Origin of the sequence: Marinomonas lutimaris (assembly GCF_019426345.1) — a bacterium.
In the GTDB taxonomy this organism is placed as follows: Bacteria; Pseudomonadota; Gammaproteobacteria; order Pseudomonadales; family Marinomonadaceae; genus Marinomonas; species Marinomonas lutimaris.
Genome location: NZ_JAHLLW010000013.1, coordinates 1 through 57,671, shown reverse-complemented (window position 1 = coordinate 57,671; position 57,671 = coordinate 1). Strand labels below are relative to the sequence as shown.

Below are 57,671 nucleotides of genomic sequence, written 5' to 3'. Positions count from 1 at the left end.
TTAAGTGTGTGTTTTTGAGCGTCGGAAAGAGGCGTTGCTTGTCCTGATTGGATCAGACGATTCCATTGTTTCCAAGATTTAATGGCTTCTCCGACATGGTCTCGAGCTAGATATTGCTGAATCTCTATACGGAAAGAGTTAGAGACCGCTGCAGGGTTGGCTTTTCCAAAGGTTCGTAGGCGGATAAGCGTGCGCTTAAATTTATCAGCCAGCTTTGAATTATCTGAGTTGTTTGTCATCATGTTGGTTAGGCATTTTAAATACTCATAGTAGTATTCGACTTTTTCATGACTTGTTTCACGAGTCAGTCGAATGACTTTTGAGTAAGCCTGTTCGGCCGTTGGCCAATCATTTAATTGCATACTGATTTGAGCAAGTCGAAGAGCGCGTTCTGTAGAGCGTGGAGAGACTTCTAAAACACTACTCATGATTGCTTGAGCATCTTCTAGATTGCCTAAATCTTCGTGTGCGTCGGCAAGTAAATCATATGCTGATAAAAAATGACGACTTAAGCCAATAGTATGCTCTAGTTTTTTTATGGCGGCAGCGACTGTGCCGAGTTTGAGTTCACATAATGCAATGCCGTAATGTGCCCAAGCTAGGTTTTTGCTTTTTTGAATGATAAGCATGTAGTGGCTTTTGGCGTCTTTGTATCGACCTCTAGCATAGAGTGATTCGCCAATGATTTTTAAACATTGACTAGCAAAATGAGGATATTGCACCATGACTGCTTTAGCTTGCGCTTCCATTTTTTCAAAATCATTTTCTTTTCTAGCCGTGTTAATCCCTTCAAAGGTTTTCTTTTGTTTTTGGACTCGCTCAAAGCGCCGGAAAAAAGCAGCGGGCGGAAAGGGTTTAACAAGATAGCTATCTGGTTGATATTCCAGCACGCTGACAACACTTTCATATGCTGTGTCGGCAGTAATCATGATAAAAATAGTGGAATGGTCTTGAGAGTAGTTCTTGCGGGACGTTTCTAAAATTTGCTGGCCGTCTATGCTGCCTCCAAGGTTATAATCGGATAGTACAACATCATAAGGCCTTTCTAGAATTCGCTTGATAGCAGATTGTCCAGAGGGTTCTACATCTATATTGGAATACCCCATCGACGTCATTAAAGATTTCAGCATCAGTCGCATTTCACCGATATCTTCGATGATCAAAACACGCTTTTTTGATATGTCGACAAGTTCTTGATGGATATCGTTTGTGTTTTCAACGCCAAGGGCGATTACATCTGTCAAAGGTACTACCTGACTTTAATAAGCTTGCGAAAAATCTAGTGTTTTATTTATATCATTTGAAAAATTAAAAAACTTATAGTAATCGTTATTAATAGTTAAGATCTGTAATATGATGATTTTTTCTATTAATTATCAATAAGATATGAGGAATTTAAATTTGTTACAGAATGTAAGTGTGTCTATTTCTTGATGATGAAATACACATCTTTAATGAGAATGATTGTATTTTTAATAGGGTGTAGTGATTGATTGTGTTTTGTGCCGAATAGATTGAGTGTAAAAAAACTCAAACATTTTTTTACACTCATTGGCTATTAAGATAAGCCTAATCGTTTTTTTAAGGTGAGTTCTTGTTCTCGTGATATAGATGATGCTTTTCCTGCTAGTATTAATTGCTTCCACTGTTTCCAAGATTTAATCGCGTCATCCCGACGTTCTCTATGAAGGTGTTGCTGAACCTCTACACGAAAGGAGTTTGACACAACGATAGGATCGTCTTTTCCTAACATGCGTAATCTTGTTAAAGAGCGTCTAAGTTTTTCTGCTGTTTGTGGTGGGTGATCTTCACCTTCTTGTATCGCAATCAGACATTTAAGATGATCATAATAGTGTTCTATTTTTTCGTGTTGGGTATCTTTGGTTAAACGAATGACCCGTGAATAAGCTTGCTCTGCTATTTTCCAATCTTTTAGTCTAACGCTTATTTTTCCAAGTCTTTTTGTTCTTGCTAGAGATCTAGGCGTGATTTCTAAGCTGGCTATCATCGTTTTTTGAGCCGCTTTGTGGTCGCCTAATTTTTCATATGCACTAGCAAGGTCATCATAAGCCGGTAGAAAGTGACGACTAATGCTGATGGCTTTTTCTAAGCTAGCCACAGCAGATAGAGGTTGTTTCAAGCTTAAGTCACATTGCGCTACGCCGAAGTGGGCCCAAGAAAGCTCCTTATTGTGTTTGATCACTCTCATATAATGAATTTTAGCTGTTTTATACTCTTGCCTTGATAGCAGTGACTCTCCAATAACCTTTAGGCATAAACTGCTGTATTGGGGATGTTTGGCCATGATAGCTTTGGCTTTGCTTTCCATCATCGCAAAATCCATTTTTTCTCGGTATTCATCAACTTCTGAAAAGATACTTTTTTGCAGTTTAATACGGCGTAAACGGCGGTGTAATGTCGAAGGAGTAAAGGGTTTTACCATATAGCTATCAGGTCGGTGCTCTATTGCACTGACGACGCTGTCATAACCTGTATCTGCGGTAATCATGATGAAAATAGTAGAGGGTGCGAGAATGTTGTTTTTTCGCGCGGTTTCTAGAACCTGTTGGCCGTTAATACGACCACCAAGGTTGTAATCGGAAAGAATAAGATCAAAACGTTTCGCCGCTATACGTTTGAGGGCACTTTGACCTGAGGCTTCAACTTCTATGTTTGTATAGCCTAATGAGAGCATCATAGATCTTAGCATTAGGCGCATTTCATTCATGTCTTCAATGATCAATACGGACTTTTTACTTATATCCTCTGCGACTGTTTCGTTATTTGCATTCGTCGTAAATGTGTCTGTCACTGGTTAGCTTTCCTCGGCATGAGTTCTTACAAAAGAACCCATAAAATTACAAATTGTTACATTCGCGTTTTATACCATGCCTAGTAAAGCTGCCCTAGTGTTTTCAGATTGATTTAACAATAAAAAGTTGTAATCAATAAGGAAGTTAAATTCTAGATTAGTGACTAATCTAATGCATCAAGTTCGCCGTCAGGACAAAAATGTCCATATGACCTTGATCACCATCAATCGGCTTAATTGGCTGAGCGCTGTGGAAAAACTTACGGTCGTTTAAGACGACGAATTCCCCTTTATCAAAATCGTGGCTGATGAGGGCAGGGCTGTTATTATCTAGATGAATATTGATATTGCCGCCTTCTATGTTATGGCGCTGCATGACATAAATTCCGATACGATCAAAGCCGTCCTGATGAATGCCTTCTGGCGCCACTTCAGCACTTTTATGGTCCGCAAAAATACGTAACTGATGCACTTCGATTGGTGTGCCATCTACCACACTGGCCATTTTCTGAAAGTGTTCAAATAATTCTACGAAGGCAGGATCTATGACTATGTTGTTATCAATTTCTTCATAGCTACGTACCACATTCCCTTGGAAGTGGTTGATGCTTTCATCTTGAACAAACGCTTGTGAAGGTAAACGCTTTAGCTGTCCTTGCTCGAGAGTAAAGCGGGAATAGCGGCGCAAACGGAATTCGCCATCTGCATAGGGATTTGCTGGTAAATGATCAAAAGAAGGTGCGAGGTGATTAACACTATCTGGTGTTAGTTGTCCTAACTCAAGATAGAAAGAGTCTGTTTTAAGTTTATTGGTGATCATGGTGATTATCCTCAATATGAGCATTGGCAGATTGTGCGCAACGCTTGTTTTATTTTTATTTTTATTTTGCTTTGTGAGCTTGTTTTCTAGTGTAGTAGGATTGTTGGAGATTTTTTCTGCTTTTTATGTGCAAAAAAATGATTTTTGGAGATATCTAATCTTACATTGTCATTTTTTGTGCATTGATAATCCAATTTTTAGGGGAGCCAAATGCATACCTAGAAATGAATACTTTTTTATATCAAGAATAATGTCTAAACAAAAAGTGTTGTTTTTTGCGGTATCGTTTTGCCAATAGCAACTATTGATGGATTTATCAGTGCGACTTTAGTCTTATGCGCTTCGTTTTGTGTTGACCTTCGGCTTACATAACTTAACACTGGAAAAAAATAATAATTAAAAGGAAGGAAAAGGCGATGGTGTATTTCCAGCTATTTGGTGTGTTTGGGCTTCTCGTACTTTTTATCGTTGGCTATGTGCAGGGCTCAGTTCCTGTGTCTTATGTTGGCGTTGGTATTTTGTTATGTGCTTTTTTGCTTGTTCCAAAACTGATTCGCAAAGCACCCTCTAATACTTCTCAAAACTCTGATACTAAAGATAATCAAACCTATTCTGAAGTGAGTAAAACCGTGACTCGTGCCACATCAAAGATGGCAATAGGGGCGGCAGAAGTGTCTCATTTTGTTGATACGCTAAGTAAAGACATACATCTTACCCGTGATGACAGTGAGCAAATTTCCCAAGCGGTAGAAACATTGTCAGGTACTGGATTGATGTTGTCGACTAATTTAGGTCAGCTAGCACGGACCATGAGTGATACGGCAGAATCGAGTCGTACCGCTCAAGTCGCCTTGTCACAAAGTGCCGATCAGATCCATGAATTAACGGGAAAGGTACAAACCGCCAGTGAGCAATTAGCCTTATTAACCAAAAGTGCCGATGATATTGATAGCATTACAGCGGTTATTAAAGGTGTTTCTGAACAAACTAATCTATTGGCACTCAATGCGGCCATTGAGGCAGCTCGCGCTGGTGAACAAGGTCGAGGCTTTGCGGTGGTTGCGGATGAAGTGCGTGCGCTGGCTGCTAAAAGCGCCGATGCCTCAGAACAAATTTCTAGCCTTTTAGCTGATGTTCGTCGTAATAGTGAACTAACCAACAATGAAATGTCATCGTTGAAAAGTCTCACTGAGTCTCTTTCGAGTACCTTATTGGGAGAAACGCAACGTTTTATTTCTTTAACGCAAGAGGTTCAAAATGCCTCTGCTGTTTTGTCTGAAGTCGAAAGTGCGGGAGAAGAGTTGGGCGCAGCCAGTACCCAGATTAATGGTTCTGTTTCGCGTATTAGTAGTTCATTACAAGATATTTCCCAGCGTAGCGATAAACTGTCAAAAGAGGCATCAGGTTTAAGTAATGGCGCTGAAATCGTTTTTAGGGAGCTGGATAAGGTTGATCGGTCATTGTTTTTTTCTGAATTACTTATGGTGGCGAAAAATTCTGCACAAGCCATTGGGCATCTATTTGAAGAAGCAATTGAAAAGGGCAATTTGACGCAGCAAGCCGTTTTCTCTAGAGACTATCAGCCTATCAATAACACCAATCCACAGAAATACAGTACTTCCTACGATGCTTTTACTGATCGTACTTTTCCGGCCATTCAAGAAGCGGTTCTAGAAAAATATGAGCAAGTGATGTTTGCTGGAGCGGTCGATGTAAATGGCTATTTTCCAACTCATAATAAGAAATTCAGTCAGCCGTTAAGTGGCGATTATGAAAAAGACTTGGTGAATAATCGCAGCAAACGCATTTTTAACGATGCAACGGGCAGTCGATGTGGCGCCCATACCGACAGCTTTTTACTGCAAACCTACAAGCGGGATACGGGTGAGATTCTCCATGATCTTTCCGTGCCTATTTTTGTCAATGGTAAGCATTGGGGCGGTTTTCGTATGGGGTTCAAATCGGGCGCCTGATTCAGAAGTGTTTAGCAATGAGTCATCTCTACTCGATATTTACCCAGTTGCGATAACTCAGATACGCTATAGTGACGGCCATTATTACTTTGTGGTGGTTTTGACAGATGAGCAAGTCGGAAAAAGTTGATAGCGGAATAAAAACACTCCTGCCTTTTTTGCGTCCATATCGACGCCAGATGGTGTTGGCATTGATCGCCTTAGTGGTCACTGCTGGCACCATGTTGAGCTTAGGTAAGGGCGTACAATTTCTTATTGATCAAGGCTTGGCTTCTGGATCGGAAGCTGGCTTGACTCATGCCTTGATGATTTTCATTGCTTTGGTATTTTTATTAGGTATTGGTAGTTTTTGTCGCTTTTACTTGGTGTCATGGATAGGTGAGCGAGTAGTGGCGGATATTCGTCAAGCGGTGTTCGCGCATTTATTAACCTTGTCGCCTTCCTTCTTTGAAGATAACTCTCCAAGTGAAATTCAATCCCGTATTACCTCTGATACCACGCTTTTACAAAGCGTGATTGGCTCTTCTTTGTCGATTGCCTTACGCAGTAGTTTGATGTTGATTGGTGGGATTTTATTCTTGCTGGTGATGCATTTTAAATTAACGCTTATTTTGCTGACCTGCGTACCTTTTGTGATTGTTCCGGTAGTGTATTTTGGCCGACGAGTGAGACGTTTATCCCGTGATAGCCAAGATGAAGTGGCTAATGTCGGGCGCTATTTATCACAAGCATTGCGTCACATAAAAGTGGTACAAGCTTTCACTCATGAAAAACATGATGCTCAGCGTTTTTCAGCCACGGTTGATCGAGCCTTCAATGTGAGTGTAAAGCGTATTCAACAACGCTCTTGGCTCACTCTGATGGTCATTTTGTTATCGATGAGTGGCATTGGGGTGATGTTGTGGTTTGGTGGTAAAGACGTCATCTCTGGAGCGATCAGTGCTGGTGATCTCGCAAGCTTCTTGTTTTATTCCATTATTATCGCTGGCGCGGTTGGTGCCATTTCCGAGGTCATGGGCGAGCTGCAACGGGCTGCGGGTGCAGCTGAGCGCATTATGGAATTGCTCAGTGCAAAAAGCGAGGTGGTAAGTGGCTCTTCCGAATTTCCTTTTCAGCGTATGGCTGACATTCGCCAGGGTGAAGAAGTCATTAAGTTTGATAATGTTGAGTTCCGTTATCTCACAAGACCAGATTATGCCGCGTTGAAGAATCTTTCTTTTTCTATCAAGCAGGGTGAAATGCTGGCTTTAGTTGGACCATCAGGCGCGGGTAAGTCGACCTTATTTGAATTGCTTCTGCGCTTCTATGATCCTCAGCAAGGCAGTATTTACTTGGCAGGCGAGAACATTAAAGCCTATTCCTTAGACGATTTACGTCAGCGATTCGCTTTGGTGCCCCAAGAGACGGTTCTTTTTGACCAAACCGTTTACGATAACCTAGGGTACGCCAATCGCAATGCCAGCCACGAGTCTATCCAATATTCGGCAAAGCAAGCCAATGCTCATGAATTTATCACTCGTTTAGACAAAGGTTATGAGACTCGCTTAGGCGAAGATGGTGTGCGTTTGTCTGGTGGTCAAAGGCAGCGAGTGGCGATTGCTCGGGCGATATTAAAAGATGCACCGATTTTGTTGCTAGATGAAGCAACCAGCGCCTTAGATGCAGAAAGCGAAAACAAAGTCCAAGCCGCGCTTGAACCTTTGATGAAAGGCAGAACCACTTTAGTGATTGCCCATCGCTTGGCAACTGTATTGAATGCAGACCGAATTATTGTGATGGATCAAGGGGAAATTATCGCTCAAGGCTCGCATAGCGAACTACTTGAAACCTGTACCTTGTATAAACGATTATCCGACTTACAGTTTAATCAACATTATGACGTTTAATCTGATTAAAATTTACCAACAAATACACCACGATAAGCGCAATGGAGTGTGCTGTCTTCTGTAATGGATAATCCAGGCGTTTGGTAAAGCGTTTCTATCTTGTCGTTTTCTGTAGGTAACGGAATACTAAGAGGCACATCGTCACTATAGAATACTATCCAAAAACTGCTAGAAAGATCGGCTGGCGTTAGCGTTAACGCAATGAAATGTCGACTGTCATCGGCCCAGTTTTCTATCGTCATTGCTTCACTTTGTTCGTTGAGCCAATGGATTTTATCCGACGACGTATGTTGATAAAGCGGATCATCTTCTAGGCGAATCTCTGCCAAAATAGGATAGGTTTTTCGTAACGCCATGAGTGTTGCTATGGTGTCTTGAATTGCTTTTCTCGCATGGCTTGTTTCAGTGTCTATGTCTTGCCAAGTTTGCCACGTAATGTCGTTATCTTGGCAATAGGCGTTGTTGTTACCTTGCTGGCTATGAGACAGTTCGTCACCACCTAAAATGTGTGGCGTGCCCTGGCTTAATAGCAGCGTAGCCATAAAACAAAGCTGCTGATTTAAGCGCTTTGCTTGAATATCTTTGTCGTCTGTTTCACCTTCTGCGCCAAAGTTTTGACTAATATTTTCACCATGGCCGTCACGGTTTTCTTCCATGTTGGCGAGGTTATGGCGTTGGTGATATGACACCAAATCCTTCATGGTATAGCCATCGTGGTAGGTGATGTAATTCACTGAGTTTAAGGCGCTTTTTTGGCCTTTATGAAAGTAGTCTCTTGATCCCATAAGACGTGTCGCAAACTCTGGCACTAAGCCATCATCACCACGCCAGAAACGACGAACCGTGTCTCGGTATTGGTCGTTACATTCCAGAAAGCCTCTGGGAAATTGTCCGACTTGATAACCGTTTGGACCAATGTCCCAAGGTTCCATTACAAGGCACGTTTCGCTTAAAACAGGATCTTGAAGAATGGCCTGTAACAAGGGGGCTTTTGCTACGAAGTTATGATCGGTGCGACCAAGATCCACACCTAAGTCAAAACGGAAACCATCGACCCCCATGACTTCTACCCAATAACGCATACTGTCACAGATAAGGCGAATGCTGGTGGGGCTATAGGTATCGATACAGTTACCACACCCCGTGTAATTCAAATACTGCCCATCTTGGTGGCGATAGTAGCGCGCATTGTCTAAGCCGCGATAACACACGCTGGATTGATCTAATTCACTTTCAGCTGTGTGGTTATACACCACGTCTAAAATCACCTCAAAACCTGCTTGGCGCAATCCATCTATCATTTGTTGAAACTCAACGATGGCGTCTTTTATGGCATATGAAGGTTCGACGGCAAAAAAGCTAATGGGGTTGTAGCCCCAATAATTATTGAGTTCTAATTGCTGTAAATGACGCTCTGTCATAAAGCTAAAGCAAGGCATTAACTGAATCGTAGTGATATTAAGGCTTTTTAAATGTTCGATGCCAGCGGACGAAATGACACCAAGATAAGTGCCTTGAAGCTCGCTTTCAATCGATAGGTTTTTGCTAAAGCCTTTAACATGCAGCTCGTATAAAGCACGACTTGACGGTGTGATTTTCGTTCTTGCAGGGCGATCTGATTTTACCTTAATGGTACGTACAATAGATTTAGGGACGCAATAGGCAGAATCGGTTGGGTGCGCTTTACCTTCTTTTGTTATTGCTGCTTGATCTTCGTGCCAAACCAGTTTAGCGCTTAACTCTTTCGCATAAGGGTCAATAAGCAGTTTTCGCTCATTGTAGACGAGCTGAAGTTCTGGTTTGAATTCGCCTTTGGCTCGCAGTCCATAATGCTGACCTTCTTTTAAACCAAGTACTTCCATGTACCAAATGCCCTTTGTTTTATTAATAAAGGGCAGCGGTTCTTGTTCATTGCCTTCGTCATCAAATAAACACAAATACAGCTGAGTCGCGTTTTCAGCAACCACTGCGAAATTGACACCATTTTCGGTCACTGTAGCACCTAGAGGAAAAAGAGAGCCATTGGAAATCTGGTGTGCTTGGTTCATTAATACCTCTAGATGCTGTTTATGTTGCTGTCGTTATTGCAAAATGTTGTTAGTGCTAGCGATTAAGACTCGCCTAACCATTTTAATAAAATGCCAGCCAGTGGTGGTACTTGCAGTTCAATACTTTGGTCACGGCCATGACTGACAATCGTCTGTGTATCGTATTGTTTGCTTTTGACGAAGCCACTGCCAGTGTAGCTTGCCTCATCCGTATCCATGATGACTTGATAACGACCTGATTTAGGCACGCCAATACGATAGTTGCCATGTGGTGTCGGCGTAAAGTTAATCACCGCGACCGCATGTTCATCGCTGTCTTTGGCTTTACGGGCAAAGGCCAAAATACTGTTGGCGCTGTCGTCGTAGCTGATCCATTCAAAGCCTAGATAAGAATGGTCAAACTGCAAACTCGCTTCGTTTTGATAAAGATGATTTAGGTCTTTTGATAGCGTTTGCTGAGCTTTATGGAAACCGGTGTTTAACAAATGCCAATCCAAAGAGCGCTCATGACTCCATTCTTGGCCTTGCGCAAACTCGTTACCCATGAAGTTGAGCTTCTTGCCAGGATGGAAATACATGTAAGCCGAAAAAGCGCGTAAATTAGCAAACTTCTGCCAAGCATCTCCGGGCATTTTAGTGATCATCGAGCCTTTGCCATGTACTACTTCATCGTGAGAAATCGGCAGAACAAATTGCTCGTCAAAGGCGTAAACCATACTAAAGCTAAGTTCGCCTTGATGGTGCTGGCGATAAATTGGGTCTTTTTTAATGTAAGCCAGTGAGTCATTCATCCAGCCCATATTCCATTTGAAGCCAAAGCCCAAACCATTCATATAAGTTGGCTTAGACACACCAGGAAAGGCGGTAGATTCTTCGGCTACGGTAAAACAGCGAGGATGATTCAAGTACACGGTTTCGTTTAAGCGACGTAAAAAATCTATGGCTTCGTAGTTATGATTGCCGCCGTCCTTGTTGGGAATCCATTCGCCGTCTTCGCGGGAGTAATCCAAATACAACATAGAGGCCACGGCATCAACGCGTAAACCATCAATGTGGAATTCTTCTAACCAATAAACCGCGTTACTGATTAGGTAATTCACCACATGTTCTTTGCCAAAATCGTAGATCAACGAATTCCACTCTGGATGCCAGCCTTTTTTAGGGTCTGGATATTCGTATTGTTTGGAACCATCGAAGTTCGCTAAACCATGGCTGTCGGCTGGGAAATGCGCTGGAACCCAATCCATAATTACGCCGATATTGGCTTGATGAAGTGCATCAACAAGGGCTTTGAAGTCTTCTGGTGTACCAAATCGAGATGTTACAGCATACAAGCCGACAGGCTGGTAGCCCCAAGATCCATCGAATGGGTATTCAGTAATCGGCAATAATTCGACGTGTGTGTAGCCCATTTCTTGAATATAAGGAACCAGCTGGTCTTTGATCTCAAGATACGTCAGCGGTTGATTGTCATCCTTACGACGCCATGAACCAATGTGTAATTCATAAATGCTCATGGGTTTTTCGTAGATATCTTCGATAGGGCGTTTAACCCAAGCGTCGTCCTGCCAAGCGTGCTTATTATCAAAGCAGGTTACGCTGGCAAAAGACGGGTATTGCTCAATACGCTGTGCATATGGGTCGCTGCGATGAGGAAGGATTTCACCTGATTTTGCGCGAATCTCGAACTTATAACGGGCACCGTGATTAACGTCTGGAATAAACAATCGCCAAATGCCATCGCCATTGCTCGACATTGGGTGAATGCGGCCATCCCAAGCATTAAAGTCGCCAACCACAGACACAGATCGCGCTGCTGGCGCATACACAGCAAAGCGTGTGCCTTGAATGGTCAGTTTATCGTTTACCTTGGCTCCAGCACGAATCGCCCCTTGGCTTTTGTATTGATTCGCTTGATGATGCTCTGGATCGACAAAGGTCGTATTAGGAAATTGATATGGGTCGACTAGGGTATAAGTGCTTTTGTCTTTATAAGTGATTTCAAGGCGATAATGAAAGCGCGTAGTTTCTTTTGGCCATTTTGCGTAAAACAAACCTTTGTCATCAGTCTCGCTCATTTTGGCGAGCTCTTTGTCTGAATCTATGGCTAATACACGAATAGATATCGCTTCAGGTTGCCAAACCAGTAACGACAAACCTTTTTTAGAAGGGGATGCTTGTAGTCCTAAACAGCCAAAAGGGTCTGAGCAACGTGCTTGTAGCACATCGTCAATTAGGGCGTTTTTTATTAAATCCATTCACTTCTCCAGCAAGAGTGAGCGTGTTAACTCGATGAGTGTTGGTGCTGATGACTGTGAAGTTTGCTCACTGCCCAACGCAAATATTGGTTTACTTTATTAGGTGTTATTTGTGCAAATTCATCCAATGCAGCTTCTGCCCAGCTGTCTTCTGGGTGTTCTGCTTGATGTTGCTTGGCGTGATCCAAAGCCGCTTGGGAAACTAACACCGGCAAGTTGATTTCTTGTTCAAACTTGCAGTTTTTATGTTGTTGGCAAAACTGTATGAAGGCATACAAGCCTTCGAAAATAAGACTCTTATACCAGCTAGGATGAATGTCTGATGTTAAGGTTTCAATCAGTAGTGCAAAGGTGTCTTCACCCGGTGTCATTGAGCTGAGCGCACGTTTGCAATCCAACGCAGTATTACTTTGTAAATCACCAAATACAATGGTGTTGGCATGACTTAAACTTCCCCAGAGCTGCAGCAACATAGATTCTGGTAGCTTAGTGATCATACCCTGCTCAGAACGCCAGTCAAACCAGTCGACATCTTTCATCTTACTTTGCGCATCACTACTATTGTGGTAGCGCATGTTATTGGCCACATGAGCAAATTCATCGTGCTTCTGTTGTAATGCTTGCGTGAGGGCTTCGTAAAGCTCACTTGGTGAGACCTTAGACAATGTGTCGAAAACAGGCGCATCATCTTCTGGGTCAAATTGTCGAGCACAAAGCATGGCTAAGTTATGAATACGAATAGTACGCACCCCAGAGAAAAACTCTGGATGGACTTTAATTAGCGTACCTGCAATGGCAATTAATTCATGACAAATGACCAAACCAATTGGTGATGAAGAAACACTGCGCAGCATGTCCAAAATAGCATCTTGGTGCAATGGCGAACTGATATCGACTTCTGTTTCTGGTGTTTCACCAATCACTAATAAACGCTGGCGAACGGTAATGTCGGCAATGTAGGTTGCTAAATCCGTCGAAGGTTTCAGAATCAGAGAATACAGCTGCCGAGCAGGGCGCCAGTTTTCCGCTAATAACGCCTGAAGATAAACGCTATTCAATACTTTATACGCGGTAATGGCAGGTGTTGAATTTGGTATGGTGCTCATCAGTGCTCGTCGACCACCGAGCTCCATTAAGCAATCGACTGCTTCGTCTAAACTCGGCTTATCGACTAAGCGAGCAAGCAGAGTATCGGTTTCAGCTGTTTTAATGCTAGCAGCATCATAGGATTTTGGTTTGTCTGCTAAAGGCCAAGGCGTATCATGAAGCGGCAGCTTGGTTTCTAACTGCTTATGATCAAGAGAGCTAATTATAATGGCGCGACGATTTCCTGATTTAAAGGCATTCTTAGCTGATTGAGGAATTACACGGAATTCTTCGTGCTCACGTTTTTGCAGTAAGCGAATAAATTCAAATAATTCGTCACTGCCTTTCATTTCACTCATTGCTTCATCGATGAGAATGCTGAAAACCGCATTAGCTTGATAATACCAATGTTCAGCAATGGTTTTCAGTTCGTTACGTATATGAGCTTGGAACAGGGAGGGGTCAATCTTACGGTAGTCTTTGTCTTCGTTTTGAATCCAAGACAAGCATAAGTAGCTTTCTTCATTGATGCTAAATGCCTGAGAGGTTGCCAAGCTGTTCAATGCACGATTAGGGCGACCTGTCAGCCCTAATGTCTCGGAAGCACCAAGATGACGGTAGGTTTCAACTAGCTGATCGGCACTGATGGCTTTAAGTGGCGCAATGTCTTCTAGGGTTTGGCAAAGACAACCAGCATTCAATAATTTTTGTTTAACCTTGTCATTTTGCGCCAAGATAACCATAGACGTGGTGACTTTGTTTGGCCTGTGCTGAACACGATGTAAACCAAGTGGATCGAGATCATCTGTGGTGATTAGCTCTTCATCGAGCATTTTACCGACCAGGAACAAACTTTGTGCCCAAACCAAAGGGAGGTTGTCATTGGGAACACGTTTTTGAGATCCTGGTTTTTCTTTCTCCGCTAGGATGTTTTCTTGCGGCACATAATAAAGTTCTGGCAGTAGCATTTGACCATCTTTTTCAACCATAAGTGACTCTAGTTTATGGCGATAAAAGTTAGCACTTTCCCAATCTCGGGCAAACAAGCGGTCAATATAAAGATAAGTAAAAAATAGCGGCCATTCGGATTCAATGTGCTCGAAATTAATTAACTCATCGTACTCGTAATAGATTCGGCTTTGGTCTTCAAGCTCGGATTGGTGACCGTCTAATAAAAAGCGTTTACAGCCGTATTCGCCGCCCAACTTGCTAATGATTTCTTTGCGTGTGCGGCGAGTTAGTTTTTCATCGTTTACCGCAAAGGCTGGGAAGCCAATGATACTAAGAATAGCGCTGTCGACTTCTTTTGAGCGAGACTCTTTCGGTAACAAGGATTGCAATACAGAACCTGCGCGAGCAACGGCGTCTGCAAAGGAATGGACTACCGCCCATTCCGGACCTTCTTCACCAAATAAATTTAGTCCATCCATGGCTTCCATAGCGGCTTTCGCCATGCCAACGGAACTGGCGTTTATTTCGGCTTTGCCATTATTTACCTTATTGCCTCGCTCCCAAATGCCATAATCGGGCGTGCGATAAGTACGAGAAATATAATAAATAAGGTTTTGGATAAAGTTGAATTCGTCACGAGAAAAGATCAGCTTGCTGCCAGCTTTGGTCATTTGTGCCAACATCAATAAATAAAAGCTGGTGGCATCAATTTGCAAATGTCCCCAAGCATCATCGGCAACCGCTTCTAAACCGGTTTTCGTATCGTATTTGGCGTGTAGTGCGTCTTTTGGGTCTAGGCTATGCTTGAAGGATTCTACTTTATGGGATTGACGCATCATGGCGAATAATAAGCCACGCATCATTTTTATACAGGCGAACTCGAGTTCATTAGCGCGCTTTTGCGGATTAGAAGCACGCTTATAGGCTAGATGTAAGGCCCATACGGCTTGGATACTATAAACATTATCTCGCACCCAAGCATCTGTGTAGTTACCGTGATTATTAATACTGGTGCTAGCAGGGAAAAGCCCTGTTACGGGATGCTGGCGGGATAAGATAACCGCTTGGATATGTTGATAAAGAGAATCTAGCTTATCTTGCGTATCAGACGCCATATTCGATCCTTTATAAAACGCTGCTGTTAAGATCAGTTACTTAGTTCAAACTATACAAACTATAGTGCGAATTAAGTTTAAAACCACTATACCCAAACATAATGTGACTCACCAAGCAGTTAAAGGCTTCTTTTTCACTTAATTTTTGAAAATGTCGTGTTTTACATAAAATCATACAGTTATGCACAAAATGAGAGCGTGAAGTATCGCTTGGGCTCCATATAAATTAGCCCCTATTTAAGATGGATGTTAATAGAGGGATGTGAATTTTTATAGATAAAAAATGCATCAGGATAATTCAAAAAGGGCAGCTCAAAAAGGGTAGTACTTGCGTACAACTACTACCATTTTGTCTTTAGGTACTGAACTGATGGACTAGTTGACGCAATTGGCTAGCGCACTCTTGTAAATTGTTAACTGATGTTTGGATGTCGGTGGAGTTGTGTTTGGTTTCTTCACAAACATTTGCGATGCTCTCTAACGTTTGGTGAACGGTCTGAGACGATTCGTGTTGGCGATCTGCTGCCTGGCTAATACTGCTATTTAATTTGGAAATGGACAGAACGCCATTGGCTATTTGAGTAAATGCCTGACCTGCTTGGGAGGTCTGCTCTGCGCCTTGATTGGCTGTGTTACGAGCCGATTCCATTACTTCAACTGTTGTAAGTGTTTGCTGGGTTAATTGATCGATCAAACCACCAATCTCCGTTGCGGCGAGTTGAGAGCGCTGTGCAAGTTGGCGAACTTCGTCTGCAACAACAGCAAAGCCTCGACCTTGTTCACCAGCACGAGCGGCTTCGATTGCGGCGTTAAGCGCAAGTAGGTTAGTTTGATCTGCGACTTCTGCAATGATGCCTAGTCGATCATTAATATGACTAACGTCTTCGCGTAATTGTTGAATCTGTTTGGCGGCATCGCCCACTTCAACGGATAGTTGCTGGATATCTTGATTGGCTTTACTCATGACTCCAAGGCCTTGTTTGGAATGCTGGCCAAGTTCTTGTGTTTTGTTATTGGCTTGCTCAGCAATGGCAAGCGTGTCTTCAACTGAGTTCATGACATCTTGCATGAGCTCTGTCGCTTTGCTTGTGTTAGATAGTTGTCTGGCGACGCCTTGTGCTGTTTTAGTCGTCGAATTATTCGTTTGGCTAACTATGCTATCTAAAGTCTCACTTGAGTGACTGACATTTCGCACGATGGACTGAAAGTCATTCATCATGCTATTGAAAGCACGAGCCATTTCGCCCATTTCGTCCTGTCCTGAAAACTCAACCCGTTGCGTAAGATCACCAGAGTGCTGAACTGATGTCATTGTTTTACAGAGTGAAGTCACACGGCTAGTAACCAAGTGAATAATATACAAAGCCGTACCACCAACTAATACCGTAAGTAGGCCCACAACGATGGCGTAATCTATCAAAGCTCTTAAGAAGAAGTTAATCACCTCATCCATAGATGCTGTGGCAATAATAGTTATGTTCCAAGGTGTAAATGTAGACGCACTGGCGATCATTTTGTGAGCGGTACCGTCGTTTCCTTGATATTCAAATACGATGGTTTGATAATTCTTCTTTGATGTCTCTTGTTTCGTTTTGTTTAGTTCATCGGTTAGAGATGGCGGTAGAGTGCTGCTTTTGTAGTTTGCTGGGGCATTGAGCAGGGTTCGGCTATTTTTATTTACTATCCATAAGCTTTGTTGGTCTCCGTAACTGAACTCAGATAGAAGCGTGATAGCTTCTTGTTTTGCTTTATCTGCGCTAAGTTCGCCAGATGTTTGTTTTTTGTAGATAGGTGACAGCGTGGTGTTTACGATATCTAAAATATCTTGAGTTCGATCTTTTCGTGCATCCACATGACTATTAAATAAAGACGTAAGAGAAACGAGAATAAGCGCTGTGGTCCCCATGGACATGAGTCCGATAATAGCCCATAGCTTGTAGCGAATTTTTATATCATTGATGCGATCCAGCATGTCGCCTCCATTAGGTTAGTTTTACGTTTTAGTCTCTAGTGAAGGTGCTCAATACACTATTAAGATGTCTGCTTTATATAAAAAAATAGCCATAATTTCTAGGGTAATTGTTTTTCTATATATTGCCTAGTGAGTAAAATTGAGCTGGATCATTGTTTTTGCATTTAGGTATTTAATTACCTGCTAAAAATAGGTATAGAGAAATAGTGTTGGATTATTTATTTGTTTTTTTAGTGTCTTTTTTGTCTGCCACTATCTTGCCTTTAGGGTCGGAAGGCTTGCTGCTCTACTATGCCAATGATGGGGCGTCGTCGGTGTTTTTATTATGGCTTTGGGCTAGTTTGGGTAATACATTAGGTGGGTTGACGAATTGGTTACTTGGACTGTATTTGGTACAGTTCGAACACAAAAAGTGGTTTCCAGTAAAAGCCGAAGTACGGGAGAAAGCCGAGCGTTTTTTTAATAAATATGGTGTTTGGAGTTTATTATTTACCTGGCTGCCTGTTGTTGGCGACGGGATTGCTTTAATATCGGGTGTGTTGCGTACACCTATTTGGTATTTTTTACCTTTGGTTTTGATTGGCAAAGCGGCTCGTTATGCCTTAATTTTGTGGGGACAGCACTTACTATTGAGTCTATAAGAGACTGTGATAATAAAGTTCAGATAGTAAGCGTTTGGTTCTAATGATGTACACGGAGAATAGAATAATGGAAATGTCCAAAAAACTGATTGTAGTGATGGCAGGATTATCATTAGGTGCTTGCTCATCTCTGGACGATAAAAACACTTTTATGACCTATGGCGATTTGCAGGATAAAGTTCGCAATCATGATGAACAATGGCAAACGGTACAGGCAAAATTAGATAGAATTGACGAATTAGAAGCTGAAGTTGCTGCCTTAAAGCAAGGTAAAGCTATGCCGGCGAAACCTGCTGCTATGTCAAATAACATGGCGGGTAATAATATGTCGTCTAGTGAAACCATGGCTGCCGTTAATGTTGCGCCAGCTGTGATGCAGGCACCTATGGATAGTCAAGGTAATGCTGATCCAATGACAATTGATCCAGAAGAAAACTTTGAAATGGATCAAGCGGCTCCTCCTGTTGTCGTAGCGCCAGTGATGGCAGCAAAACAAAGGACAGTGACTGGAGATGAGTATGGTGTGCAAGTAGCATCTTATGGCAATCGTGATGAGGCGGTTCGCGGATGGAAAGTATTGCAAAAATCCAACCCAACTGTGTTTGATGGTTTAGAACCGCTAGTGAATCAAAAACAAGTCAATGGTCGTACCATGTACCAGCTTAAAGTAGGACCATTTGTTAACAAAACCTTTAGCTCTGATTTTTGTAAGATGTTGAAGACAAAAGGTACCGACTGTTTATTGACTCAATATAACGGTGAGACATTTACTAGTTACTAAGCTTTTTTAGTTATTGTATTCCGTTAACACAAAAAAGGCGCATCTTGTTTCTGTAACCCAGAACATAAGATGCGCCTTTTTAGTTGGTAGCTTTGATGTTTTTAAATTTTCATTACATCAAAGGAAATGCCGAATCGTAAATCTTGCCTTGACCATCTTCAATTGTAATTTCGCTCTTATATTTGTCATCTTCTAATTTAATCAAACCTTGTTGAACAAAACTGTCGATGATCATTAGTGCTTGTTGTTTTACTTCAGGGGCATTCAATGGTGCACGCATTTTACTAGCAATGAATCGCTCTGTTAAATGTCTAACCAGAGGCTCATCGGCTTCAATATTGGCGGCTACGATAGCGTTGTATAACCAGAACTCGGGCTGAGAAAGTTCATCAATGGTTGGCGAACTAATGTCAGCCAGTTTGCTCGTTAGAGTCGCATTGAAGCTGCCTTCAGGGAAGGTGCCGCTAAAATCAGTGATATTGAATTCAGGTTTCGCTACGAGTAACTCATCGATATTGTCCTGCATGAAAGTAAATAGTACATCATAGACGGCCTCGGACGAGTTGGTTTCTGCTAATAGTTTGTCAGAGAAATTTTTGTAATCAATAAAGAACTTATTGCTCAGATTTGCTAGCTCAGTAACTAAAGAAAGGTCACTCGCTTTGAACTCTCCAGACATGACATCTTTAATAAGGTAGCCAACTTCAATGCTACCTAACTGTGTTTCTTTATCTAAACTAGAGCCCATTTCAATATTTAGGCCGGATAGTTCTGTATCAGCACCGACATTAAGCTTTTCAAGAGTTAAGTCCGTTGTGCTGTCATAAAAACCACCTTGCATGATAGTTTCTAGGTCTGCATTCAATTCAATAGATAGCGTAAACCCTTCCGCTTTAACTGGAGTGAAGCCATCCACTACATCCATTTGATCTAAGCTACCTTGATAGATAAATCCTTGATCTGTCATTTCACCTTGGCCTTTATAGCCACTAAATTGAAATGTGTTAGCTGGGTTACTAAAAGCTGGAATGTTATCGGCTATTTTGAAGTTACCTGTAAAACCACCCAGAACAGAAAGCTCATATAAAGGCTGGTCTTCATCCCAGTTTATAAAATTACGTTGTTGGTCGCCGGCAAAACGAATTTCAGTATTGTATAGGCCAAATAAACCTTGGCTTGAAAGCAGCAGAGGGCCGTAGTGGGTGTCAATAATAAGCTCGGCTTCAAGACTTCCACCTTGAATTATTGGATCGATTTGAGTGGTATCAAAAGTAACGAGTACTTTATTTTCAGAACCGAACCAAGCGGAATTAGTAGACACAATCTTCGCTGTATAGCCCGGCGCGTTATTGATATTTGAGACGAGTTCCGCGACTTTCTCTTGATGCTTAGGAGCAATAAATTTAGGGGCAACTAAGCAAACAGCAACAAGCGTGAAAACGAGCACGGCAAGTATTTTTTTCACTGGAAATTCCTTTTCATAGGATGGTTAAGGTGCGTGTATGATACAGATTAATTGAACTTAAACAAAACGAAGACGGATATTTGTGAAGTTATTAAATAAAGCTAGAAAGGTTAGAAAGATTGTTTCGCATGAAGGGGGAGTCGTTATGAAATATTACGTTTTCTATAGAAAACACTATCCAGCGGTACTGTGAAAGCTGGATAGTGATTTGAGTTAACTTATAACTGAAAGGGAATATAAAGAGCGATAGCAGGGAAAAAGTATACAGCTAGCAAACAGCCAAGCATTATGAGTATAAAAGGCCAAACACCTTGAATGACTTCCGCGGATTTCCCTCCAGACACCGATTGAATGACGAAGAGGTTAAGTCCAACGGGCGGTGTAATCAATGCGCACTCAATCATGATCACAAAAATGATAGCGAACCAAATTGGGTCGATACCTAGCATGCCAAGCGATGGATAAAGCACTGGCATCATGATCAATAGCATAGATACAGACTCAAGAAAGAAGCCCATAATTAGCAAGACAAAACACACTGCAGCAATAAACAAACCTACTTCAGATATGTTTTCACTGACTAACATCGAAATATCTTGAGGAATTTGATACAGAGTAATAGCCTTACCAAAGACTTTAGCGCCAGCAATGATAAGAAAAATCGTTACCGTATTTTTCATTGTACTCATAGCTGCAGCTTTGAATTTTTCAAGGCTAAAGGTTCCCATCATGATGACAATAATCAAAGAAACCGCAACTCCGATACCAGCAGATTCAGTCGGCGTAAATACGCCAGTATAAATACCGCCAATGATGATGCTAGCTAATAACAGCGTTGGTATTGCTCGTAAACTGGCACTTTTGCGTTCAGCGCTAGTCGCCTTTTCACTTGGCGTGTAATCTTTACTGAAACGTGCGTAAAAAAAGCAGTAAACAATGAAACTACCTGCCATTAATAAACCAGGCACGATACCTGCTAAAAACAAATCGACAATGGATTCTTCGGTAATAACGCCATATACGATCATTGGAATAGAAGGCGGAATCAGGATACCTAAGGTACCGCCCGCAGCGATCAAACCGTATACGAATGGTTTGTTATAGCCTCGGTCAGTCATTTCTTTGATAGCTACGTTTCCTATGGTTGCCGCTGTAGCGACAGATGATCCAGAAATAGCCGAAAAGATAGTACAAGAAGCGATTGTGGCAATGCCAAGACCGCCAGGCCAATGGCCGACCCAAGATTGTACGGCTCTAAATAAGTCTTTGCCTATGCCGCCTTGCAGCAAAATATTAGACATCAATAAAAACAGTGGAACAGATAATAAAATAAAGCTGTCGAAAGAAGAGTACAGCGCTAGCGGTGCCATCATTGGAGAGAAGCCAGCTAATAACAGCATCCCTAAACCTAACCCACCTAAGGCAAAAGCAACAGGCACGCCGATTAGCAGCGCTAAGACCATGATAACCAGTAACAAGATAATCGTCATTATAGTGAAACCTCTTCGTGTTCTTGATAATCACCCGCGAACATCAAAAGTATTTCCATGACGGCTTGTAATGTTAGTAACCCAAATCCAATAGGGATGGCTGATTTTGTTGTCCAAAGTGGTAGCCCCAGCATACTTGCTGATGCAGAGCCCATTTCAATGGATTCTTTTAATAATTGATAACCATAAAAGGTAATAAATCCCGCGAAGAAGATGATCGATAATAGTGCGACGAAGTCAGACAGTTTTTTTGCTTTTTCGCCCAGCATATTGGTTAGAAAATCGATGCGAATCAGTGCTTTGTTTTGCAATACCCAACTGGCGCCTAAACAGGTTGCCCAAATCTGACAAAGTAGTGATATGTCTTCTGACCATATAGTAGGTGCAGTAAATATATAACGGGCAACGACTTCATAAGTGATAATTGCAGCGATGAAAACAAACAGTGCTGCAGATAGCTGGCCGCATAATCGAATGACTCGGTAGTTTATACGAACCCAAAGAGCGGGGTGTTCTGCTCGCCAAGCTGACAAGTCCTGCTTTTTTTCTTCATGGTTGGACATAAGCCAATACTCCAAAAAACAACGAAATATCGCGGATGAAGGGCTCATCCGCGATATATTTTTATAAGCTTAAAGGTTTTCGGCAGCCTGAATGACTTTAAAACCGAGTGGACCTGAATTATCTAAGAAAGATTCTTTAACAGAGCTGGTTGCTTTACGCCAAGCGATGATGTCGTCATCAGTAAGATGAATCACCTTCATGTGTTTTTCAGCATCTACGATAGCATCGCTCTCGATTTTTTTGATTTTATCTCTTAGCTCTACTTCAACTTTACGAGCTGCATCAGACAGAATTTTTTGATTATCAGCAGATAAAGATTCCCATACTTTTTCATTAATAACAGTTAAGAACTCAATGTCAGCATGATTTGTTAGGGTAAGGTAATCCATTACTTGGTACAGCTTCCGTGGGCCAACTGCGGATACGCCTGTCATGCCAGCATCTACTGTGCCACGTTGGTAGGCTAGGAATTGTTCAGAGCCAGATAGCGATGTTGGTGCGCCGCCTACTGCCTTAACAAATTCACCTAATGTTTTACCAAAAACACGAACCTTCATGCCTTTCATGTCTTCTGGCTGTTCAATTGGTTTTTTCTTAGAAAGCAACGCTACGCCACCATAAGCTTGCCACCATAATGCACGCGTACCGGTTTTTAGAATGGCGTCATCGAGTAATTTACGAACTGGGCTGTCAGGACGCGTCGCCGCTTCTACCTTGTCTTGAGAAGGAAACATGAAAGGTACATAAAAAACGTCTACGGCAGGGATTGTGCCAGCAAGTTGAGAAAGGCTCATTACACCCATTTCAATAGCACCAGAGCTAACTGCTTGATGTACTTCGCTGTCTTTAAAAAGCTGAGCAGAAGGGTAGATTTTTATCTTTATATCACCATGGCTTTTTTCTTCTACTTCTTTTTTGAAATCTAGAAGGTTTTGTCCAAGGTGATGTTTAAGAGGTAATTGCAGAGAAATCCCTAATGTGGTTTCTGCCAAGGTTGGCAAAGAAGCCAGTAAGGTCGAGGCCAATAAACCTGTTTTTAGAAGAGCTTTATAATTCATGATAATGTCCTATTTTTATTATTAATCGTTATTTTTATACTGCTAGCTTGTGATTTTAGTGCTTTTAATACGAGCTTTAAGGTCAATAACACTTTGTGATAACGGCCTTGTTTCAGTTCGTAAGCCTGCCTTGGCAATTTGTCCTGATATATCGTGTTCTAGTAATTCTGGTAGTTCGCGTGCTATTTCTAATAAATTAGTAAGATGTACGCCTGTGTCTAAACCGCTCGATTCCAGCATGTGCACAAGATCTTCTGTACAAATGTTGCCTGTTGCTCCTGGTGCGTAAGGGCAACCGCCAATTCCACCCAATGACGCATCTAGTTGAGTGATGCCCGCAGATAAACCAGCAAGTGCGTTCGCTAATCCCATACCGCGCGTGTTGTGTAAATGCAACGTGACATCGAGTGCTGGAAAAATATCGCGAACTTGCGAACATAGCTCATAGACTTGTCTTGGTGATGCCATACCTGTTGTGTCAGCAATCGAAATACTCTGAATGCCAGTATCAATATATTGATGAATGACTTTGATTACACGCTCAGGAGAGATAATGCCTTCAAAAGGGCAGCCAAAAGAAGTAGCTAATGAAGCATTAATTCGAGTGTTACTACCTTTCATTAACTCGCAAATACGTTTGAACTGCGCCAATGACTGCTCGCATGACATGCGCATGTTCGAAAGGTTATGCGATTCACTCACCGACATAACCAGGTTGACTTCATCCGCCTTGGTCGCCAGTGCGCGCTCTGCACCTTTTTCATTGGGGACAAGGGTTACATAAGTGACCTTGGGATTACGCGTAATGCTATTCATGACTTCTTCAGCATCACGCAGATTAGGAATTGCCTTTGGTGATACAAAAGAGGTGACTTCGATTTTATTTAAACCAAGTAAAGATAAGCGATCTATGATTTCGATTTTCTTATTTGTTGGAATAAAAAGTGCTTCGCTTTGAAAACCATCGCGAGTCGCCACTTCGTTAATTCGTACCTTGGTCGGTAGATTCTGCATGAACATAATAGGCTCCTAAATCACACCCTTGGCACGTAGCGTGGCAAGCTTGTCTTCATCGATTCCAACTGAGCCCAAAATTTCGTCAGTGTGCTCGCCCAGTTTTGGCCCTAGCCACTGAGTTTTGCCAGGTGTTAGGCTTAATTTTGGTACTATGCCAGGAAGTGATATTTTATCGTCACCAGAAAGTGGGTGTTCAACAATCATTTCTCGAGCATGAAAGTGTGGGTCGTTAAAAATATCTTCCGCATTATTAATACCACTAGACGGCACAGCGGCTTCTTCCAAAATGGCGAGTGCATCTTTAAGAGAGTGCTGAGATGTCCAAGCTTGAATTGCTTCATCTAGTTCGTCGGAGCGTTTAGCTCGACCGTCATTTTGCGCTAACTCTGGATCGTTTGCTAAATCTGGTCGTTCCATTGCATTCATTAAACGCTTGAAAATACTGTCGCTGTTAGCGGCAATAACAATGTAGCGTTCGTCTTTGCTCATATAAGAACCAGATGGTGCAATGCCCGGCATACTAGCGCCAGTACGTTCTCGTATAAAACCGAACATACCGTATTCAGGGATCAAGCTTTCCATCACACCGAATACAGATTCGTATAAGGCTACATCGATAAACTGCCCAGTGCCTTTATTTACTTTTAAGTGATGCATCGCCATCATGGCACCGATTACGCCGTAAAGTGATGCAAGTGTGTCGCCAATGCTGACACCCACTCGAACTGGAGGTCTATCGGGATAACCAACAAGGTGACGTAAGCCACCAATGGATTCTGCAATCGCAGCAAACCCAGGACGCGAAGAATAAGGTCCATCCTGACCATAACCCGAAACACGTAACATGATGAGTTCTGGTTTGACAGCAGATAATTGCTCCCATCCCAGATTCCATTTTTCTAAGGTGCCAGGACGGAAGTTTTCGATGACTATGTCGACGTCTTTAACTAAGTCGTGGATGATGGCTTGTGCATCCGCTGATTTAAGATCTAGCGTAATAGACTTTTTATTGCGGCTTTGTGAGTACCACCAAAGAGAGGTGTCTTTGTACATTTTGCGCCATTTGCGCAATGGATCACCGCTTCCGGGAGGTTCAACCTTAATTACTTCTGCGCCGAATTGAGCAAAAATGCTGCCAGCATAGGGGCCGGCGATGAGAGATCCTAGTTCTAAAACACGTACGCCCTTTAAAGGTAATTCGGTTTCATTGTTAGAATTTGTGTTAGATGACGAGTCGCGTTGGCTCATTCTCGTTTCCCTTAATTATTTTTTGTAATTGTTGTAATTATCATCTTTTAAACTAGAACAAGAGAAAAGCGCCTAAATGTTAGGCTGCCATCTCTTTAGGATATGGCAAGATTGATAGACATTAAGTTGTACGTAAATGGGTTAATAAATGGTGAGCAGCGTCGAGTAGTTGATCCGAACTGCGAACACAGATCTTAAGCTCTCGGTGTGCCCAGCCGTCTAATAATGGCAAAGCCTCTATTCGTGAAGCTTTTATATAGGGGCGAGCAATGTCGATAGGCATAAGTCCTATACCAAGTCCTGATTCCACCATGCTGCAAAGTGCTTCATAGCTGGTGACTTGAATACGCATATTTAGTGGTAAATTGGCATTGGTAGAGGCATTAATCATTTGGTTGTTGATGGCACTTCCTGTATGTAAACCGACATAGTCATGCCCTAAAGTGTCTACAAACTTGACCTCTTTGTATTGTCCAAGGGGGTGCCCAACCGGAGTGATGACCACAAGACGGTCTGTTTTATAAGGATAGATGGAAAGGTCTGGGTATTCTCTTGAAGCGATGGTGACAATACCAATGTCTGCAGCATTTTCAGCAACAGCACGAATGATTTCACTACTGATTTTCTCTTCTAAATGAATTTGCACCAAAGGGTTTTGGTTCAAAAAAGAGCGCAGTTGTTTAGGGAGAAATTGACTGATAGCAGAAATATTGGCCACCATTCGAACTTGCCCTCGAACACCGTGTGAGAACTCATTCATTTGGTTATAAATATCATCCAGTTGATGCAGCACGCCGCGGGACATCTGTAACAACGCTTGGCCTGCAGGTGTAGCAACTACTCCTCGATTGGTGCGCATCATTAATGGGGTATGAAGCAATTGCTCTAATTCCTTGATGCGTTTTGATACGGCTGAAGCGGCAATAAAATTCAATTCGGCAGCACGTGCTATCGAGCCTTGCTCAATGACGCAGACGAATAAGCGCAGGGAAGTTGGGTCAATTCGCATTTATGATTACATCCATACTTTATTGTTTTTGGAAGTCGATTCTATTTTGTATACACCATTAAACGCGCAAAGATCATATCCCATCTCGTTTTTTTCTCATACTATAGCGACATCTTTAGTGTCATTCGGCTACGATTAAACACTTTTTTCACCTCTATTAATTTTCACAAAGGGCTTTCACGATATGGTTTTCGAAGAATATTCTCAGATAATAAAAGGGTTTAAACATGAGGCGTCATTATCTTTAACAGAGACTTTTGACTCTATTTGTGTAGCACAAGACGCATTGATCTCTGAGATCATTGGAAAAGGTGGTGTTATCGCTGGTTGGAAAATTGTCGATAAAGAGGGCGTGATTATTCTTGCTCCTATTTTTGATTTTCAAGTATTTAACAACCTTGGCGAAACTATTCTCCATCAAGCATTTCGTGGAACCGAGTTGGAAGTGTGTTTTCAATTGACTGTGCCAAGCTCAACGGATGATGTAAATGAATTGGTCGCTGAGTTAATGCCTTTCGCGGCTGTAGAATTGATTCGTCCTGCTATTCATCCTACCAATCACTCTGCGTGTGACTTCTATTTCAACTACGGTGTTTTTGTTTCTCAAAAGCCTGTCGCAGGTGAGCTACTTTTCGAAGGTGGCAATCAAGATTACACATTTACGGCTGAACTAGATCAGCTTGTAGAGGCAAAGAAAGACGTGGTGAAGAAAGGGATACTTCAATGTATTCAACGAGGCTACGGCAATAAAGATTACTTTTTTATTACCGGAACCTTAAATGGGTTAGTGCCAGCCGCTGAGTCTTTAGGTGTGAATCGAGTCATCAATCGGAATGAAGCTATTATTCAATTTGATATTGTCTAATAGCTTCATTAATCGTTTTGCTTCATAAAAATGCTGCTTTATCGCGTTGGCCCTTGAGTTTCTTGGACCTTAACATCGAGATTGAGCAGCTCTACTGGTGGCCCGAACTGGGTGTAGATCGCCACATCAGCAGCGTCTCGCCCAAAAGCGATAGCGACACGACCACCTTGTAAATCCGCTTGCGTTGGATCGAATGTGTACCAACGATTGCCAACGTAGGCTTCAAACCACGCATGTAAATCCATCGGCTCCAAACCTTCAAGATAACCGACCACCATGCGTGCAGGAATGGCGAGCGCTCGACAGCAAGCAATGCCCAAATGTGCCATGTCTCGACAAACGCCTCGCCCTAATCCGTTTAGCTCTGATGCACTTATGTTCTGTTCGCCTTCCCCAGGTGTGTATTGAATGTTTTGACGAATATAATCGACGATAGCGCTGCATTGGTCATAACCGGGCGTTAAGCCTGTAACGATGGACGAGGCCATTTCGGTAAAATGATCAGAGTCGCAATAACGACTCGGGTGCAAAAAAGGTAAGGTTTCGTCGGGTAGTTGCTGGATGTCGACAAAAGGCGCGCCAGGTGCAGTATCTGAAGCGTTGGCGGTTTCTATTACCACTGAGATACGAATCGAAAAATGTCCGACAGGAGCAACTAATCTTTGGCATAAGTTTCCAAAGGAATCGGTAAACTCCACGGCTGGCACACTGGGTGACAAGACATATTCTTCCCGAGCAATCCACTGCTGCATACCGCTACGAGGGCGTAACATCAGTACGAAAGGTGACGGTGTCTCAATATTGAACTCAAGAGTACTGGATGCTTCTAGCCACATAAAACAACTCCCGAATTGATAGTTTGCTCATTACAGTAGCAGCTATAAGTATGATCAGCTATAACGGAAGTAAAGTATGAGCATAATAGACTTTAGATGATACAAATATGTATTTGAGCCTTACAAAAAAGGGTCGCCTAGTTGGCGACCCTTTCGTTTTAATAATGTGGCTCTGTTAAGCCTTATTTAGATGCTGCTTTCGCATTGATGCTCAATGCCATGGCTTCGGCGATTTTAATGCCATCAATAGCTGCCGACATAATGCCACCAGCATACCCCGCGCCTTCTCCAGCTGGATACAAGCCTTTTGTGTTGATACTTTCTAGGCTGTCATTATCGCGTTTGATATTGATCGGCGCTGATGTGCGCGTTTCTACGCCAGTAAGTAGAGCATCATCGAAGGCAAAACCACGGATTTTCTTATTGAATGCTGGAATCGCTTCTCGAATCGCTTCGATACAAAAATCTGGCAAGGCATCCGCTAGGTTGGTTAGTTTAATACCCGGTTTGAAAGAAGGCTCCACTGTACCGAGTTTTTCTGGTGTTTCGTTACGTAAAAAGGCGCCGACGGTTTGTGCTGGCGCATCGTAGTTGCTGCCTCCCAACTCATAAGCAAGACTTTCTAGCTTGCGTTGGAATTCGATGCCCGCAAGCGGTCCACCTGGATAATCGGATGGATCAATACCCACAACAATGGCGCTGTTGGCGTTACGTTCGTTACGAGAATATTGACTCATACCATTGGTAACTACGCGATTTTCTTCCGATGTAGCCGCAACGACGGTGCCGCCAGGGCACATACAGAAGCTGTAAACGGAACGACCATTTTTACAGTGGTGAACCAGTTTGTAATCCGCCGCACCCAAAATCTCGTTACCCGCATTTGGGCCAAAGCGGGCTTTATCGATAGAGGATTGCTCGTGTTCGATACGAAAGCCAACCGAGAAAGGTTTGGCTTCGATGTATACGCCTTTGTTGTGCAGCATTTCGAAGGTGTCACGAGCGCTGTGACCAATAGCAATAGCGATGTGTTTAGAATGCAGTTGTTCGCCATCAGCAAGGGTAACGCCAGTGACTTGGCCGTCTTCGATATGTAAATTATCAACACGACAGCTGAAACGAATCTCACCACCTAATTCAATAATCTGTGCGCGCATTTTTTCGACCATGGCAACCAGCTTAAAGGTACCAATGTGAGGTTTGCTGACGTAAAGGATTTCGTCCGGTGCGCCTGCAGCAACAAATTCATTAAGGACTTTTCGGCTGTATTGTTTAGGGTCTTTCACTTGGCTATAGAGTTTGCCGTCAGAAAAGGTTCCCGCCCCGCCTTCACCAAACTGTACGTTAGACTCAGTGTTCAGAATCTTCTTACGCCAGAAACCAAAGGTATCTTTGGTACGTTCACGTACTTCTTTACCGCGCTCCAACACGATTGGCTTGTAACCCATTTGCGCTAAAACCAAGGCGGCTAATAAGCCGCATGGACCAAAACCAATAACGATAGGGCGTTCAGTCAAGGTTACTGGTGCTTGTGCAACGGGATGATAATCTAAGTCAGGTGTGACTTTGACTTGCTGGTGATCCGCAAATTGGCTAAGCAAAACATCGTTACACGTCGTTTCAACATCCAAGGTGTAAATCAATATGATATTAGTTTTCTTACGCGCATCGTATCCGCGACGAAAAACGTTAAAGCTAACGAGTTTCTCTGCTGGAATTTCAAGCATGGATAAAATCGCGCTTTCTATTGCGTTAGCGTCGTGATCAAGAGGAAGTTGGATATTGGAAAGTCGTATCATAGGAATCAATAATTAGAATACTGGGTCAATGGCTAATAGCGGGGATAATACGATATTTTCGTTGAAAAAGCTGTTCTCAAATAACAGAAGTGTTCTTTAAAATGGGGCTCTTCTGTCAAATCACTTTGTGTGGAAGCTAACAATTTGCTTAAAACATACCGAGAATATGCCACCAGAGGAAGTTTAGTGGCAGCAATATCAAACTCGTCAGCGCAAAGGTCGCCAGACAAACCTTAGTGACAGCGCTGATGGATAAATTGCCAAGCGCAATTGCAGTTATCAGAGGTGGCGCTTGATAAGGCAGTAAGACGTTTGAAAATGCCAATACTTGGGTCATTAACACTGCGTTATTAGATAAACCGGTAATGTCAGCAAGATGCTCCGCCATTGGCGTCATAATGGCAGGGACGCCAGCTAGATTGGTTACCACAGCCACGCAAGTGGAAATAAAGGTTAGCAAGCTCAAATTCAGTAAAGCTGAATTTTGGGTGAAAGGAATGACCTCGGTTAAATAATTCACCAAGATAGTACCCAGACCAGAATAGGCAATGATCGCACTTAAGCCAATAATCCCCGCCGCAAATAATAGCGTACCGTACTGAATGTCTTTATCAATGCTGTTTTTTGCCATTAATCCAAGGCTTGGCCATAGGCAAACTAGCGCAGCAATAAGTCCAACCCAACCAGCAGAAATATGATGCAGTGAATCTGTGAACCAGAAAGCAAAACAAGCGCAAAGCACAATTAGCAGCCGTATTTCTATTTTCGTCATGGCTGACTTTTCAATGGTCGCTTGTATGGCTTGGCTTGGTGCTTTATCTGGAAAAAGCCACAGAATAACGCCAACAGTCATGATTAACTTTCCAAGTCCCAAGATAGGGAAGTGCAAAAGTAGATACTCGCCATAAGAAAAGGGCGCGTTGTATAAGGCTTCAGTCATACCTGAAAGTAGCATATTGGGCGCGTTCGCAGGCAAGATAGAGAAGGCTGGTAAAAAGGTTCCAAATGCCGCAGTCAATAACATACCCTTTCGACCATTGGAGTCTTGATCGTAGCCAAAATGATCGGCGAGAGAGGCGATGATTGGAATAATAAGAACGATACGACTTACACCAGAAGGAATCAAAAAGGCCAATCCCATCGCAAACAACGCAATCTTAATAATCGTACCTTGGTAGCTATTACCAAGAATCAGCATCAACAAGCGTGTTGCACGTGAATTTATCCCCGTGTGATTAATTGCTGCCCCAAACACCATACCACTGAACAATAACCAAAATGTCGATGACTGAAATCCAGCGAATATGACTTGTGTTGGAGCAAGTTGGGTTGCCGTCGCAAAAGCAAATAATCCCAAAGCAGGCCAATAAGCTGGTACCAAAGACGTCGCCCAAAAGGCGATACAAATGAACAGTAGTCCAGCAGTCAGTGATTGGGAGAGAGTTAGAAATTGATAGGAAACCACCCCAATGGCAAATGTCATCACTAATATCAGATAAAGCGGCCAGTGTGGTTTGCTTAGAGTTTGCTGTGGATTTTTTTCTGTTGGTGACGATATATTTTGTGAATGACTTTGATTGCTCATTAGAGAACCCTAATGGAGGAAATCTGGCCTTCTTTATACCTAAATTTAGGTGTCAAAGAAGGCCAGTTTTTTATTAGCGAAGATTCACGGCAGTTGCTTCGTCAAAACCTAACATGATGTTTAGGTTTTGTACGGCTGCGCCAGATGCACCTTTGCCAAGGTTATCCAGTTTAGCGACAAGAATGCCAGACTTGTTACCTGGTTCACTTAGAACCGATAACTCGATTTGGTTGGTGTCTTCAAGGCCGTGTGGTGTCAAGAATGGGGCAGCGTTATCAGCCACTACATTAAAACCATTTACCGTTACGAACGTGTCGTTGGCATATACTTCAGCCAATTTAGCTTGTAACTGCTCCATGGTAGTCTCACCTTTTAGTTGAATTGGCAAGAAGGTCAACATGCCTTGGCGGAAGTTACCCACACTAGGAACGAAAATCGGTGCGTTATCCAAACCTGACCATTTTTTCATTTCGGCTAGGTGTTTATGGTTGAAAGACAAACCGTAGGCACCGAATATCGGCGCATTGTTGGTGCTTTCATAACGGTCAATTAACGCGTTACCGCCACCACTGTAACCAGATACGGCATTGATGGAATAGTCATAAGACGCGGAAAGTAATCCAGCTTCAATCAATGGTTTCAACAACAAGATCGCTCCTGTTGGGTAACAACCAGGGTTAGAAACGAACTGAGCATCTTTGATTCTATCGCGTTGCGTGACATCTAGTTCAGGCAACCCGTATACCCAACCTTCCGCAACTCGGTGAACAGAGCTAGCGTCCAAAATACGACAACCTTCTTCTTTTGCCAAAATAACGCTGTCTTTTGCCGCATCATCGGGTAGGCAAAGTACTGTTACATCGGCTTCTTTCATCAGACGACGCTTTTCTTCTACGTCGCGTTTTTTATCTTGGTCGATACTGATGATTTCAATGTGTGGGTGGTTAACTAGACGGTCTTTTACTTGAAGGCCTGTCGTGCCTGTTTCGCCATCAATAAATACTTTTTTCACAGCAGGGTTCCTTACTGGATGTCTTAAATCAAAAGCAGGGCGTCGATTTGAGTTTCCTGCTTTATATTGAATGTTTGGGTCGAATGTTATCGTGAGTAAATAGTGTAATGCATCAGGGTGCAGCTTAATAGTTGAGAGCTTTGCTTAATCTTAAAAAAACTTATTTATCACCTTGTCGATGTAGATAGCGTAAGCCAAGCGCAGCGGTTAGCAAAGCAATAATGCCTCCACAGGCGATAGCCCAACGAGCACCGAGCAAGTCGGCAGTCCAACCGACCAAAGGCCCACCAATAGCCGAACCTCCTACAGAGGTTGCCAACAAAATAGCAATGACTCGACCGCGTATGTATTTTTGAGCGCATAGTTGAATTAGGCTATGTACGGATGTGGTAAAAAGTTGAGTAGTCATGCCTATTAAACAGAGTGAGGCGGCAAATAACCAAAAATTAGGAATGACCGAGGCTATCAAGGCAATTACCCCAAAGCCGATAGCTGAAAAGGATATAAAACGAATATTAGGGCTTTCTCGGTTAGCGGTAATCATGGCGCCGACAATAGAACCTACTGCCATAATAGACATTAAAATACCAAATTGCTGAGAGTTACCAGTAAACACATGCACTGTCATTGACGTCAGATAGACAGTGAAGTTTAGCCCAAACATAGCGAAGAAAAAAAACATGGTGATGGCAATGATCATGTCTGGACGTTGGCGAATATAATAAAATCCATCAAATAAGGTGGCTTTACTAGATTTGCTAGAATCACTTTCGACGCTTGGGAGCAAATTTACTGGTTTGGCCTTTATCATATAAGTGATGGCGATAATTGGAATAAAGGACAAGGCATTTAGCGCAAACACCCAGCCAGCCCCCATTAATAGAATTAAAAATCCTGCGATAGCAGGACCAATCATCCGAGCGCTATTAAATGAAATTGAATTCAAAGAAACCGCGTTAGCCAGATCTTTATCAGCGACTAAATCGGCTACGAATGCATGCCTCGCTGGAGTGTCGAATGCGGTAAAGCAGCCGAGTAAAAAAGCGAAAATATACATGTGCCACAGCTCAAGGTGGCCATTTAGAACCATGATGGCTTGAACTAGCGCGAGCAAACCGCGCAAGCTTTGTGTGACGATAAGTAGTTTGCGGCGGTCGAAGTAATCTGCAGCCCAGCCAATGATAGGTAAGAAAATAAATTGTGGAGCAAACTGCAGAGCGACAACAATGCCCACTGCTGTGGCGTTTCCGTTAGACAGCTCTGCAATCACAATCCAATCTTGTGCAGTGCGTTGCAGCCATGTGCCTATATTTGAGACAAAAGCTCCCATTGCCCAAAGTCGATATTGTGGGTTGCTCAACGAGCGAAATGTTTTGTACAAGGTTATCTCCGATGATGCGGCGTTTTATGTAGAAGCTTTATATTGAAACAGTGTTTTGAAATTATAGCAGGTTATTTTTTAGAAGAAATGCATGATAGGGAATCTGGTCGATCAGCTTGGTTGAGGTTGTGCGACAGGTTACACTTTCGGCTTCTTAAATCAGTAATGTGTTTTTATGAAGAAATCCGATAAGAAAATTGACAATGCCCTTCGTGAAGCATTAACAAATGTGTGTGAAACAGCACTGGATTCTGTGGAAGGTTTTGTCTGGCTAACGCATTTGGTCAATTACAATGCATTTCCTAATTCACTAAAGATCGTTTGTGTTTTCGAAACCGATGAGGCCTTGTCTAAAGCCATTGACGCTAAGCAAGACGAGTACTTTTATCAGCTTATTAGCAGTGAGTTAAATGCCGTTAGCATCAGGCTCAATAAGCTTCGTCAGCAAGTGAGTTTTGATAGTGAAGAAGCCTGCGAGCGTTCCCATAACGGAAAATGGAATGAACGACTCGCTAAGCTGCAAAGTAGTGTGACGCTGCACTGACTGTTAAAAAGGGAAATAGTAGTTTAGTCGTCTGCTTGTGCTTGAATATCTTGCATTGCTTTTTGGAGTTGTGGGTTTTTCTCTTCCAGATATTTTTTAAGACGCGCGATAAATACTTTGTTTTCATGAGAGGGAACGCCGATCTGATGGGCATCAGCGACTTCCACCATAGATACTTTATCGTGTTGATTAAACACGTCGATCATCTGCTCTGCTTTATGATGAGAGATGCCCAGCGCCTCAAATGCAGATCGTCCCATACGCAAGCTACTGTCGTAGTTTTCTCGAATGATATCTCGACATCCCGAAGCCCATAAGTCGTAAACGTGATTATTGTCAAAGGCTCTCGCGATAATGTGTAGGTTAGGGTAGTGCTCTTTGGCATATTTGACCAGTTTGGTGATTTGTTCTGGATTATCAATAGTAATAATCAGCAGCGATGCTTCATCTATGCCTGCGGCTTGTAGTAAGTCTGGACGAGTTGCATCACCAAAGTAATTTTTAACCCCAAAGTTCTGTAGCGCTCTTAGTCTTTTTACACTGAAATCAATTACTGTGGAATGATAACCAGCTAAACGTAAAAGATTGTCTATTGTACTTCCCATTCGTCCTGAGCCGGCAATAATGATTTTGTTGTCATCGGGAAGATCATCGTGTGTTCCCGCTGTTTTGTCTGTGGCATAACGAGGTGCGATTACACGATCATAGATAATGAATAGCATTGGCGTGAGTAACATAGACAAGGCCACGACAAGCAGCAGGATGTCAGCAACTTCCTGAGAAATCACCGCGTTGCTGACGGTAAAAGACAATAAGACAAAACCAAATTCACCCGCTTGAGCAAGACCCAGTGCAAACAACCATTTGTTTGATCCGCGAATACTGAAAATTCGTCCTAATATGAAAAGCGTGGTGGCTTTCAGTAGAATTAATCCGATGGTTAAGCCAAGGATAGAAAGGAAGTGGCTAAACAGTAGAGTGAAGTTTATGCCCGCGCCGACGGTCATGAAGAAGAGCCCAAGTAGTAAACCTTTAAAAGGAGCAATGTCACTTTCTAATTCATGTCGATAAGGTGAGTTAGCCAATACTACACCAGCTAGAAATGTCCCAAGTGCGGGAGATAGTCCAACTAAAGACATGAGTAGCGTTGTGCCGATGACGAACATCAGAGCTGCAGCAATAAATAGCTCTCTTAATTGAGTGACAGCGATAAAACGAAAAATAGGCGTAACCAAAAAGCGACCGCTTAAAATCACAACACCAATGGCACCGATGGTAATCAAAGCGGTTTGCCATGCCTCTAAACCATCAACTAAAGAGACGGAATGGCTCCCGCCCTGTGATATCTCTGCTGCATGACTTAAAGATTCGATGAGCTCCGGTGTGGCAAGCAGAGGAATAAAAGCCAGCATTGGGATAACGACAATATCTTGAGCGAGCAGTACGGCGAAAGAGGATTGTCCGCCATCTGATTTCATTAGGCCTTTTTCAGTTAGCGTTTGAATAACAATAGCGGTAGAAGAGAGGGCGAGTACTAAACCTATGGCTAAGCTGGTGCGCCATTCTTGGTCCAATAGCATCCCCAATCCCATAATAAATAGGGCTGTTAATGCAACTTGTCCGCCACCTAAGCCTAATAATTTGGACTTTAACGCCCAAAGCTTTTTAGGATTTAGCTCTAGCCCAACAAGGAATAGCATCATAACAACACCGAGTTCGGCAAAGTGCTGAATAGAAACAATGTCTACTGCTAATAATGTCAGCAGAGGACTAATGACAATCCCTGCTAACAAATAACCCAATACAGAGCCGAGTCCGAGCCGCGACGCAATAGGAACAGAAATGACCCCCGCAACCAAAAAAATAAAGGTTAGCAACAGCGTGTCAGTCATTTCATTTTTCCTTTTCTAATAACTCAATAGAATAGCGAATGGTTTTAATGTTTAGATTGCGTCGTTTTACTATAGATTATTAACGGCCGTTTTATTACATATCACTGATGGATTGAGCGAATTTGTCGACACTGTTCCAATCGGTAAACTCCATATTAGTCTTTGGGTCGGTCGGTCCTTTGGTCATCCACATAATAAAGCGGATCATGTTTCGGTCGATGAAACCGTACTGTGGATAATTTAATTTACCAGCAAAAACCCCTTCTAAACTTGGTTTCCAATCGAGTTGGGCTAAAAGTTTAATGATGTACGGGTTTGTGTCTGGTTGGCACTTTTCGGGTTTACGAGCAACAAGGTTAACAGTGTAAAAAGCACTCGGTTTGCTATTAAGCTGAGTTTTATGCTGCTCAATAAAGTCGATAACGACTTTTTGATGTTTGCCATAGCGTATGCTGGCACCAATGACCACCTTGTCATGATTGGCTAAGGTTTCTGCCGTTGCCTCTTCTACTGGTAAAAGAGTGACGGTATGGCCTTGGCTTTCGATTACAGCTTGCATTTTTAGGCTTATCTTTTTTGTGTGACCGTCTGTTGTTGAATAAATCAGTAAAGTATTAGACATGGTGATTCAGAAAAGCTGCCTCTGTTAGAGTGGAGTGAAAACGAATAGAGGGAGTTGTTATAAACACTCATCGGCTTGCTGTAAAGAGCGGAGGTTGCTCTTATTTATTTTGGAGGTTTTTTTCTGCACAAAAAAAGCAGACTATATTTAATAATCCGCTTTCTGTTTTGCTAATTTGAAATTGTGCTAAATATCAAATATTACTCGGCAGAGCTGTGTTTTCGTGCGCGGATATCAGATTGTGCGCTACGATAAAACTTCTCTTGTGGTTTGGATCTCGTGAATTGATCGTCATCGTTATCTTCATTACGAAGTAACATAAAATCAGCCACGCGTTGCTCATCTAAGCGGTTTGCTTTAACGGCACCTTTGATCGCACAACCAGGCTCACCTTGGTGATGGCAGTCGCTAAATCGGCACTCTTTTTCCAAGGCGATGATGTCGGCAAAATTGGCAATAGCGCTGCTATCAAATTCAGCCAGTTGTAATTCACGCATGCCAGCTGTATCTAATAAGATTGCGCCTGATGGCATGATTTTTAATACACCAGAATCGCCAATGTTTCTTTGGGCTTTGCCTTCCGCTGTGGTCTGCATCAAGGTGTTGATCAATGCGGATTTACCAGAGCCAACCGCGCCTAATAAAGCAATAGTTTTGCCTTTCTTAAGCAAAGGCGATAGGCAGCGTAGGCTGTCAGCATCCAAAGCATTAACAGTTTCTACGATGAGCAATGGATCAAGCTTTTCTACTTGGGCACGTTTTTCTGCAGCGTCTTCGCAGGTGTCGGCTTTAGTAAGAATGACAACCGCATCAGCTTGAGCTTCATGGGTAAGTTCTAAATAGCGTTTAATCAGTGCTAGATTGAAGTCTTGATTTAATGCGCAAATTAGAAACACAGTGTCTATATTTGAAGCAATGTTTTCAAATACAGAGCTTGGCTCTAAAAGGCGTAAAAAATTGTGTTCAGTATCGGTAACAACCCAGTCACCGACAGCCATACTTGGCATATCTGAATCACTTTCTAAGTTAAAGAAGCCGAACTCACTGACAAGCTCGTAATTGCTACCTTGTTGAGAGCAGATACGTGCAATACGGTTAGATTCTAAATCATCCAATGATAACTGTTGTTGAAAGTAAGCCTGCCAGCCTAAGTCCAATAAAGTAAACGTGGAATCCATTAATATTACCCCAAGCGAAATACGCCATCGTGAATAAGAAGCAAAGCGCTTCAATTAGTACAACCGAACATAAGCAAAATTTTGTGTATGTTCTAGCCAAAAAAATAGACAAAACACCAATGCGTTATAAACCTTTTATACAAGGCGTTACTTTGTCAGATTAGCACAGTGTGTGAGCGCTACAAACAGAAATATCGCCGTCATAAAAAAGGTTTATCATATTGGTATTTATATTGAATATACGTATAACATCTATAACCAATGCCGCAATCTATTACCGAGAAGTTTAAGCGACTTAAACGGTTTTTATAGAGTCCTTTTTAGGAACCTGTTGAGTAATGCAGTGAATGTTCCCTCCGCCTAATAATATATTTCTAGCGTAAATACCTATTATATTATGGTCAGGAAAGGCGAGTTGTAGAATTTCCTTTGCTTGCTCGTCGGTTTTCACTCCGAAGGTAGGAAAAACAATGCTGTGATTCGTTATTAAAAAGTTGGCGTAAGAGGCTGCAAGACGTTCTCCTACTTGGCGATTCATATAATCGCTTTCTACTAAATTTTTTGCTTCGTCTTCTGATACAAAAAGCGGCCCAGGCAATGGGAGCTTAACTATCTCTAGTGTTCGACCTTTTGCATCGACGGTTTGGCTTAATACTTTTAGTGCCGCTTTACTGATAGCGTATTGCGGATCGCTTGGGTCGTCGCAGTCTGTTAATGCGACAACACCAGGGCGGACAACATGCATGATGTTATCGACATGACCATTGGTTTCATCGTTATAAAGCCCATCTTTTAGCCAAATGATTTTTTCAACATTTAAGTACACCTTTAATAGGTCTTCGATGTCTTCTTTGCTGAGATGGGGATTACGGCTTGGGTGCAGCAAACATTCTTCCGTTGTATATAAGGTGCCTTCGCCGTCTACATGAATAGAGCCGCCTTCAAGAATCAAGGGGGCATGGTAAACATAGTCACCTGTGACAGCGGCCATTTGTTCGGCAACGGCATTATCTTGTTCCCAAGAATCATATAGGCCGTCTAGTTCTCCGCCCCAAGCATTAAACTGCCAACTATTAGCTCGACGTTCGCCTTGATCGTTTACAACGTAGGTCGCACCTATATCACGCATCCAGCAATCATCAGACGGAATTTCAATGACTCGAATTTGATTAGGCAAAGCGAGGCGAGCTTGTTCATAGTGCTTTGCATCGACAATAAAGGTGACATCGGTTGATTGCGCAATCGCTGTAGCAACAGCAACAAACTCGACTTGAGCATGTTTGCCTTTTTCTCGCCAGTTGTCTTCGCGGGTTGGCCAAGCCATCCAAACTTGCTCTTGCGGTTCGTGTTCCGCAGGCATACGAAAACCATCTAGTCGTGGTGAGGTGTACAGCGTGGTGTTCATTAACATGTCCTTAATGGTCGCTTATCTAGTAAAGCAAAGGTTTTGGCCAATTCTATGGCAGAGATACAAACATTCAAGAGTCTTTTTGTGTATTCCATGAAAATAGCTGTTTATTTTGTGGGGCTGCTTGTTTCGTGGCGTTGCTCCTTCATTTCATCAGATTGGTGGCTTATGAGCCACATTTTTTGCGTCTTTACAATTACTCGACGGAAACAGTTACCGAGTAATTTTGTAAAAACTACTTGTTGACCACTTGGTATGAGTTGTATTTCATTTTCATATTTATAATAAAATCTTTTAATATCAAATACTTGATGTATTTTTTGAAAGTTGGCACGGGCTTCGCAATACTCTAGATGTGAAATCAACGACATGAACTTCAGTTCTTTTGTTCAGGTTGTTGAATTGATTACTTGGAAGCTGGCGTAGACCGCAATTATTGCTCCCAAACTTTTGAAAACTAAATGGAGGTTACCATTATGAATATTAAACGTACTCTACTAAATACCGCTTTGATTCTTGTTACTGCTGGTACATTGGCTGCATGTGACCAGAGCTCAGATGACAGTAAAGCAGAAGATGCTATGTCCAATGCCGGTGATGCCGTTGAGCAAACCATGGATGACGCTGGTGCTGCTGTAGATCAAACGATTGATAATGCTGGTGAAGCGCTAAACAACGCTGGCAACTCAATTGATGAGACAATGACAGATACTGGTAACGCTATTGAAGACAAGTGTGAAGAAGCGAAAGAAGGCATGAACGCCAAAGATACTGATTGCTAAAATGAATAGAAAAAAGGCCGAGTTAATCGGCCTTTTTTCTAACGTTCTGTTATAAAAAATCGGTATGTTCGTATTTATCGAGTTTGTTATATAGCGTTTTTATACTGATACCAAGTTGATTGGCTGTATCTGTTTTGTTGCCATCATTGTTTTTCAGTGTTTTTAGTATGGCGATTTTTTCTATGTCATCTAGGCGCATACCCATAGGAATACCTGACGTTTTATCCGCTTTAGTTTGGTCGCCAAGGTCATTGGTAATGAGATGTTCAGGATGGATGGTGTGGTCAGCCAAAATATAAGCTCGCTCTATAGCATGTTTTAACTCGCGTACATTACCAGGCCAGATGTAGTTATTAATTTTTTCTAGGCTTTGTGTTGAAAATTGTTTGTGCTGACCATCTTGTGCGTTGCGGTAAGCCAAAAAATGTTGGGCAAGGCCACATGCATCACCTTCACGGTCTCTTAATTTGGGAACCATGATAGGGAATTGAGCTAAGCGAAAATAAAGATCTTCGCGGAAGACTTCATCACGGATTGCATCGCTTAGAGTACGGTTAGTTGCTGCAACAATTCGTACGTTAGCCATTTTTACTTGTTGAGCGCCGACGGGTTTGTATTCACCGCTCTCGAGCACTCTTAAAAGTTTTACCTGATGCTCATAAGGCATTTCGGTGACTTCATCTAAAAAGAGTGTGCCACCTTCGGCTTGTTCGAAAACGCCTTGATGATCTTTATGTGCTCCGGTAAATGCGCCTTTAACATGACCGAATAATTCGCTGTCGATCAGTTCAGGGCTAAGTGCGCCACAGTTAATTGCGACAAATGGGCCTTCAGCTCGTTGGCTAAATACATGTAGGGTATTGGCAATAAGTTCTTTACCTGTGCCGCTTTCACCCATGATGAAAGCATTGGCTTTGGTTGCCGCCACTTTTCGAATGGTGCGGTAAAGCGAATGCATGGCAGCTGATGAACCAACTAATAACCCAAATTGATCTAAATAGCTGGTTTGGGTAGATATGTCTTCGTGAGAGCGGTTTAGTTCACAAAAAACTTCTTCTAACGAAGACTCAATCAGTTTTAAGTTATAAGGCGCTCGATAGTGAAATCCAGCTCCTTTATGCATTAGGCGATCTAATATTGGATCAGGTTTGCCTTTGCTGAAGAATAAAAATTCTGTTTGATATAAAACAGGGCTGTTAATAAGTTCTTTTAAGGCAACATCGTGTAATGAATTGACTTCGATAAGAGCAACATCGCATTTAGCAATAGACAGTTGATCTAGCCAATTCTCATCTTGATGGCTAATGTTTAACTCATATTGTCTAACGCCATTTAAAGACAGCAGGTTTGAAGCTAATAATGGATCTTGAATATGCATGAATAGCTTTGGTGAAGACATTGTCATTACCCTTAAAAAATCTTAAAGAATTTATGTGGCAATAAAATCATAGGGTTGAATCCGGTGATAGTTAATACTGGTAAATTTTCAGTAAACACGGCTTTAATCATCCTTATTTGCACAAAGCTCACCCTTTTTTGAAAGGAGATAAAAATGCTTGATGGCCATTACTCAGAAAAGATGCCTTACCCTAATGCGGACACTCGCATTTTGTGTGACATGCTTTCGATGTGTTTTGACGGATTTTTTGCCAATTCAGCATTATGTGGGCGAGTAGGTAATACTTTGGATAGACATGTATTTAAAAAGGTGTCGTCTTTGTATCGGCGCCTTGCAGAGAGACTGCTGCATAGCGTGGGGACCTTGCCTGAAGATACAGGGACGATGAATCCTGAGCCAGGTTATGTCGCAACCGCTTATTTATCTGCCCTTAATGCGGCGGATAGGCATGCTCCAAGTCGTGTTATGTCGGTTAATTGGCAAGTGATAAAACGTATTGGTAAATTAGTTAGAAAGTTAGATGACAAGCTGTTTGCTAATATGGTTGTGGATTATTTAGCCTGCATTCAGGTGGTATTAGATAATGCACAGAAACGCCGAAAAGCGGCTAAGCTAATGAGTGCATAAACAAAAAAAGAGCTAATATTAGCTCTTTTTTTGTTTATTAAGAATAACTAGATTATTTATTGTTAACCACTCGATAATCTAATTTACCAACAATTGTACCTTTTGTGCTGTATGTTGAGACATTAAAGCTGGCGTTGTTTTTCTCTTTATTTGGATTAACCGTTGAGATAACTTCGCCATTCACAACAAGTTGGTATGATTCCGAAAACGTAATATGCAAATCTTCTGATTTCGGATTTTCAAACAAAATATTATCTTTTAAGCGAATGACTCGACTTTCACCACGAACCCACTGACCAACCAGCGGTTGGGCTTTAAATGTTGTAGTGTTATGAGTCACTGTTGTGTCTGATAAGAATATTTGAATCAAATCGCCGCTTATTGCCATCTTTTCTCTGTCATCAACGCGTGCATTTAGCGACGCAAGAGCGCTATTTGTTTTACTTATGTATGAACGTAATTGTTGAATAGCAGAGTCGATTTCTTTTGCGCTTAACTGCTTCGTGGCTAAAATTCGTGGTAGCTCAGGTGCATTACCAACGCGGTTTTGAAGCTCAGTAAAGTTGGCATTAGCGAGTTTCTTTTGTGTCTCAAGTTGTTCGGCTAAATTACGATCATCTGTTTTATCGACAGCGTCAGTTTTATTAGCTGAATCATTTTTGACGACAGTATTAACGATTTCATCAACAGAGTCTTTTGGTGTCTTAGTTTGCTCTGTGGTTGCCTTGTTTTGAGTAATAGGCTTCTCTGTTTTGGTTTGTTGGGGATCTTGTAAAATTGGCATCGAGCAAGCACTAAGTAAAAGTACTGCAAGTAAAAGGCCAGAACGAAATGTAGGCATTTAATAATCCTGAGACTAGAAGCGAAAAATAAGTCACCAAGTATGCGGTATGACGGATTGTATGTCGAGCTGAAGTGGCCACAACTAGCGGGAGTATTTCATTAAAGAATGTGTAAGTAGACTCTTTGTTGAAATTTTAGGCGTTAACTCACAACGGAAGATGTTAGAGACAAGTCAAAGGCTTGTCTCTAACGTTAGATTATTTTTGAGATTGGTTCCATAAGATACATTCATCTAAAGTTACGCCTTGGCCACCAAAAATATCCAATGCACTGCCAATAGTTAAATCTACCATGCCATTAGACAATTCATGGACACGTTTAAGGTCAGCTAGAGAGCGAGCACCACCCGCATAGGTAACGGCAACAGGACAACCTTGACCGAGTAATTGAACCAATTCTTCGTCAATACCGGCTTGTAAGCCTTCAACGTCTGCAGCATGAATAAGAAATTCATCACAATGGTTAGCCAATTCAATTAGATTTTCTTGGTTCACTTGTGTTGAAGTAATGGTTTGCCAGCGATCGGTGGCAATGTACCAACCGTCTTTGGTACGGCGACAGCTTAAGTCCAATACTAAACGATCGGTTCCTGTTTCGCGTTTGATTTTATCTAAGCGGTCCCAAGAAAACTCACCATTTTCAAATAAATAAGAAGTGACAATAACGTGAGATGCGCCAGCCGTTAAATAGCTTGCTGCATTGTTATTGTTGACGCCGCCGCCAAATTGTAAACCATCAGGATAAGCACGCAGAGCACTTAACGCTTCCTCTTGGTTGCCTTTACCTAAAGCAATAACATGACCTCCAACAAGACCGTGTTCACGGTACATATTGGCATAATGCTCTGCATTGTATTCACTGATAAAGTTCTCTGTGGCGCCTTTGTCATTCAGACTGCCACCAACAATTTGTTTAACCTTGCCTTGGTGTAGATCGATACAAGGACGGAACTGGGTCACAAAAAAACTCCTATTAGGTTGAAAACAAGACGGCGATTGTAACCGATAATGTACTTAGAAACGATGCACCAAAGCAAACACTTCTTAAGCCTGTTATAATCGTCGCCCATTAAATAGAAAGATACATAAAGCAATCATCATGCTGCAAATTACTCTCGCCGTGGCGATCCCAGACCACGAAATTGAACTCACCGCTATCCGAGCGCAAGGCGCTGGCGGTCAAAACGTGAATAAAGTCTCTTCTGCTATTCATCTTAGGTTTAATGTTGCCAACTCTTCCTTGCCTGAATTTTATAAAGAACGCTTACTCGCATTAAGTGATTCTCGTCTTACCAAAGACGGTGATATTGTGCTTAAAGCTCAGCAACATCGTACTCAAGAGTTAAACCGAGAAGATGCACTGGCAAGACTTAAAGAGCTGATTCTTGAAGCGGTACGTGTGCAAAAAGCGCGTAGACCGACCAAACCAACACGTTCTTCGCAGAAAAAACGCATTGATCAGAAAAAGCAAAAAGGCCAAATTAAAAGTTTGCGTCGTAGTAATTGGGATTAAAATTGGTTTCAGATAAATATAGGCTTAAACATGTCAGTGAATAATCAAACCGATCAAACAATAGAAAGTCCCTGCATTCGGCATTGCTGTCTTGATGGTGACGATGTTTGTGTGGGCTGTTATCGAACCATAACCGAAATTATGGACTGGCAAAAATCAACTCAGAGTCAAAAGCTGGATATTTTGGCTAACTGCTCAATGCGCAAACAGAAACACGACTCTCTGTATCGTTAAATCCCTGCTCGTTTATTGTACTTTTCCTTTTTGATCCCTTCTAACTAACTCCATTTCTTTATTTTAATTTTTTTTAACTAGTGCTGTAAGAAACTTATTACTGCCCACGTCTAACCTCCAGAAACAAAATAATGGTGCTTGGAGCTTTCCAAGTTTTTAGATGACATGGGTAGGTGGTTTACCTTGATTGCAGAATTACAAGCATGGCTAACATCGGGAACAACGTCGCTGACTTTGTTGTGTGTTGGCATTGTGCTTTTGTCTTATTTACTTGAAGACCTCGCTATCGCGACGGCCGCGACTTTGTCTGCTCACGGCGATTTACCTTCATCACTGGCTTTAATGTCTATTTTTATTGGTATCGCGACGGGGGATTTGGGGCTGTACGTTTTGGGGCGATTTTCTCGAAAAGTAAGATGGCTACGCTATCGAGCCTTAACCAATTCCTCTTTTAAAGTCGTGAGACAAAAACTGACTCAGCGTGCTTTTTTGAACCTCTTTTTGATTCGTTTTATTCCCGGTTTAAGAACCATTGGTTTTACCTTGAGTGGTTTTCTTGTCATCCCGTTACCCGTCTTTTTTAGCGCCGTTCTGCTCGCCACGTCTATTTGGACGCTGGTGGTGTTCACGCTTATTTATCAGTTAGGTAGCAGTGTTTTTATGCAGGTTTCAGAGCTGAAGTGGGTGCTTATTCCTCTTGCTTTTGCCCTGTTGTTTTTAATGAATCGTTTTCTTAATAAATCGTTTACGCGAGGTATGTCATGAGTGCCATGGTAGAGGGGCAGTTCATTGCACCGAATAAAATTAATGCAGGAATGCCGCTGCTCCATGTAGAAAAAGAGGCGAGCATTTCGCCTTATGAATTCATGCCGAGCTGGTTCTTTTATGCGCCTGTTGTGGCGCAGAGTGTGTTACTTGGTTTGCGTCACGGGGATGTTTGCTTACCATTAATCGCCAATCCAAGCATCAAGCTTAGCGGCATGGTAGGGGAGTCTAAAACCGATATTCTGAATTTGGCTGGCCCAGTTGCAAAACAATGGATTGAACCTTTTATTACGCTGACGAAAAGCCAAGAGACGGTTTCTATTCAGTTGCAAGAGGCACTGCAAGCCATGGACGCTGCTCAGTTGTCATTTCCGATTGTTGCTAAGCCAGATCTAGGCTGTCGCGGAGTTGGGGTTAAATTACTGAAATCCAAAGCGCAACTTCATGATTACATCCAAGGCTTCCCTCTATCTGCGAGATTCCTACTTCAGCGTAAAGCACCATATCAAGCGGAAGCTGGTGTGTTTTACGTGCGTTATCCAGGGCAAGAGCTGGGCGAGATTATTTCCATTACCTTGAAATACACGCCAAGTGTGGTTGGTGACGGCACGCATAGTTTGAGACAGCTTATTGAGCGTTGTCCGCGTTCGGGTCAGTTAACCCACTTGTACTTCCCGCGTCACATACAAAAACTGGATTGGGTGCCCGCAGAAGGCGAAGAATATCCTCTTGCGTTTGCTGGCAGTCACAGTCGCGGTTCGATTTTTCGCAATGGAAATCAATACATCACGCAAGCGTTAACGTACAAATTGGATGAGATCTTAAAAGACGTTGGTGGCTACTACTACGGCCGCTTAGACATCAAGTTTGCAGATATCGAATCCTTTATGGCAGGCGAGAATTTTTCCATTTTGGAAATGAATGGAGCCAGTAGTGAAGCGACCCATATTTGGGACCGAAATACCAAGTTATCCGAGATTTTTAGCACCCTTCTAAAACAGTACCGAATCTTATTCGAGATTGGTGCTTTGCAGAAAAAGCGCGGTTTTAAATCGCCGACCCTTCGAGCTTTATTGAAAGCGTGGCGAGAAGAAAAAGCTCTGATTCAGCATTATCCCAGCACTGATTAAACCAAGCTTTAAGTGAGTTAAAAATTTTAGTTAAGAACCGTTTTTTGGAAGGAAAGAATATGCAATCAGTATTAAAAAAGAGAGAAGTGAGCACGCTGCAGCCATCGACTTATGCTCCAACGGTACAAGGCTGTCTTGAGGCTTTCTCTCAGGCTTCTCGCTGTTTGCAGATGCTAGATGACGAAGGCTATCAAGCATCGATGAAACCTTATATTAACAGTTCTATCGGAGAGCATTTTCGTCATTGGTTGGATGTTTTTAATGCCATATATCGAGCGGGTATTGTGATTGATTACAACCAACGTCGTCGTGGTCACGCGGTGGAAGCATCACGCTCTGTTGCTTTGGCTGAAATCGACGAGCTGACAAACTGGCTAACAGGATTATCGGAAAAAAAGCTCAAGAAAAGCGTGAATGTTTTGACGGAAGTTTCTGTCTCGCATACCCAAGCCTGCCTTATGTCGTCGACCTTAGAGCGAGAGATTACCTTTGCAGCCCTGCACGCCAATCATCATTTTGCCATGGTAAAAGTCGCAGCAAATTTAATGAATAAGCCAATGGATGATGACTTTGGTATTGCGCCAGCCACAGCTACTTTTTTGCGAGGTCAATAATTATGTGTTCGGTTTCTTGGTGGATTGATGAGTCAGGTTATCAATTGTATTTCAATCGCGACGAGCAAAAAACACGTGCGCCAGCTTTGTCGCCTCAGTCCTTTATAGAGCAGGGGACTCAGGTGTTGATGCCGATTGATCCAGTCGGCAAAGGTAGCTGGATCAGCTTAAACGAGCAGGGTTTGTCCTTGTGTTTGCTAAATAATTATCAAGGTAAAACACCATCAGGCGAGCTGACAAGCCGTGGGCAATTATTAAAGCGTTTATCCAGTGAAGCGACTGTAGCCCAAGTTGAATGGCAGTTTGCTCAGCTGGACCTTCAACAATTCGCGCCTTTTACCTTGTTAGCCTTTGAACTGGGCCATGACAAGGTCCGAGAGTTTCAATGGGATGGCGAAAAGGTCTCTGTTACTTATGCCATATCACCGCATTTTTCGTCTGCGGTGGCATTAGAAAGCGCGGTCGCTTATCGACAATCCATATATGACGAACTGTCAATCAAGACTTCGGATGATTTGCTGGTATTCCATTCTCAGCATTATCCAGAACATCCTCACTTGTCGGTTTGTATGCACAGAGAAGATGCACAGACCGTGAGTTTCACTCGCATTCAGGCCGCAAAAGATAATCTTCAAATGAGCTATGTGGCCGGATCGCCTTGCTCGCATTTAACGCCGCAAGCCTTGGCAGCACAGACCTATCATTTTCAAGACAATCGCTTTCAAAATGATCGTTTTCAAGAAATGGTTCCCCTTTTTGGTATTTCCCTTTAATCAAATATTAGGAGTTGATATGACACGCTTAGTGATGTTTTTAGCCTTGTTTATGAGCAGTCTGGCGCTTGCGCAAGATGAAATTTACACCAGTTATTTTAGTAATAAAGCCCTCAGTGGTTATGACACGGTTGCTTATTTTACTGACCAAAAACCGGTCGAAGGTAGCGCCAAGTATGTGACCGAATATAAAGGCGCAGATTGGTATTTTGCCTCGCAAGAACATCTTGATATGTTCAAAGCCCAGCCCGAAAAATACGCTCCTCAATATGGTGGATATTGTGCTTGGGCGGTGTCTGCCAAGAACGACTTTGCCTCTGCTGATCCGAAAGATTGGGCGGTGGTCGATGGCAAGCTTTACTTAAATTATGACGACAACATTAAACGCGAGTGGGATCAAGATCCTGCTTTACATATCAAACAAGCGGATGCCAATTGGCCAGCACTGATTCGCAAAAAATAACATTAAAAAAATAAGGTTAATAAAGATGAATAAGCAATTCGTGAAATATGTGCCAACGGTATTTATCGCCTTTGTATTTGTGCAGTCGTTGTTTTTTAAATTCACAGGTTCTTACGAAACCGACTATATCTTTGGCGTGTTGGGCGCTTGGTCTGGTTTGGAATTTTTCGGGAATTATGGTGGTTATATTATTGGTGTGGCCGAACTGATTGCCTCCATTTTGCTCTTTACCCGTTGGCATGGTCTTGGTTCTTTGATGGCCATGGGCATTATGAGTGGTGCGATTATTTTTCACCTGTTTACACCACTGGGTGTGGTCATGCCTGAGTTTAACGAAGTTGGTGAAGTCGTCGGTAACGACGGTGGTTTGCTGTTTACTATGGCGTGTTTGGTTTGGTTATGTGCAGCCTTTTTATCGTTTCGGGATCTAAAAAATCCGCAAGGCATTCTAAACAAACTTGTGAATAAGGGAGTCTGATTATGTTAGCCAGTCCTGTTCGTGTGCCAAGTCCGTTTCGCTTAAAAAGAGTCACGCCATTTGGTGTAGGGGAATCTGTTATTGAATGGGCGACAGGACTCGCTAAATTAGATCGTTTGTATCAACAAAGGCCAAGCAGCCAGACCAGTTTTGAATTTATGCGTTATACCCTCGAAGCGTTGGATATTGATTATTCAATTGCCAGAGGGAAACTTGAGAATATTCACCAAAAAGGTCCTGTGGTGATCGTCGCTAACCATCCTCTTGGTGCGATTGAAGGTGTGGTCTTGGCGGATTTGGTTGGGCAAGTGCGTAGTGATGTGAAAGTACTGGCTAATGAATTGCTCAAGCGTTTACCAGAAATCAGTGACTTATTTATTGGTGTCGATGTGTTTGGTGGCAAATCGGCACAACGCACCAATGGTAAAGCCATTCGCGATGCTCATCGGCATTTGGCTGATGGCGGCGTGCTGATTGTGTTTCCTGCTGGGGAAGTATCGACTTATCTGAAAAAATCTAAGGATCAGTCTGCAGAAAAGTCGAAAGAAAAGCAGATATTGGCAGACATCGAATGGAGTCAGTCAGTTGCTAATTTCTTAAAGCGCAGTGAGGCGACTACGGTGCCTATTTTTATCAATGGCAAAAACAGCGAGCTATTTTATCAAGCGGGTCGTATTCATCCTTTGTTGCGCACTGCCATGTTGGGGCGCGAGCTGTTAAATAAAAAAGCGTCGGTCATTGATATTTCTATTGGCAGCGCGATACCGTTTTCAGAAGTCAGCCAGTTTGAGAGTAACCAAGGCCTTGTCAACTATTTACGCTTAAACACTTACTTAATGAGCCCTCAATATGCTCATGAATTGGTTGTTCAACATGACAGTGCCGATTTACCTATTATCGCGCCGATTGATCTAAGTCTCCTAGACGAAGAAATTGCCAGTCTGCCAGACGAGATGCTGTTGTTACAACAAGGTGAGTTCCGTGTTTATTGCGCACCAACGCAATCGATTCCCTTACTGATACAAGAAATTGGTCGTATCCGCGAAGAAAACTTTCGTTCTGTCGGGGAAGGCAGTGGTTTGGCCTGTGACCTTGATGAATACGACCTTTATTACCATCAGCTTTTTGTTTGGCATCATGGCAATAAAGAAGTTGTTGGGGCCTATCGAATGGGGCTAGTGGATAAGCTTATTGAAGTGCATGGTTTAAAAGGTTTGTACTCACGCAGTTTGTTTAACTATGACCAAGCTTTTATTGATAGCCTAGATCACAGCATTGAAATGGGACGATCAGTCGTGGCTGCTAAGTATCAAAAGAACTTAAATTCACTGCTTTTGCTTTGGAAAGGCATTGCGACCTTTGCTTATCGAAACCCCAAATATACGCATTTATTTGGTCCTGTGAGCATCAGTAACGATTACAGTCATACGGCTCGCCAGTTAATCGCTGCGACCTTGTCGATCCATTATTACGATGAAGAGAAAGCCAGTTTGGTGATGCCTTCAACTCCGCTGCGAAACAGTGGCTCGGTATTCTGGCAACCTAATTTGTTGTCATCATTGGCGAGTGTCACGCTACTTTCTAAAGTCTTGTCTAGAATGGAGCAGGGCAAAGGACTGCCCGTATTGATTCGTCAGTACTTAAAAATGAACGGCAAGTTAGTGTGTTTTAACGTCGATCCAGCGTTTCATAATTCATTGGATGGATTAATAGTAGTGAATCTAAAAAATGTGCCTCTATCTATTTTGGCAAAGTATATGGGACAAGACGATGCTAAGGTATATTTAGAAACAGTCTTGAAATAATAGCCCAAGAGATAGCAATCATGGGGGCTGAACGAAAGGCGTCACAGTCTCCATGGTCATCTTTGATTTTTATCTTCATGTTTTAGAACCCTTTAATTACCTCTTCAAACAATCTTTTTTACTACTTATTTCTTTCACTCTCTTTATCTTGATCTAACGCAATGTTTTGGATCGCAACTACACTCATAATCCAGCCTTATAGTAAGCCTTATAAATTTTTGAGGCTTCGGTGGACGTTGGATAACAAGAACACTCAATGAAATAAGTGTCTACGATCGTCTTTTTTCTCAATCAAATGAATGGGTTGAAGTTATATGATTAACGAAGCTGTAGTGGAATTATCGCGATTTCAGTTTGCTTTCACTGCTCTATACCACTATTTGTTTGTCCCTTTAACACTAGGGATGTCTTTCTTACTGGCAATCATGGAGTCCGTCTATGTGATTACAGGTAAGCAAGTCTACAAAGACATGGTTAAGTTCTGGGGTAAATTGTTTGGTATTAACTTTGCGCTAGGCGTAACAACAGGTTTGACGATGGAGTTCCAGTTTGGGACTAACTGGTCTTATTACTCGCATTACGTTGGCGATATTTTTGGTGCACCTTTGGCCATCGAAGGCTTGATGGCTTTCTTCCTTGAATCAACCTTGGTTGGTTTGTTCTTCTTTGGTTGGGATCGCCTAAGCAAAGTGAAGCACTTGGTAGTGACTTGGGGCGTGGCGCTAGGTTCTAACTTGTCGGCTTTGTGGATCTTAATTGCAAACGGTTGGATGCAGAACCCTGTAGGGTCAGAGTTCAACTACGAAACAATGAGAATGGAATTGGTTGATTTCGGAGCTTTATTGTTTAACCCAGTTGCGCAGGTGAAATTTGTTCACACTGTATCAGCAGGTTACACAACGGGTGCGATATTCGTTCTTGTTATTTCAAGCTACTACTTATTGAAAGGTCGTGACCTTGCTTTTGCTCGCCGTTCTTTTGCGATTGCTTCTGCGTTTGGTTTGGCATCTATCTTGAGCGTTATCCTTCTAGGTGACGAGTCAGGTTACGAGCTAGGCGAAGTGCAAAAAGTGAAATTGGCTGCGGTTGAGGCTGAGTGGGAAACACAGCCTGCGCCTGCCGACTTCACCTTGATCGGCTTCCCGAATCAAGAGCTTCAAGAGACCGAGTATGCGATAAAAATCCCAGGTTTAATGGGCTTGATCGCGACGCGCTCCCTCGACAAAGAAGTAGAGGGCATCAAAGAACTGAAAGAGCATAACCGCCAACGTATTATCAATGGTATTTATGCAAATCAGTTGCTTGAGAAGCTACGTAGTGGTTCAACGGATCCGCTGGTAAAAGAAAACTTCGAGAAAGTGAAAGACGATCTTGGTTACGGTTTGCTAGTAACCGCATTTAACGAAGACATTAACAAGGTGACCTCTGAAGAGATCGATCAAGCGGTAGAGTATTCAATTCCTCAAGTCGCGCCATTGTTCTTCGCCTTCCGTATTATGGTGGGTTGTGGCTTCGTGATGTTGGTTGTTTTCGCTGCGGCTTTCTACCAAAACGCACGTCGTCGCATTGGTAACAATCCATTATTCCTTAAACTCATTGTGTTGTGTTTACCTCTGCCTTGGATTGCGAATGAGGCAGGTTGGTTTGTCGCAGAATATGGTCGTCAGCCATGGGCGATTGGTGAAATTTTACCTGTTCACGTTGCGGTATCCAGTTTAACGGCTACTGAGATTTGGATTACGATTGCTGGTTTTGCCGTATTGTATACCTCGTTCTTGATTGCCGAGATGTACTTGATGATTCGTTTTGCTAAGCAAGGGCCTTCTAGTTTACATACTGGTCGTTATGCACTTGAACAAGAAACGTCTCAGTTAAAACAGGAGGTGTAAGATGGATTACGAATTATTAAAAGTCATTTGGTGGGTGTTGATGGGGGTTTTACTAATTGGCTTCTCTGTCACCGACGGTTTTGACATGGGTGTCGGTAGTTTGCTGAAAGTGATTGGTGGAACCGACTCAGAACGTCGTATTATGATCAACTCCATTGCCCCTCACTGGGATGGCAACCAAGTTTGGTTTATCACAGCCGGTGGTGCGTTATTTGCTGCTTGGCCTGTAGTGTATGCAACGTCATTCTCTGGTTTTTACTTTGCGATGATGTTGGTGTTGGCGGCGTTATTCTTCCGTCCAATCGGCTTTGATTACCGTTCTAAGCTAGAAAACACAAAATGGCGTACTAGCTGGGACTGGGGGATTACCTTTGGTTCTGCCGTTCCACCTATTATTTTCGGTGTGGCGTTTGGTAACTTGTTGCAAGGTGTTCCATTTGAGTTTGATCAATACTTGCGTGTGACTTATACCGGTTCTTTCTTTGCTCTACTAAACCCGTTTGCGATTCTTTGTGGTCTAGTTAGTTTGCTAATGATAATGACTCAAGGCGGTGCTTGGTTACAGATGAAAACAGACGATGCATTGCTTGAAAAAGCCAGCCGTATTACTGCGATCACTGGTGCATTAGCCGCTGTGTTGTTCATTTTAGCAGGTGTTTGGTTGGCTTATGGTATTGATGGCTATGTATTAACAAGCGCTATTGATGGCAATAAAGTCATGACACCATTAATGAAAACTGCTGAAGTACAGCCTGGCGCATGGTTAGCAAACTATGAAAAAGTGCCTGCGCTTATGTTGGCTCCTATCATTGGTATTGCGGGTATGTTGTTTGCTGCACTGGCTGGTGTAATGAGAAAAGGCGCATTGTCTTTCTTAAGTTCATCACTAGGTATTGCTGGAATTATCGTTACCGCGGGTGGGTCAATGTTCCCATTCTTGATGCCATCTTCAAGCTATCCAAGCATGAGTTTGACTATGTGGGATGCGACGTCAAGTGAGAAAACCATGATGATCATGTTTGTTGTGGCTTGTATCTTTGTACCAATCGTTCTTGCTTATACATTGTGGAACTATTTTGTGATGTATGGTCGTTTAACGAAGAAACACATCGAAGAAAACAATCATTCACTTTACTAGTCATTAGCAAAGAAGATAGAGCTCGCAGAGCTCTATCTTTAGCAATAAATAGAGGAACAAAATATGTGGTATTTCGCTTGGGTTCTTGGCATTTTGTTGGCCTGTTCATTCGGTATTATCAATGCAGTTTGGTTAGAGTTTAGTGGTTACGAAGGTGAAGAGGAGCAGAAGTAAGCCTTATGACGAGAGAGAAGGGAGCACAAAAGACTCGTCGACCTGGTCGAATTAAAACACCGGAAGCGGTATTTTTGGGACAGTTGGCGAATCAGCAGTCATCAAAATACCGCATCGCTCAAAGTTTCGGTGTCTTGTTTGCGGTGTCTTTAGTGTTGCAGGCTTGGGCGTTCGCGAATGTCTTTTCAGATATGGCGTTGCACCAATCCTTTTCACTAACTCTCTTAGTTGTTGGTTTATTTGCTCTACTAATCCGTGCCTTGGCTAACTTTGGTCGAGAACGTATTTGCACTAGCGCAAGCCGTGATATTCGTTACGGCTTGCGTGGTAAATTGGTGTCGCATCTTACGAATCTTGGGCCAGCGCGCTTAAGAATCGAAGAAGATGCGGCGCTTTCTACTCGTGTTTACGAACAAGTAGACGCATTAGACGATTTCTTTAGTCGCTATAAACCACAAGTTTTTATGGTGACCCTGATTCCTTGTGTGATCCTACTTTCCGTTGTGTCTATTTCTTGGATCGCCTTCTTTGTTTTTATGATGACCGCGCCATTGGTTATCATCTTCATGATTTTTGTCGGCCACAAAGCCGCACAAGCTAACCGCCGACAGTTTAATGTTTTGGCCATGTTGTCCAACCAATTTATGGACTTAAGCCAAGGGCTAGCAGAATTAAAACGCCTTAACAGAACTGGCGAAGCACGCGAGCGTTTGTCCGACAGTGCTACTTCATATCAAAAGACAACCATGGGGGTTTTGGTATTAGCGTTTTTATCGACTGCCACGTTAGAACTTTTTGCCTCATTATCCATTGCCATGATTGCCTTGTATTTAGGGCTTGGCTTATTAGAAGTCTTGCCATGGCAAGTCGGGTCGTCTCCCGTTACCTTGACGCAAGCCATGTTCCTTTTATTGCTGGCACCAGAATTTTATTTACCCTTGCGTCAGCTGGGTAACGATTACCACGCCAAGCAAAAAGCGGAAGCCGCCGCGACCGATTTATTAGAAATTTTAGACGCGCCAGCCCACGCTGCTGCCTCACAACAGGAAGGGAGTCGTATTGTCGAATCGAATAACGCTGCAACGACTAATCAACTGACATCTATCCAGTTTAAAAACCTAAGTTGGTGTGAAGCAGGGCGTTATCGACTCGCGCCAATCACTGCGACAATTAACAAAGGCGAACGTGTCTGGTTGAGTGGTGAATCGGGCGTTGGAAAATCCAGTCTCTTGCATCTTTTGCTGGGTTTTGAAGAAAACTACGAAGGAATGTTTCTCGTGAACAACTTGCCGTTTAGTGAGTTAGATTTAGCCTCTTGGCGAGCCAAACTGGCTTGGTTGCCACAAACACCAGAATGGGTAAACGGCAGCATTCGTCGTAATTTACTTTTGGGTCTTGGTGGCAAAGAGGGCACTAGGTTGCCAAGTGAAAATGAAATACACGCCGCGTTGGTGGAAAGTCATTGTGATGACTTTATTCAAGCCTTGCCAGCAGGTTTAGATACGAAATTAACCGAACTCGGTGCAGGTTTGTCTGGCGGACAAATGCAGCGTCTTTCTATTGCCCGAGCCTTATTATCAAACGCCGATATGTGGCTGCTTGATGAACCTTGTTCTGGCTTGGACAAGGACACAGCGCAAGCGGTACTCGACACACTCAAAACCGCATCCCAAGGCAAAACCTTACTTATCGTCAGCCATGACACTCATCCCATTGCATGGGTCGACAAACATTGGTCATTAACCAAAGGAGGTTTGCATGAGCAGTCACGCAAAGAAAACCGCGAAGCTATCGCTTAAGCGCCTTTTATTAGCCAATCCTTGGGGCTTTGTTATTCCTCTGTTGACTGGTGTGGCTGCCACCTTAGCGGGTGTTGGGCTATTGGGACTTTCTGGCTGGTTTATCTCTGCCGCGGGATTAGCAACGGCCATCGGTGTTGGCGCTGTTTTTAATTACCTCACCCCCGGCGCCATTGCTCGAGGGCTTGCGATCCTCAGAACCGCAGGGCGCTATGGCGAACAAGTCACAGCTCATAATCACCTGTTGGGATTACTACGCACTTTGCGCCTTTGGGTGTGGGATCAGCGAGTCGCCAAAGATGCTGCGAACCTTCATCAACAAAGCCGAGGCGACTTGCTACAGCGTCTAGTCAGCGACCTTGACCAAATTATTCGTTGGCCGCTGGTGGTATTTTTACCTTGGGTATACGCTGTATTAGCTTATGTTGGCGTGGCAATTTTTGCCTATTTCATTTTGCCTGCTTTGTTGTGGCCGTTATTGATTGCCGCAGTTTTACATGTCTTGGTGGTGCCTTATATTTGCGGGCACTTCGCCAGCCATGCCGTACATGTTGGGCAAATACTTGGCGTACATCGTCGCAGTCGCTATGTCAGCTTTTTTTCAGCGCTGATTACTTTGACCATTCGCGGTCATTGGGACGATTATGCACAGCGACTTGGTCAACTTGATGAACGCCAAAGAAAAACAGAAATTCGCATCCAGCAGGCTGTGAGCCTTGGGCGTTTGTTGTCATATGGTGTGACCATCTTGCTCATCGCCAGCAGCTTCTATCTACTCAGTGCCTTTACCCTAGAAACCCAACGCTGGACCTTAATAGACGGCGTGCAGGGAACTTGGGTCGTGGGTTTTGTTTTATCTTTATTGGCAGTGAATGAACTGGTTTTGCCACTGGTACAATCCTTCGTCGCACAAGGTCAGTCTCAGGTTGGCCTGCGTCGTTTGAATCAATTACATCAAGATGCCAAAGTCCAACCAGAAAGCAAAACACAAGCGATTCATCGCATGTCATTCAAACATTGGCGTGGCTTTCATGCCTCAAGTGGCATGGGCAATCAAGCAATTGATTTTTGTGTTCAAACTGGCGAATCACTATGGCTTCGTGGCGCCAGCGGCTCAGGCAAATCTACCTTATTGGCCTCCATTGCAGGCGACTGCTTGTCCTCTGGTGATGCCTTAATTAACAATGAAAAATGCGACCTATACAGCAACCAATCGTACCAAGCGCAGCTAAGCTACTTACCACAATCTCCCTATATCTTCCAGCAAAGCATTAGCGCGAACTTACGCCTTGGCAACCCAGAATCAACCGACGACGAACTCTGGTCTGTATTAGAAGCCGTCGCCCTAGCCGAATGGGCACGCAATCTACCAAATGGCTTGGAAACCTTACTCAGCTCCCAAGGGCGTAACCTTTCAGGCGGACAACGCAAACGCCTCGCGTTGGCGCGCCTGCTGTTAAGGCAATCTCCCGTTCTACTGCTAGACGAACCCTTTGATGGACTAGACAAAGCCACCATAGGAACCATTTGTCATTCATTAGAGAACGACTACAAACCAAACATCTTAATCCTCGTCAGTCATGTTGGGAGTCGCCTCGGCGACAACTCAAGAGTCATCGAGCTATAGCTCTTTTTCCCTCCCCTTATGTCTTCCAAGGGGAGGGCTAGGGTGGGGTTATTCTCTTCTTTGGGTTCCATTCAAACGCTTTGTATTCCCAACCTTTTTTCCGCTCTGCTGAGCGGGTAACTTTTAGCCAGATCCATAAAAGTAACCAAAAGGTCTCTTTATCGGGCTTTCGCCCAAACGTCTCATTTACTTTGTTTATGTTGCGTTTAGCAACACGACTTTTATCGTAAGGCATGGATTGTTTTTGCGGATGCTAGGAAAGGGGTTTTTAACTGACCCTGAAACTCCATAAAGTCGCGCAAC

Annotated in this window: 49 protein-coding genes (1 of these 49 running past the window's edge); 22 read left to right on the top strand and 27 right to left on the bottom strand. The window is 42.8% G+C overall.

What is annotated here, in order from left to right; translation table 11 throughout:
* From KPL72_RS14655 to KPL72_RS14645, 3 genes are all read right to left on the bottom strand, one after another.
* Positions 1-1,244 carry the 5' portion of a response regulator gene (locus KPL72_RS14655; RefSeq protein WP_219703414.1) on the bottom strand. Its footprint begins 22 nt before the window's first position, so only the first 1,244 of its 1,266 coding nucleotides appear in the window; its start codon is at positions 1,242-1,244; its stop codon lies beyond the left edge, outside the window.
* A gap of 314 nt (positions 1,245-1,558) precedes the next feature.
* A complete protein-coding gene (locus KPL72_RS14650) occupies positions 1,559-2,812 on the bottom strand; it encodes a response regulator (protein WP_346729517.1) in 1,254 nt (417 codons plus the stop codon).
* A gap of 169 nt (positions 2,813-2,981) precedes the next feature.
* Positions 2,982-3,632, bottom strand: a complete 651-nt coding sequence (locus KPL72_RS14645) for a 2OG-Fe dioxygenase family protein (RefSeq protein ID WP_219703412.1) — start codon at positions 3,630-3,632, stop codon at positions 2,982-2,984.
* Positions 3,633-4,048: 416 nt separating this feature from the next.
* Here KPL72_RS14645 and KPL72_RS14640 point away from each other — a divergent pair, with 416 nt between their 5' ends.
* Together KPL72_RS14640 and KPL72_RS14635 are read left to right on the top strand one after the other, a co-directional pair.
* A complete protein-coding gene (locus tag KPL72_RS14640; RefSeq protein WP_249422268.1) occupies positions 4,049-5,605 on the top strand; it encodes a methyl-accepting chemotaxis protein in 1,557 nt (518 codons plus the stop codon).
* Between the two features lie 107 nt (positions 5,606-5,712).
* Positions 5,713-7,491 (top strand): ABC transporter transmembrane domain-containing protein, encoded by a 1,779-nt coding sequence (locus tag KPL72_RS14635; protein ID WP_219703410.1) that lies wholly within the window; start codon positions 5,713-5,715, stop codon positions 7,489-7,491.
* A gap of 5 nt (positions 7,492-7,496) precedes the next feature.
* Here the strand turns inward: KPL72_RS14635 and glgX are convergent, their stop codons facing one another.
* The 4 genes from glgX to KPL72_RS14615 form a co-directional block, all read right to left on the bottom strand.
* Entirely contained in the window at positions 7,497-9,539 is a 2,043-nt protein-coding gene (gene glgX, locus KPL72_RS14630; protein ID WP_219703409.1) for a glycogen debranching protein GlgX, read from the bottom strand.
* Between the two features lie 62 nt (positions 9,540-9,601).
* Positions 9,602-11,797, bottom strand: coding sequence for a 1,4-alpha-glucan branching protein GlgB (gene glgB, locus KPL72_RS14625; RefSeq protein ID WP_219703408.1), 2,196 nt, complete (start codon positions 11,795-11,797; stop codon positions 9,602-9,604).
* A 26-nt stretch (positions 11,798-11,823) separates the two neighbouring features.
* Complete coding sequence (locus KPL72_RS14620) at positions 11,824-14,949, bottom strand: phosphorylase b kinase regulatory subunit alpha/beta (RefSeq protein ID WP_219703407.1); 3,126 nt, start codon at positions 14,947-14,949, stop codon at positions 11,824-11,826.
* A gap of 355 nt (positions 14,950-15,304) precedes the next feature.
* The gene (locus KPL72_RS14615) at positions 15,305-16,921 is read right to left on the bottom strand and encodes a methyl-accepting chemotaxis protein (protein ID WP_219703406.1); all 1,617 of its coding nucleotides are present in this window, start codon (positions 16,919-16,921) and stop codon (positions 15,305-15,307) included.
* Between the two features lie 206 nt (positions 16,922-17,127).
* Between KPL72_RS14615 and KPL72_RS14610 the strand changes: the two genes are divergently transcribed.
* Together KPL72_RS14610 and KPL72_RS14605 are read left to right on the top strand one after the other, a co-directional pair.
* Complete coding sequence (locus KPL72_RS14610) at positions 17,128-17,562, top strand: YqaA family protein (protein ID WP_212918259.1); 435 nt, start codon at positions 17,128-17,130, stop codon at positions 17,560-17,562.
* A gap of 67 nt (positions 17,563-17,629) precedes the next feature.
* On the top strand, positions 17,630-18,343 hold the full coding sequence (locus KPL72_RS14605; protein WP_219703405.1) for an SPOR domain-containing protein: 714 nt from the start codon (positions 17,630-17,632) through the stop codon (positions 18,341-18,343).
* Positions 18,344-18,455: 112 nt separating this feature from the next.
* Here KPL72_RS14605 and KPL72_RS14600 read toward each other — a convergent pair whose 3' ends face one another.
* From KPL72_RS14600 to KPL72_RS14570, 7 genes are all read right to left on the bottom strand, one after another.
* Complete coding sequence (locus tag KPL72_RS14600; RefSeq protein WP_219703404.1) at positions 18,456-19,808, bottom strand: YdgA family protein; 1,353 nt, start codon at positions 19,806-19,808, stop codon at positions 18,456-18,458.
* 218 nt (positions 19,809-20,026) lie between these two features.
* On the bottom strand, positions 20,027-21,298 hold the full coding sequence (locus tag KPL72_RS14595; protein ID WP_219703403.1) for a TRAP transporter large permease: 1,272 nt from the start codon (positions 21,296-21,298) through the stop codon (positions 20,027-20,029).
* Entirely contained in the window at positions 21,298-21,861 is a 564-nt protein-coding gene (locus KPL72_RS14590; protein ID WP_219703402.1) for a TRAP transporter small permease, read from the bottom strand. The genes KPL72_RS14595 and KPL72_RS14590 overlap by 1 nt, the downstream gene beginning before the upstream one ends.
* A 69-nt stretch (positions 21,862-21,930) precedes the next feature.
* A complete protein-coding gene (locus KPL72_RS14585; protein ID WP_212918264.1) occupies positions 21,931-22,920 on the bottom strand; it encodes a TRAP transporter substrate-binding protein in 990 nt (329 codons plus the stop codon).
* Between the two features lie 42 nt (positions 22,921-22,962).
* Entirely contained in the window at positions 22,963-23,940 is a 978-nt protein-coding gene (locus KPL72_RS14580) for a hydroxymethylglutaryl-CoA lyase (protein WP_219703401.1), read from the bottom strand.
* Between the two features lie 9 nt (positions 23,941-23,949).
* The gene (locus KPL72_RS14575; protein ID WP_219703400.1) at positions 23,950-25,185 is read right to left on the bottom strand and encodes a CaiB/BaiF CoA transferase family protein; all 1,236 of its coding nucleotides are present in this window, start codon (positions 25,183-25,185) and stop codon (positions 23,950-23,952) included.
* 121 nt (positions 25,186-25,306) lie between these two features.
* Entirely contained in the window at positions 25,307-26,194 is an 888-nt protein-coding gene (locus KPL72_RS14570; protein ID WP_219703399.1) for a LysR family transcriptional regulator, read from the bottom strand.
* Between the two features lie 184 nt (positions 26,195-26,378).
* Here KPL72_RS14570 and KPL72_RS14565 point away from each other — a divergent pair, with 184 nt between their 5' ends.
* A complete protein-coding gene (locus tag KPL72_RS14565; RefSeq protein ID WP_219703398.1) occupies positions 26,379-27,059 on the top strand; it encodes a hypothetical protein in 681 nt (226 codons plus the stop codon).
* Between the two features lie 38 nt (positions 27,060-27,097).
* Here KPL72_RS14565 and KPL72_RS14560 read toward each other — a convergent pair whose 3' ends face one another.
* The 5 genes from KPL72_RS14560 to KPL72_RS14540 form a co-directional block, all read right to left on the bottom strand.
* A complete protein-coding gene (locus KPL72_RS14560) occupies positions 27,098-27,895 on the bottom strand; it encodes a transglutaminase domain-containing protein (RefSeq protein WP_212918269.1) in 798 nt (265 codons plus the stop codon).
* Positions 27,896-28,077: 182 nt separating this feature from the next.
* A complete protein-coding gene (locus tag KPL72_RS14555; protein WP_219703397.1) occupies positions 28,078-29,694 on the bottom strand; it encodes an NAD(P)/FAD-dependent oxidoreductase in 1,617 nt (538 codons plus the stop codon).
* A 148-nt stretch (positions 29,695-29,842) separates the two neighbouring features.
* Positions 29,843-31,279 carry an SLC13 family permease gene (locus tag KPL72_RS14550; RefSeq protein WP_219703396.1) on the bottom strand — a complete coding sequence of 479 codons (1,437 nt, stop codon included), beginning with the start codon at positions 31,277-31,279 and terminating at the stop codon, positions 29,843-29,845.
* A 73-nt stretch (positions 31,280-31,352) separates the two neighbouring features.
* The gene (gene argC, locus KPL72_RS14545; RefSeq protein WP_212918272.1) at positions 31,353-32,291 is read right to left on the bottom strand and encodes an N-acetyl-gamma-glutamyl-phosphate reductase; all 939 of its coding nucleotides are present in this window, start codon (positions 32,289-32,291) and stop codon (positions 31,353-31,355) included.
* A gap of 160 nt (positions 32,292-32,451) precedes the next feature.
* Positions 32,452-33,672, bottom strand: a complete 1,221-nt coding sequence (locus KPL72_RS14540) for an MFS transporter (protein ID WP_219703395.1) — start codon at positions 33,670-33,672, stop codon at positions 32,452-32,454.
* 175 nt (positions 33,673-33,847) lie between these two features.
* Here KPL72_RS14540 and KPL72_RS14535 point away from each other — a divergent pair, with 175 nt between their 5' ends.
* Entirely contained in the window at positions 33,848-34,216 is a 369-nt protein-coding gene (locus KPL72_RS14535) for a Fis family transcriptional regulator (protein ID WP_219703394.1), read from the top strand.
* 23 nt (positions 34,217-34,239) lie between these two features.
* Here KPL72_RS14535 and KPL72_RS14530 read toward each other — a convergent pair whose 3' ends face one another.
* The 5 genes from KPL72_RS14530 to KPL72_RS14510 form a co-directional block, all read right to left on the bottom strand.
* A complete protein-coding gene (locus KPL72_RS14530; protein WP_219703393.1) occupies positions 34,240-36,108 on the bottom strand; it encodes a cation:proton antiporter domain-containing protein in 1,869 nt (622 codons plus the stop codon).
* A 94-nt stretch (positions 36,109-36,202) separates the two neighbouring features.
* Positions 36,203-36,730, bottom strand: coding sequence for a menaquinone-dependent protoporphyrinogen IX dehydrogenase (gene hemG, locus KPL72_RS14525; protein WP_219703392.1), 528 nt, complete (start codon positions 36,728-36,730; stop codon positions 36,203-36,205).
* A gap of 200 nt (positions 36,731-36,930) precedes the next feature.
* Positions 36,931-37,908 carry a GTPase RsgA gene (gene rsgA, locus KPL72_RS14520; RefSeq protein WP_212918277.1) on the bottom strand — a complete coding sequence of 326 codons (978 nt, stop codon included), beginning with the start codon at positions 37,906-37,908 and terminating at the stop codon, positions 36,931-36,933.
* Positions 37,909-38,203: 295 nt separating this feature from the next.
* On the bottom strand, positions 38,204-39,313 hold the full coding sequence (gene aguA / locus KPL72_RS14515; protein WP_219703391.1) for an agmatine deiminase: 1,110 nt from the start codon (positions 39,311-39,313) through the stop codon (positions 38,204-38,206).
* A gap of 110 nt (positions 39,314-39,423) precedes the next feature.
* Complete coding sequence (locus KPL72_RS14510) at positions 39,424-39,687, bottom strand: hypothetical protein (protein ID WP_219703390.1); 264 nt, start codon at positions 39,685-39,687, stop codon at positions 39,424-39,426.
* Positions 39,688-39,792: 105 nt separating this feature from the next.
* On the opposite strand from KPL72_RS14510, the gene KPL72_RS14505 reads away from it, so the two are divergent.
* Positions 39,793-40,098: a hypothetical protein gene (locus KPL72_RS14505; RefSeq protein WP_212918279.1), complete on the top strand. Its 306-nt coding sequence runs from the start codon at positions 39,793-39,795 to the stop codon at positions 40,096-40,098.
* Between the two features lie 49 nt (positions 40,099-40,147).
* Here KPL72_RS14505 and KPL72_RS14500 read toward each other — a convergent pair whose 3' ends face one another.
* Entirely contained in the window at positions 40,148-41,497 is a 1,350-nt protein-coding gene (locus KPL72_RS14500) for a sigma-54 interaction domain-containing protein (RefSeq protein WP_212918280.1), read from the bottom strand.
* A 153-nt stretch (positions 41,498-41,650) separates the two neighbouring features.
* On the opposite strand from KPL72_RS14500, the gene KPL72_RS14495 reads away from it, so the two are divergent.
* Positions 41,651-42,124: a hypothetical protein gene (locus KPL72_RS14495; protein WP_219703389.1), complete on the top strand. Its 474-nt coding sequence runs from the start codon at positions 41,651-41,653 to the stop codon at positions 42,122-42,124.
* A 52-nt stretch (positions 42,125-42,176) separates the two neighbouring features.
* Here KPL72_RS14495 and KPL72_RS14490 read toward each other — a convergent pair whose 3' ends face one another.
* Entirely contained in the window at positions 42,177-42,965 is a 789-nt protein-coding gene (locus KPL72_RS14490) for a hypothetical protein (protein WP_219703388.1), read from the bottom strand.
* A gap of 199 nt (positions 42,966-43,164) precedes the next feature.
* Positions 43,165-43,926: a phosphoribosylformimino-5-aminoimidazole carboxamide ribotide isomerase gene (gene hisA / locus KPL72_RS14485; RefSeq protein WP_212918283.1), complete on the bottom strand. Its 762-nt coding sequence runs from the start codon at positions 43,924-43,926 to the stop codon at positions 43,165-43,167.
* Between the two features lie 139 nt (positions 43,927-44,065).
* On the opposite strand from hisA, the gene arfB reads away from it, so the two are divergent.
* The 14 genes from arfB (at position 44,066) to KPL72_RS14415 (ending at position 57,368) form a co-directional block, all read left to right on the top strand.
* Positions 44,066-44,479: an alternative ribosome rescue aminoacyl-tRNA hydrolase ArfB gene (gene arfB / locus KPL72_RS14480; RefSeq protein WP_212918284.1), complete on the top strand. Its 414-nt coding sequence runs from the start codon at positions 44,066-44,068 to the stop codon at positions 44,477-44,479.
* A gap of 30 nt (positions 44,480-44,509) precedes the next feature.
* Entirely contained in the window at positions 44,510-44,713 is a 204-nt protein-coding gene (locus KPL72_RS14475; RefSeq protein WP_212918285.1) for a DUF1289 domain-containing protein, read from the top strand.
* Positions 44,714-44,896: 183 nt separating this feature from the next.
* On the top strand, positions 44,897-45,478 hold the full coding sequence (locus KPL72_RS14470; protein ID WP_219703387.1) for a DedA family protein: 582 nt from the start codon (positions 44,897-44,899) through the stop codon (positions 45,476-45,478).
* Entirely contained in the window at positions 45,475-46,608 is a 1,134-nt protein-coding gene (locus KPL72_RS14465) for a D-alanine--D-alanine ligase (RefSeq protein WP_219703386.1), read from the top strand. Before KPL72_RS14470 ends, KPL72_RS14465 begins: the two co-directional genes overlap by 4 nt.
* Positions 46,609-46,667: 59 nt before the next feature.
* Complete coding sequence (locus tag KPL72_RS14460; RefSeq protein WP_219703385.1) at positions 46,668-47,222, top strand: hypothetical protein; 555 nt, start codon at positions 46,668-46,670, stop codon at positions 47,220-47,222.
* A 2-nt stretch (positions 47,223-47,224) separates the two neighbouring features.
* Positions 47,225-47,995 carry an NRDE family protein gene (locus KPL72_RS14455; protein WP_219703384.1) on the top strand — a complete coding sequence of 257 codons (771 nt, stop codon included), beginning with the start codon at positions 47,225-47,227 and terminating at the stop codon, positions 47,993-47,995.
* Between the two features lie 19 nt (positions 47,996-48,014).
* The gene (locus KPL72_RS14450; protein ID WP_219703383.1) at positions 48,015-48,458 is read left to right on the top strand and encodes a YHS domain-containing (seleno)protein; all 444 of its coding nucleotides are present in this window, start codon (positions 48,015-48,017) and stop codon (positions 48,456-48,458) included.
* Positions 48,459-48,483: 25 nt separating this feature from the next.
* Complete coding sequence (locus KPL72_RS14445) at positions 48,484-48,936, top strand: hypothetical protein (protein ID WP_219703382.1); 453 nt, start codon at positions 48,484-48,486, stop codon at positions 48,934-48,936.
* Positions 48,937-48,938: 2 nt separating this feature from the next.
* Complete coding sequence (locus KPL72_RS14440) at positions 48,939-50,741, top strand: bifunctional lysophospholipid acyltransferase family protein/GNAT family N-acetyltransferase (RefSeq protein WP_219703381.1); 1,803 nt, start codon at positions 48,939-48,941, stop codon at positions 50,739-50,741.
* Between the two features lie 314 nt (positions 50,742-51,055).
* The gene (locus tag KPL72_RS14435) at positions 51,056-52,630 is read left to right on the top strand and encodes a cytochrome ubiquinol oxidase subunit I (protein WP_219703380.1); all 1,575 of its coding nucleotides are present in this window, start codon (positions 51,056-51,058) and stop codon (positions 52,628-52,630) included.
* A 1-nt stretch (position 52,631) separates the two neighbouring features.
* A complete protein-coding gene (gene cydB / locus KPL72_RS14430) occupies positions 52,632-53,768 on the top strand; it encodes a cytochrome d ubiquinol oxidase subunit II (RefSeq protein WP_212918294.1) in 1,137 nt (378 codons plus the stop codon).
* A gap of 63 nt (positions 53,769-53,831) precedes the next feature.
* Positions 53,832-53,942: a cytochrome bd-I oxidase subunit CydX gene (gene cydX / locus KPL72_RS14425; protein WP_212918295.1), complete on the top strand. Its 111-nt coding sequence runs from the start codon at positions 53,832-53,834 to the stop codon at positions 53,940-53,942.
* A 5-nt stretch (positions 53,943-53,947) separates the two neighbouring features.
* Positions 53,948-55,741, top strand: a complete 1,794-nt coding sequence (cydD, locus tag KPL72_RS14420) for a thiol reductant ABC exporter subunit CydD (protein WP_219703379.1) — start codon at positions 53,948-53,950, stop codon at positions 55,739-55,741.
* Positions 55,701-57,368 (top strand): amino acid ABC transporter ATP-binding/permease protein, encoded by a 1,668-nt coding sequence (locus KPL72_RS14415; RefSeq protein WP_219703378.1) that lies wholly within the window; start codon positions 55,701-55,703, stop codon positions 57,366-57,368. The genes cydD and KPL72_RS14415 overlap by 41 nt, the downstream gene beginning before the upstream one ends.
* Positions 57,369-57,671: the final 303 nt, after the last annotated feature.

Bases quoted from the DNA above. Each gene is read 5' to 3' on its own strand.
- KPL72_RS14475 (WP_212918285.1), top strand. From the start codon at position 44,510: ATGTCAGTGAATAATCAAACCGATCAAACAATAGAAAGTCCCTGCATT.
- KPL72_RS14445 (WP_219703382.1), top strand. From the start codon at position 48,484: ATGAATAAGCAATTCGTGAAATATGTGCCAACGGTATTTATCGCCTTT.
- KPL72_RS14465 (WP_219703386.1), top strand. From the start codon at position 45,475: ATGAGTGCCATGGTAGAGGGGCAGTTCATTGCACCGAATAAAATTAAT.
- aguA (WP_219703391.1), bottom strand. From the start codon at position 39,313: ATGAACACCACGCTGTACACCTCACCACGACTAGATGGTTTTCGTATG.
- cydX (WP_212918295.1), top strand. From the start codon at position 53,832: ATGTGGTATTTCGCTTGGGTTCTTGGCATTTTGTTGGCCTGTTCATTC.
- glgX (WP_219703409.1), bottom strand. From the start codon at position 9,539: ATGAACCAAGCACACCAGATTTCCAATGGCTCTCTTTTTCCTCTAGGT.
- rsgA (WP_212918277.1), bottom strand. From the start codon at position 37,908: ATGGATTCCACGTTTACTTTATTGGACTTAGGCTGGCAGGCTTACTTT.
- KPL72_RS14645 (WP_219703412.1), bottom strand. From the start codon at position 3,632: ATGATCACCAATAAACTTAAAACAGACTCTTTCTATCTTGAGTTAGGA.
- hemG (WP_219703392.1), bottom strand. From the start codon at position 36,730: ATGTCTAATACTTTACTGATTTATTCAACAACAGACGGTCACACAAAA.
- KPL72_RS14455 (WP_219703384.1), top strand. From the start codon at position 47,225: ATGTGTTCGGTTTCTTGGTGGATTGATGAGTCAGGTTATCAATTGTAT.
- KPL72_RS14510 (WP_219703390.1), bottom strand. From the start codon at position 39,687: ATGTCGTTGATTTCACATCTAGAGTATTGCGAAGCCCGTGCCAACTTT.
- KPL72_RS14435 (WP_219703380.1), top strand. From the start codon at position 51,056: ATGATTAACGAAGCTGTAGTGGAATTATCGCGATTTCAGTTTGCTTTC.
- KPL72_RS14575 (WP_219703400.1), bottom strand. From the start codon at position 25,185: ATGAGCCAACGCGACTCGTCATCTAACACAAATTCTAACAATGAAACC.
- KPL72_RS14530 (WP_219703393.1), bottom strand. From the start codon at position 36,108: ATGACTGACACGCTGTTGCTAACCTTTATTTTTTTGGTTGCGGGGGTC.
- KPL72_RS14640 (WP_249422268.1), top strand. From the start codon at position 4,049: ATGGTGTATTTCCAGCTATTTGGTGTGTTTGGGCTTCTCGTACTTTTT.
- KPL72_RS14615 (WP_219703406.1), bottom strand. From the start codon at position 16,921: ATGCTGGATCGCATCAATGATATAAAAATTCGCTACAAGCTATGGGCT.
- KPL72_RS14490 (WP_219703388.1), bottom strand. From the start codon at position 42,965: ATGCCTACATTTCGTTCTGGCCTTTTACTTGCAGTACTTTTACTTAGT.
- KPL72_RS14450 (WP_219703383.1), top strand. From the start codon at position 48,015: ATGACACGCTTAGTGATGTTTTTAGCCTTGTTTATGAGCAGTCTGGCG.
- glgB (WP_219703408.1), bottom strand. From the start codon at position 11,797: ATGGATTTAATAAAAAACGCCCTAATTGACGATGTGCTACAAGCACGT.
- KPL72_RS14565 (WP_219703398.1), top strand. From the start codon at position 26,379: ATGGTTTTCGAAGAATATTCTCAGATAATAAAAGGGTTTAAACATGAG.
- KPL72_RS14580 (WP_219703401.1), bottom strand. From the start codon at position 23,940: ATGTTCATGCAGAATCTACCGACCAAGGTACGAATTAACGAAGTGGCG.
- KPL72_RS14605 (WP_219703405.1), top strand. From the start codon at position 17,630: ATGGAAATGTCCAAAAAACTGATTGTAGTGATGGCAGGATTATCATTA.
- KPL72_RS14415 (WP_219703378.1), top strand. From the start codon at position 55,701: ATGAGCAGTCACGCAAAGAAAACCGCGAAGCTATCGCTTAAGCGCCTT.
- KPL72_RS14590 (WP_219703402.1), bottom strand. From the start codon at position 21,861: ATGTCCAACCATGAAGAAAAAAAGCAGGACTTGTCAGCTTGGCGAGCA.
- cydB (WP_212918294.1), top strand. From the start codon at position 52,632: ATGGATTACGAATTATTAAAAGTCATTTGGTGGGTGTTGATGGGGGTT.
- KPL72_RS14570 (WP_219703399.1), bottom strand. From the start codon at position 26,194: ATGCGAATTGACCCAACTTCCCTGCGCTTATTCGTCTGCGTCATTGAG.
- KPL72_RS14560 (WP_212918269.1), bottom strand. From the start codon at position 27,895: ATGTGGCTAGAAGCATCCAGTACTCTTGAGTTCAATATTGAGACACCG.
- KPL72_RS14635 (WP_219703410.1), top strand. From the start codon at position 5,713: ATGAGCAAGTCGGAAAAAGTTGATAGCGGAATAAAAACACTCCTGCCT.
- KPL72_RS14550 (WP_219703396.1), bottom strand. From the start codon at position 31,279: ATGAGCAATCAAAGTCATTCACAAAATATATCGTCACCAACAGAAAAA.
- arfB (WP_212918284.1), top strand. From the start codon at position 44,066: ATGCTGCAAATTACTCTCGCCGTGGCGATCCCAGACCACGAAATTGAA.
- KPL72_RS14495 (WP_219703389.1), top strand. From the start codon at position 41,651: ATGCTTGATGGCCATTACTCAGAAAAGATGCCTTACCCTAATGCGGAC.
- KPL72_RS14585 (WP_212918264.1), bottom strand. From the start codon at position 22,920: ATGAATTATAAAGCTCTTCTAAAAACAGGTTTATTGGCCTCGACCTTA.
- KPL72_RS14505 (WP_212918279.1), top strand. From the start codon at position 39,793: ATGAATATTAAACGTACTCTACTAAATACCGCTTTGATTCTTGTTACT.
- cydD (WP_219703379.1), top strand. From the start codon at position 53,948: ATGACGAGAGAGAAGGGAGCACAAAAGACTCGTCGACCTGGTCGAATT.
- KPL72_RS14500 (WP_212918280.1), bottom strand. From the start codon at position 41,497: ATGTCTTCACCAAAGCTATTCATGCATATTCAAGATCCATTATTAGCT.
- KPL72_RS14440 (WP_219703381.1), top strand. From the start codon at position 48,939: ATGTTAGCCAGTCCTGTTCGTGTGCCAAGTCCGTTTCGCTTAAAAAGA.
- KPL72_RS14460 (WP_219703385.1), top strand. From the start codon at position 46,668: ATGCAATCAGTATTAAAAAAGAGAGAAGTGAGCACGCTGCAGCCATCG.
- KPL72_RS14535 (WP_219703394.1), top strand. From the start codon at position 33,848: ATGAAGAAATCCGATAAGAAAATTGACAATGCCCTTCGTGAAGCATTA.
- KPL72_RS14620 (WP_219703407.1), bottom strand. From the start codon at position 14,949: ATGGCGTCTGATACGCAAGATAAGCTAGATTCTCTTTATCAACATATC.
- KPL72_RS14595 (WP_219703403.1), bottom strand. From the start codon at position 21,298: ATGACGATTATCTTGTTACTGGTTATCATGGTCTTAGCGCTGCTAATC.
- KPL72_RS14555 (WP_219703397.1), bottom strand. From the start codon at position 29,694: ATGATACGACTTTCCAATATCCAACTTCCTCTTGATCACGACGCTAAC.